At 40.5% G+C, this 48,131-nt stretch carries 45 protein-coding genes and 3 tRNA genes; 8 read left to right on the top strand and 40 right to left on the bottom strand.

The window, feature by feature from the left end:
* The 4 genes from HMPREF9304_RS14920 to HMPREF9304_RS06015 all read left to right on the top strand — a co-directional run.
* Positions 1-210, top strand: a 210-nt coding sequence (locus HMPREF9304_RS14920; RefSeq protein WP_036927401.1) for a hypothetical protein, incomplete at its 5' end; no start/stop codon positions are given.
* A 115-nt stretch (positions 211-325) separates the two neighbouring features.
* Entirely contained in the window at positions 326-901 is a 576-nt protein-coding gene (gene xpt / locus HMPREF9304_RS06005) for a xanthine phosphoribosyltransferase (protein WP_036927403.1), read from the top strand.
* A 19-nt stretch (positions 902-920) separates the two neighbouring features.
* Positions 921-2,297, top strand: coding sequence for a nucleobase:cation symporter-2 family protein (locus HMPREF9304_RS06010; RefSeq protein WP_052045955.1), 1,377 nt, complete (start codon positions 921-923; stop codon positions 2,295-2,297).
* Positions 2,298-2,515: 218 nt separating this feature from the next.
* Positions 2,516-3,388 (top strand): sigma-70 family RNA polymerase sigma factor, encoded by an 873-nt coding sequence (locus HMPREF9304_RS06015; protein ID WP_008125841.1) that lies wholly within the window; start codon positions 2,516-2,518, stop codon positions 3,386-3,388.
* Between the two features lie 85 nt (positions 3,389-3,473).
* Here the strand turns inward: HMPREF9304_RS06015 and HMPREF9304_RS06020 are convergent, their stop codons facing one another.
* The 5 genes from HMPREF9304_RS06020 to ileS all read right to left on the bottom strand — a co-directional run bounded on the left by HMPREF9304_RS06020 (position 3,474) and on the right by ileS (position 10,938).
* On the bottom strand, positions 3,474-5,168 hold the full coding sequence (locus tag HMPREF9304_RS06020) for a dipeptidase (protein ID WP_052045957.1): 1,695 nt from the start codon (positions 5,166-5,168) through the stop codon (positions 3,474-3,476).
* A gap of 39 nt (positions 5,169-5,207) precedes the next feature.
* Positions 5,208-6,131 carry a DUF4296 domain-containing protein gene (locus HMPREF9304_RS06025; RefSeq protein WP_036927406.1) on the bottom strand — a complete coding sequence of 308 codons (924 nt, stop codon included), beginning with the start codon at positions 6,129-6,131 and terminating at the stop codon, positions 5,208-5,210.
* Positions 6,124-6,777, bottom strand: coding sequence for a lipoprotein signal peptidase (locus HMPREF9304_RS06030; RefSeq protein WP_036927408.1), 654 nt, complete (start codon positions 6,775-6,777; stop codon positions 6,124-6,126). The genes HMPREF9304_RS06025 and HMPREF9304_RS06030 overlap by 8 nt, the downstream gene beginning before the upstream one ends.
* A 37-nt stretch (positions 6,778-6,814) precedes the next feature.
* Positions 6,815-7,195, bottom strand: a complete 381-nt coding sequence (locus HMPREF9304_RS06035) for a TraR/DksA family transcriptional regulator (RefSeq protein ID WP_008125848.1) — start codon at positions 7,193-7,195, stop codon at positions 6,815-6,817.
* A gap of 62 nt (positions 7,196-7,257) precedes the next feature.
* Positions 7,258-10,938: an isoleucine--tRNA ligase gene (gene ileS, locus HMPREF9304_RS06040; protein ID WP_036927411.1), complete on the bottom strand. Its 3,681-nt coding sequence runs from the start codon at positions 10,936-10,938 to the stop codon at positions 7,258-7,260.
* Between the two features lie 906 nt (positions 10,939-11,844).
* Here ileS and HMPREF9304_RS06045 point away from each other — a divergent pair.
* Positions 11,845-11,932 (top strand) — tRNA-Ser (locus tag HMPREF9304_RS06045).
* Positions 11,933-12,245: 313 nt separating this feature from the next.
* Here HMPREF9304_RS06045 and HMPREF9304_RS06050 read toward each other — a convergent pair.
* The 21 genes from HMPREF9304_RS06050 to rlmN all read right to left on the bottom strand — a co-directional run bounded on the left by HMPREF9304_RS06050 (position 12,246) and on the right by rlmN (position 31,103).
* A complete protein-coding gene (locus HMPREF9304_RS06050) occupies positions 12,246-13,217 on the bottom strand; it encodes a F0F1 ATP synthase subunit gamma (protein ID WP_036927414.1) in 972 nt (323 codons plus the stop codon).
* 2 nt (positions 13,218-13,219) lie between these two features.
* Positions 13,220-14,809 carry a F0F1 ATP synthase subunit alpha gene (atpA, locus tag HMPREF9304_RS06055; protein WP_036927416.1) on the bottom strand — a complete coding sequence of 530 codons (1,590 nt, stop codon included), beginning with the start codon at positions 14,807-14,809 and terminating at the stop codon, positions 13,220-13,222.
* A gap of 17 nt (positions 14,810-14,826) precedes the next feature.
* The gene (locus HMPREF9304_RS06060) at positions 14,827-15,363 is read right to left on the bottom strand and encodes a F0F1 ATP synthase subunit delta (protein ID WP_025072264.1); all 537 of its coding nucleotides are present in this window, start codon (positions 15,361-15,363) and stop codon (positions 14,827-14,829) included.
* An 8-nt stretch (positions 15,364-15,371) separates the two neighbouring features.
* Complete coding sequence (gene atpF / locus HMPREF9304_RS06065) at positions 15,372-15,890, bottom strand: F0F1 ATP synthase subunit B (protein ID WP_008125853.1); 519 nt, start codon at positions 15,888-15,890, stop codon at positions 15,372-15,374.
* Positions 15,891-15,904: 14 nt separating this feature from the next.
* On the bottom strand, positions 15,905-16,147 hold the full coding sequence (locus HMPREF9304_RS06070; RefSeq protein ID WP_036927418.1) for an ATP synthase F0 subunit C: 243 nt from the start codon (positions 16,145-16,147) through the stop codon (positions 15,905-15,907).
* A gap of 49 nt (positions 16,148-16,196) precedes the next feature.
* A complete protein-coding gene (atpB, locus tag HMPREF9304_RS06075; RefSeq protein WP_036927420.1) occupies positions 16,197-17,243 on the bottom strand; it encodes a F0F1 ATP synthase subunit A in 1,047 nt (348 codons plus the stop codon).
* A gap of 21 nt (positions 17,244-17,264) precedes the next feature.
* Positions 17,265-17,642: a hypothetical protein gene (locus tag HMPREF9304_RS06080; RefSeq protein ID WP_156104775.1), complete on the bottom strand. Its 378-nt coding sequence runs from the start codon at positions 17,640-17,642 to the stop codon at positions 17,265-17,267.
* Positions 17,643-17,684: 42 nt separating this feature from the next.
* Positions 17,685-17,927, bottom strand: a complete 243-nt coding sequence (gene atpC / locus HMPREF9304_RS06085; RefSeq protein WP_036927423.1) for an ATP synthase F1 subunit epsilon — start codon at positions 17,925-17,927, stop codon at positions 17,685-17,687.
* A 31-nt stretch (positions 17,928-17,958) separates the two neighbouring features.
* On the bottom strand, positions 17,959-19,488 hold the full coding sequence (gene atpD / locus HMPREF9304_RS06090; RefSeq protein WP_036927424.1) for a F0F1 ATP synthase subunit beta: 1,530 nt from the start codon (positions 19,486-19,488) through the stop codon (positions 17,959-17,961).
* Between the two features lie 159 nt (positions 19,489-19,647).
* Entirely contained in the window at positions 19,648-20,625 is a 978-nt protein-coding gene (pfkA, locus tag HMPREF9304_RS06095; protein ID WP_036927426.1) for a 6-phosphofructokinase, read from the bottom strand.
* A 192-nt stretch (positions 20,626-20,817) separates the two neighbouring features.
* Positions 20,818-21,834: a glycosyltransferase family 2 protein gene (locus HMPREF9304_RS06100; RefSeq protein WP_036927427.1), complete on the bottom strand. Its 1,017-nt coding sequence runs from the start codon at positions 21,832-21,834 to the stop codon at positions 20,818-20,820.
* Entirely contained in the window at positions 21,822-23,306 is a 1,485-nt protein-coding gene (locus HMPREF9304_RS06105) for an oligosaccharide flippase family protein (protein ID WP_036927429.1), read from the bottom strand. The genes HMPREF9304_RS06100 and HMPREF9304_RS06105 overlap by 13 nt, the downstream gene beginning before the upstream one ends.
* 305 nt (positions 23,307-23,611) lie before the next feature.
* Positions 23,612-23,687: transfer RNA gene (locus tag HMPREF9304_RS06110), tRNA-His, on the bottom strand.
* Between the two features lie 88 nt (positions 23,688-23,775).
* Positions 23,776-24,189 (bottom strand): preprotein translocase subunit SecG, encoded by a 414-nt coding sequence (gene secG / locus HMPREF9304_RS06115; protein WP_229039076.1) that lies wholly within the window; start codon positions 24,187-24,189, stop codon positions 23,776-23,778.
* Between the two features lie 8 nt (positions 24,190-24,197).
* Positions 24,198-24,947 carry a DUF8458 domain-containing protein gene (locus HMPREF9304_RS06120; RefSeq protein ID WP_036927434.1) on the bottom strand — a complete coding sequence of 250 codons (750 nt, stop codon included), beginning with the start codon at positions 24,945-24,947 and terminating at the stop codon, positions 24,198-24,200.
* A gap of 23 nt (positions 24,948-24,970) precedes the next feature.
* On the bottom strand, positions 24,971-25,522 hold the full coding sequence (locus HMPREF9304_RS06125) for an LptE family protein (RefSeq protein WP_036927436.1): 552 nt from the start codon (positions 25,520-25,522) through the stop codon (positions 24,971-24,973).
* The gene (locus tag HMPREF9304_RS06130; protein ID WP_036927438.1) at positions 25,503-26,768 is read right to left on the bottom strand and encodes a sigma-54 interaction domain-containing protein; all 1,266 of its coding nucleotides are present in this window, start codon (positions 26,766-26,768) and stop codon (positions 25,503-25,505) included. Before HMPREF9304_RS06130 ends, HMPREF9304_RS06125 begins: the two co-directional genes overlap by 20 nt.
* Positions 26,769-26,827: 59 nt before the next feature.
* Entirely contained in the window at positions 26,828-27,871 is a 1,044-nt protein-coding gene (locus HMPREF9304_RS06135) for a lysylphosphatidylglycerol synthase transmembrane domain-containing protein (RefSeq protein ID WP_036927440.1), read from the bottom strand.
* 3 nt (positions 27,872-27,874) lie between these two features.
* Complete coding sequence (locus HMPREF9304_RS06140) at positions 27,875-28,987, bottom strand: PdxA family dehydrogenase (protein ID WP_036927443.1); 1,113 nt, start codon at positions 28,985-28,987, stop codon at positions 27,875-27,877.
* Between the two features lie 93 nt (positions 28,988-29,080).
* Positions 29,081-30,058 carry a DUF4837 family protein gene (locus tag HMPREF9304_RS06145; RefSeq protein WP_052045959.1) on the bottom strand — a complete coding sequence of 326 codons (978 nt, stop codon included), beginning with the start codon at positions 30,056-30,058 and terminating at the stop codon, positions 29,081-29,083.
* Positions 30,051-31,103, bottom strand: coding sequence for a dual-specificity RNA methyltransferase RlmN (gene rlmN, locus HMPREF9304_RS06150; RefSeq protein WP_036927446.1), 1,053 nt, complete (start codon positions 31,101-31,103; stop codon positions 30,051-30,053). Before rlmN ends, HMPREF9304_RS06145 begins: the two co-directional genes overlap by 8 nt.
* Before the next feature lie 999 nt (positions 31,104-32,102).
* Here rlmN and HMPREF9304_RS14005 point away from each other — a divergent pair.
* Positions 32,103-34,490 (top strand): DUF4922 domain-containing protein, encoded by a 2,388-nt coding sequence (locus tag HMPREF9304_RS14005; RefSeq protein WP_081953661.1) that lies wholly within the window; start codon positions 32,103-32,105, stop codon positions 34,488-34,490.
* 93 nt (positions 34,491-34,583) lie between these two features.
* Complete coding sequence (locus HMPREF9304_RS06160) at positions 34,584-35,891, top strand: MFS transporter (protein ID WP_036927449.1); 1,308 nt, start codon at positions 34,584-34,586, stop codon at positions 35,889-35,891.
* A gap of 160 nt (positions 35,892-36,051) precedes the next feature.
* On the opposite strand, the gene HMPREF9304_RS06165 is transcribed toward HMPREF9304_RS06160, so the two are convergent.
* The 14 genes from HMPREF9304_RS06165 to HMPREF9304_RS06230 all read right to left on the bottom strand — a co-directional run bounded on the left by HMPREF9304_RS06165 (position 36,052) and on the right by HMPREF9304_RS06230 (position 46,896).
* Positions 36,052-36,951 carry a DUF6562 domain-containing protein gene (locus tag HMPREF9304_RS06165; protein ID WP_052045961.1) on the bottom strand — a complete coding sequence of 300 codons (900 nt, stop codon included), beginning with the start codon at positions 36,949-36,951 and terminating at the stop codon, positions 36,052-36,054.
* 242 nt (positions 36,952-37,193) lie between these two features.
* Positions 37,194-37,697 carry an Lrp/AsnC family transcriptional regulator gene (locus HMPREF9304_RS06170; RefSeq protein ID WP_008121633.1) on the bottom strand — a complete coding sequence of 168 codons (504 nt, stop codon included), beginning with the start codon at positions 37,695-37,697 and terminating at the stop codon, positions 37,194-37,196.
* A gap of 352 nt (positions 37,698-38,049) precedes the next feature.
* Positions 38,050-38,517 (bottom strand): ExbD/TolR family protein, encoded by a 468-nt coding sequence (locus tag HMPREF9304_RS06175; RefSeq protein ID WP_036927451.1) that lies wholly within the window; start codon positions 38,515-38,517, stop codon positions 38,050-38,052.
* Positions 38,514-39,044: an ExbD/TolR family protein gene (locus HMPREF9304_RS06180; RefSeq protein ID WP_036927453.1), complete on the bottom strand. Its 531-nt coding sequence runs from the start codon at positions 39,042-39,044 to the stop codon at positions 38,514-38,516. The genes HMPREF9304_RS06175 and HMPREF9304_RS06180 overlap by 4 nt, the downstream gene beginning before the upstream one ends.
* Positions 39,031-39,555, bottom strand: coding sequence for a hypothetical protein (locus HMPREF9304_RS06185; protein ID WP_036927455.1), 525 nt, complete (start codon positions 39,553-39,555; stop codon positions 39,031-39,033). Before HMPREF9304_RS06185 ends, HMPREF9304_RS06180 begins: the two co-directional genes overlap by 14 nt.
* Before the next feature lies 1 nt (position 39,556).
* Complete coding sequence (locus tag HMPREF9304_RS06190) at positions 39,557-40,378, bottom strand: MotA/TolQ/ExbB proton channel family protein (RefSeq protein ID WP_036927457.1); 822 nt, start codon at positions 40,376-40,378, stop codon at positions 39,557-39,559.
* 230 nt (positions 40,379-40,608) lie between these two features.
* Positions 40,609-41,208, bottom strand: a complete 600-nt coding sequence (locus tag HMPREF9304_RS06195; RefSeq protein WP_036927459.1) for a 7-carboxy-7-deazaguanine synthase QueE — start codon at positions 41,206-41,208, stop codon at positions 40,609-40,611.
* Positions 41,209-41,219: 11 nt separating this feature from the next.
* Positions 41,220-41,588 (bottom strand): 6-pyruvoyl trahydropterin synthase family protein, encoded by a 369-nt coding sequence (locus tag HMPREF9304_RS06200; protein ID WP_052045969.1) that lies wholly within the window; start codon positions 41,586-41,588, stop codon positions 41,220-41,222.
* A gap of 89 nt (positions 41,589-41,677) precedes the next feature.
* Complete coding sequence (gene queC, locus HMPREF9304_RS06205; RefSeq protein WP_231564481.1) at positions 41,678-42,349, bottom strand: 7-cyano-7-deazaguanine synthase QueC; 672 nt, start codon at positions 42,347-42,349, stop codon at positions 41,678-41,680.
* Positions 42,350-42,740: 391 nt separating this feature from the next.
* A tRNA-Ser gene (locus tag HMPREF9304_RS06210) sits at positions 42,741-42,828 on the bottom strand.
* Positions 42,829-42,935: 107 nt separating this feature from the next.
* The gene (locus HMPREF9304_RS06215; protein ID WP_081953662.1) at positions 42,936-44,183 is read right to left on the bottom strand and encodes an acyloxyacyl hydrolase; all 1,248 of its coding nucleotides are present in this window, start codon (positions 44,181-44,183) and stop codon (positions 42,936-42,938) included.
* A 4-nt stretch (positions 44,184-44,187) separates the two neighbouring features.
* A complete protein-coding gene (locus HMPREF9304_RS06220) occupies positions 44,188-45,021 on the bottom strand; it encodes a TatD family hydrolase (protein ID WP_036927460.1) in 834 nt (277 codons plus the stop codon).
* Positions 45,022-45,143: 122 nt separating this feature from the next.
* Entirely contained in the window at positions 45,144-46,118 is a 975-nt protein-coding gene (locus tag HMPREF9304_RS06225) for a polyprenyl synthetase family protein (protein ID WP_197061648.1), read from the bottom strand.
* Between the two features lie 25 nt (positions 46,119-46,143).
* Positions 46,144-46,896, bottom strand: a complete 753-nt coding sequence (locus HMPREF9304_RS06230) for an energy transducer TonB (RefSeq protein WP_197061649.1) — start codon at positions 46,894-46,896, stop codon at positions 46,144-46,146.
* A gap of 107 nt (positions 46,897-47,003) precedes the next feature.
* Between HMPREF9304_RS06230 and porQ the strand changes: the two genes are divergently transcribed.
* The gene (gene porQ, locus HMPREF9304_RS06235) at positions 47,004-47,948 is read left to right on the top strand and encodes a type IX secretion system protein PorQ (protein ID WP_036927464.1); all 945 of its coding nucleotides are present in this window, start codon (positions 47,004-47,006) and stop codon (positions 47,946-47,948) included.
* Positions 47,949-48,131: the final 183 nt, after the last annotated feature.

Below are 48,131 nucleotides of genomic sequence, written 5' to 3' on the forward strand. Positions count from 1 at the left end.
TTTTTCTATTTTGAAGATTTTAGATGGCCGTTTTTTGGTAAAATTACAGGACAAAAAAGTCTGATGTTCCAAGCAAAAACAACAAGGAAAAATGCAACTCTTTTATTGATGCGAAATTATTGTTACAGCGAACGAGTTAAGCAATGTGATGCGGTTTATTCGTTAGATACAGTGCTGAAACAAAAGAAAAAAGAGTATTTTTTACGATAAGCTACCCTATCTTAAATAAAAAAGTTGTGCATTATCCATACAAAATACTAAGCATTTGTGCTAAGCTCTTGCATCTTTTTAGTAACTTTGCACGCATTACAAAAATGCAGCTCAAATGAAAACATTAATTGACCGTATCTTGAAAGACGGGCGTTGTTATCCTGGTGGGATTCTAAAAGTAGACAAGTTTATCAATCACCAAATGGATCCCAACTTAATGAAAGCCATTGCCATTGAGTTTATAAAAAGATACAGTTCTACTGAAATCAATAAAATATTAACCATCGAAGCTTCAGGTATTGCACCCGCCATTGTAATGGGACTCTTGTTGGATCTTCCTGTTGTATTTGCGAAGAAAAAGAAAGCTTCGACCATGGACAACATCTTATCCACTACTGTATTCTCGTTTACCAAGCAACGGGAATATAATGTAGTTATTAGCAAGGACTATCTGACCCCACAAGACAAGGTTGTGTTTATTGATGACTTCCTTGCTTACGGCAACGCAGCAAAAGGAATCATCGACCTTTGTCAACAAGCAGGAGCAGAATTGGTAGGCATGGGGTTCATTATTGAGAAGACTTTTCAACATGGTCGTGATGTGATTGAAGCGGCAGGCGTTAGATGCGAATCATTGGCGATGATTGAATCACTCGATGACTGTAAAATCAAATTGAAAGGAATTGATTAACTCACAACACCAGCGACAAATGACGACTTCAACAAAACCACAAGAGCCTATCCTTCATCATCAAACCGATTTAATTTATGGTCTGCATGATAAGCCACAACTTAGAGAAGCCTTGTTTGCAGCACTGCAACATCTTTTGGCTATTTTTGTGGCAATTATCACACCCCCTTTAATTATTTCGAATGCACTGAGCTTTGACCTTCATACCACAGGCTTTCTTGTATCTATGTCATTATTTGTTTCTGGCGTTGCCACCTTTATACAGTGTCATCGCATAGGTCCGATAGGAACAGGACTGCTTTGTATTCAAGGAACAAGCTTTTCATTTATTGGCCCCATTATTGGTGCTGGCATGTTAGGAATGATTGGTGGAAAAATAGATACAGAATTAGCATTAGCCTACATATTCACAGCTTGTATGTTTGCTTCTGTGGTGGAAATGTTTGTCAGTCGAATTTTGAAATACACTCAGAAGATTATCACTCCGCTGGTTTCTGGAATTGTGGTTACGCTCATAGGTATGTCTCTCATCAAAGCAGGTATTAACGCTTGTGGTGGCGGAGCAGCGGCAGAAGCTAACGGAACCTTTGGTTCGTTAATGAATTTGGGATTGGCTGCGTTGGTTTTGTTTGCCATCATTTTCTTTAATCGTTCGTCAAACAAAATCTTAAGAATGAGTTCTATCGTCTTAGGATTAGCCATTGGTTGCTTGGTAGCGTATTTCTTAGATATGATACCACTTGATGCGACACAGGATTATGGTGGGTTCAACATTCCCATTCCTTTCAAATATGGCTTTAGATTTGACATTTCAGCAATCATCTCCTTAGGGTTGGTATATCTCATCACAGCAATTGAAGCCTATGGCGACATCACTGCAAACTCCCTTATCTCGGGCGAACCCATCCAAGGGCGTACGTTTGAAAAGCGAGCCGCTGGTGGTATTCTCGCTGATGGTTTTAACTCAATGTTGGCTGCCATATTTAATTCATTCCCAAATTCCATTTTTGCCCAAAACAATGGCATGATTCAACTCACAGGAATAGCAAGCAGATATGTGGGTTATTACATTGCAGGAGCCTTAATATTGCTGGGGTTATTCCCCGCAGTAGGCATTGTTTTCTCTTTAATTCCTGCTCCCGTTTTAGGAGGTGCTACCCTCTTGATGTTTGGTACCGTTGCCGCAGCAGGCATCAAGATTATTGCCGCTACCAAAATTAACCGAAAAGCCATACTTGTTATGGCAATTAGTTTTTCCTTTGGATTAAGTGTTGAAATGGTACCCGACATTCTTAACCAAATGCCTGAGACCATTCGGAATATATTTTCCTCTGGTATTACAACAGGTGGATTAGCGGCTATTCTCACTAACTCACTTATCCACATCAAAGACTAATAGATAGATGAAATGGTCAGCAAATACAGCCGATCGGAACAACATCGCTATTATATTTACCAGACGACAGGTCTTTTTATAATTATTTAAAGATTTTACAGGCGACACCATTCGTTATTCTCGATATTTTTCCTTACCTTTGTACAGATTTTCTGCACACATTTTTCGTGCGTATATAAATATATTGTAATCAAAAGTTAGAAGTAAGGATATCAAAGATGAGACAATTAAAAATTCAGAAGAGTATTACCAATCGTTCAAGTGAAGCATTAGATAAGTATTTAGTGGAGATTGGTCGTGCCCCTTTGATTTCTATCGACGAAGAAATAGAACTCGCTCAAAAGATTAAAAAGGGCGGACCAGAAGGCGAAAGAGCGAAGGATAAGCTTGTTACAGCCAACTTAAGATTCGTCGTTTCTGTAGCAAAACAATACCAACATCAAGGACTTACCCTGACAGACTTAATTGACGAAGGCAATATAGGACTTATTAAAGCCGCTCAAAAGTTTGATGAGACACGTGGTTTCAAGTTTATTTCGTACGCTGTTTGGTGGATTAGACAAAGCATTCTGCAAGCCATTGCGGAACAAAGTCGCATTGTGAGACTTCCATTGAATCAAGTTGGCTCACTTAATAAGATTAATCACGAAATCAACCGATTCGAACAAGAACATCATAGACGCCCTTCTATCACAGAATTATCTGATGCAACAAACATCGACGAAGAGAAGATTGGACAGAGTATGATGGCAGACGGACATCACGTAAGCATTGATGCGCCATTTCAAGACGGTGAAGACAACACCATGTTGGATGTCATGCCAAGTGGAGATGACAGTAGAACGGACAGACAGGTTGACCATGAATCGATGGCACAAGAGCTTAACACCGTATTAAACAAGGTGTTGAAAGATCGCGAAATAACCATTATTAAAGAATGTTTCGGCATCGGATGTCACGAAAAAGGACTCGAAGAAATTGGCGATCAATTAGGGTTAACCCGTGAACGTGTTCGACAAATTAGAGAAAAGAGTATTGCCAAGCTCCGTGACAGTGGTAATGCAAAAATCCTCATGAAGTATTTAGGATAAGAAATCTAACGAGTAGGAGATAAATACCAATAGTGTATTTATCTCCTACTTGTTAAATTGCTTATAGAGTTCTATCTTGTGAATGCTATTTTTCCGAGGGAACTAAATATTTATCGCCAGTTCGTCTAACAATTTCTTTGGCATAGGAAGCGGGGAAACCTGGACGCTTTACTCGTGAGCCTAATCCTGTTTTGGTTCTCGTGAATTGTCCGTTCTTCACAGGTTTAACAGCCATGTCATTGTATTTCACAATTAAGAAGATAGCCAGTTGTTTCCAACGACTTAGCATCTGTTGGGCTATCTCATTAGAATATTGGTTGAGATACTGGATTGCTTCTGCCTTGTTGTTTTTATACAGACGCAAAGCTTCTTCTTCCACTGCATGTTGTTTTTTGAAATATGACAATTCTAACGAATCACGGACTGCCTTCACATCTGGAAACATTTGTTGATAACGAGGATAAACCATATTGCTTACCCAATTACATACCCAATAGGCATTTTTATCAGAAAATGTTACAGCATCTGCTCCCGGCGTATGATAGCATTCCGGCTGCGATGTGTTTCCACAATAAATAGGCGTATATGCAATCATATTTCCATCGTCATTGCCAAACCAGAGCAATCCTCCTATTTCACGAGGCAACCAACTTCGCATCTGACTTACAAACGTAAATCCTGACTGTTGGGTAGATGTTGGTCTTTCATTAAAATAGGTCTGCTCACCAACTTTATACTTTAGAGGTGTTGGACGATAGGGCATTTGCCAAATACCTCCCCCGATATCAGCACTATCTATTGCCAACGGAGTTCCTTCATAGTGATCGCGCATGCAAGCCTGTACATCTTGAATACTTATTTTCTTTTCAGGGATAATCCAAAGCGGCATATCTTCTGCATTTGGATCTTTACCTAACGCCCATGGTAAATACTTGGACATATCTTGAAAGTGATTGAAGAAGCTCCAAACTCGCGCATCACAAAACCTACGTCCAGAGAAATCTGGTTTTGCATAAGCTTCCTTCCATGAGAAGTCTGCATCTTTACCAGTGTACCAACCTTTCTTTCTTGCAAACTCAACAACATCTTTGGAGTAGAGAACATTCTTCTTGTCCTTCATATTAAATTTACCAATTCTGCTTTGATTGGCATGACCACACACCGCATTATCAGGAATACGTATCGCTACCCATACGGTTCCTTTGCTTCCAGGACCTTTGCCCATCATCTCCATAATCCAAGCCTCATTTGGATCACAAATGGTGAAAGTTTCCCCCTCACTATTATATCCATATTGATTAGTCAGAGTTGTCATGATACGAATTGCTTCTCTGGCGGTCTTGGATCTTTGCAACGCAATGTAAATCAGTGAACCATAATCAATAATACCTGTTGTATCTACCATTTCTTCACGACCTCCATAAGTTGTTTCGCCTATGGTTACTTGGTATTCATTTATATTTCCAATCACATTATAGGTTTCAGCTGCTTCTGGTATCTGTCCATGATAAACATTGGTATCCCAATCATAAACATCACGCATTGTACCTGCTTGATGTTTTCCTGCAGGAAAATGATTAAGTCCAATAAATAGCCCGTAGTCATCAGCATTGTAAGTACAAATGACAGAACCATCAACAGATGCATTTTTACCAATAATAAAGTTGGTACATGCGTTTGTTGTTTGAGAACTAAAAAGGAGAGCGACGAATAAAGCTATAAAAGCAATAGCCCGTGTTTGATGCTCATGGATTTGAAAAATTTGCTTCGTTCTTTTCATAGATATAAAGTTTAAGTATTTTTTGATGATTATAATTTATTATTGAGACACACTTTGTACTGGACGAGAAGCGTCAGCCTCTCTCCTTTTTGGTTGCATTCCTCGACTCGGTGCAGCTCTCAGAGAGTCATGCATGAGCGTGCTATCCACATTTAGTGAATCAGATTGTTGCTTTGTCTTTTTCTTTTGTGCATGTATCTTCACCAAAGAAATGTTGGTCAATATCATGAGTTTGAATGTTGTACTATAAGCATCTGCAGGATTGTTATTATTCAATAAGAAATAACCCCGTATCTCTTTAATGCCAATATTATTGTCATCTGAAATTTGCGTAGTATAGTGATTCGGCGTTGATACATAAAGAGTTTGAGTGGCAACACTGTCATTTTTGAATTTTACTGCCATGATAGCCACCGCATCACGTGTACCATCTTGATAAATGAACTGAGCATCGAAATTAAGAAAAAGTCGATCGCCAGGCTTAAATGTTGAATCTGCCTGAATAGTGTAAGAACTTACATTAAAAGGTCTGTAAGGACTGAGAACCATTGACCGATTATCTCGCCAAACATTAGCGGTATCTCCGCTGGCAGAGTTCAATTGATATCTATTGACTTGGCTTGCTGAAGCACCCAAAGAAAGAGCATCTTTACTCATTCTATTTGATAAAGATTCATAAATATGCTGCAGGAGTCGGGTGTGACGCGTATAATAAACCATCGACGAATCAAATTCTGCTTCTGAAACACCATGTTTTTTTAAGACAGCAGCCTTGTATTTTAACATCAAAGAAGCATCTTCATAATTTGCTTTGTACATCGCATCTGCCAAATGATAGTCGTATAAAATATCCTCCATTTTATCCTCTTGAATGTATTGTTTCGGAACAGAGGGCTTACACGATATCAATGCCAACAAATAGAATATCGAACATAAACAATATGTAAGAAGTTTCTTACTCATTTTTGCTAATCGATGTTTCTTTATCTTGAATGGTACTGCCAATATGCTCTAATTCTTTGCGATAAAAAAGCAAGAGGATTATCACCCCAACACTGATGCAAGCATCGGCAAAATTAAAAATTGGAGAAAAGAAAATAAAGTCTTGTCCTCCAAAATGAGGAACCCAATCAGGCCATGTAGACACAATAAGAGGGAAATAAAACATATCTACCACCTTACCATGTAAGAAAGACGAGTATCCCGAACCAAAAGGAACAAGCTCTGCAACTTGATAAGGAGTTGAAGGTGTGAAGATTAACCCATAGAACATAGAGTCGATAATATTTCCCATAGCCCCTGCAAGAATCATAGAAAGACAGATGATATACCCCTTCGTATGTGGTCGCTTCAAGAGTTTGGTCATATAGAAGATAATCACGCCAATAGCTACTAATCTGAATAGGCTCAAGACTAATTTGTTGATAAAGGTTATGCCATAAGCCATTCCGTTATTTTCTATAAATCGAATATAGAACCAATTGGTAATCTGAATGGAATCATCCAACGCCATATTGGTTTTGACCGCTATCTTAATGACTTGGTCTATCAACAGTATCAATACGACAATAATGACAGCCAGTTTTCCGTCTGTGATGTATCTTTTCATACTCCGTTGAGTTAATTAGAATGCAATAGAGAAAATATTAATGTTTCCTTGCATTCTTAGATGCAACGCTTAAAGTAGCATGAGGTACCACTCTTAAACGTTCTTTTGGAATCAACTCGCCCGTGATACGATCAATTCCATAGGTTTTATTCTTTATTCGAACCAATGCTGCTTCCAAACCTTGAATGAATTTTTGTTGACGAGCCGCCATTTGAACCAAATCTTCTTTAGATTGTGACGAACTTCCCTCTTCCAATGCTTTATAGGTAGGAGACGTATCATCCGTGTCATTCCCATCTTCATTCATGATTTGTTTCATCATGCTGGTATAATCTTTACGAGCCAAAGTTAATTTCTCGTTTATAATAGCTTGAAACTCTTCAAGTTCAGCATCGCTATAACGTTTTTTCTGTTCCATACAGATAAATTTTATCAATCTAATTAATCCATTGAGTTCTTCAAACTCTATTCTCTTTTATATTATATTCTTTTTTCAATGAGGATATGAAGTTGGAAATCATCAAAATCAGTCTCTACTCCATCGTTCTCTTTGATTTTAATTTGATTAGCAAGAACTTGGCTTTTGATGTAATCACTGTAATCTTGAATTGCAGCATCACTGTTTTCATTTGGTGATATGACCACATCAATCCTGTCAGTAATTTCAAAATTGTTTTCTTTGCGTAAGTTTTGAATACGGTTGATGAGTTCACGAGCTATTCCTTCTTTCTTCAATGCTGGGGTTAATTCAACCTCTAAAGCAACGGTTAGATTGCCCTCATTAGCAACCAACCATCCTGGAATGTCTTCACTCACGATCTCAACATCCTCCCGACTAACAGTTACTTCTTGTTGGTCTACAGAGAAAGTTAGCTGACCGTTCTTTTCAAGCATTGCAATATCATCTTGTGAGACATTATCCATATAGTTCGCAATGCCTTTCATAAGCTTGCCAAACTTCTTTCCCATGGTGCGGAAATTACACTTTATTTTTTTGACAAGCATACCTTGTCCCTCAATAAAGTTCACTTCTTTGATGTTCACTTCATTTTTCACCAAGTCGGCAACTGCTTCAATTCTGCGTTTTTGTTCTTCGCTTGTAGCAGGAATCATGATTTGCTGGAGCGGTTGTCGCACTTTGATATTAACTTTTCTTCGTAGTGCCAAAACCATACTGGTTAGCTTTTGCGCAATCTCCATTCTTGCTTCCAAGTCCTCATCAATGAGCGACTGGTCTACTTTGGGGAATTTATCCAAGTGAACACTTGCTAATGCTCCACCCAAATCTGCATACAGTTGGTCTGCAAAGAAAGGTATAAACGGTGCTGCAAGTTTGCTAATGGTCAATAAGCACTCATACAGGGTGTTATAAGCGGACAATTTATCTTCGCTCATTTCCTTACCCCAGAAACGTTTGCGATTCAGGCGTACATACCAGTTACTCAAGTCATCATTCACAAAGGTATCTATCAATCTCCCAGCTCGAGTTGGGTCAAAGTTATTCAAATCATCTTCAACTCCTTTGATGAGAGAATGCAACTTCGAGATAATCCATCTATCAATTTCTGGTGCATCTTTTAACTTTGTCTTATCAAAACAACCTGTCGGTTGAAAATCATCGACATTTGCATATAGTGCGAAGAATGAATAAGTGTTGTAGAGTGTACCAAAGAACTTCCTGCGAACCTCATCTACACCTTCTTCATCAAATTTCAAATTATCCCATGGACTTGAGTTTGTCATCATATAGAACCGAACAGCATCAGCTCCATACCGTTCAATCATATCAAACGGATTCTTGACATTCCCCAAATGTTTGCTCATCTTATTACCTTTGGCATCGAGGACCAAACCTGTTGAAATCACATTCTTAAAGGCTACGGAATCAAATACCATGGTGGCAATGGCATGGAGCGTAAAAAACCATCCACGTGTTTGATCCACGCCCTCGTTAATGAAGTCTGCGGGGAAGAAAGCTGGTGGAATCGGTGTACCTACATAATTACTCTGTACCATCGCCTGACGAGCGTCCTCGCCTGTCAGTGTCTGTCCTTCTGCATTCTTCAAGGAAAGTCCTTCTGCCATTTCTCCTTCAAATGGATAGTGCAATTGGGCATAAGGCATAGAGCCACTATCAAACCACACATCTATCAAGTCTGATTGGCGATACATTGGTTTCCCCTCGTCATTGACAAGTACTATCTGATCGACATAGGGACGATGCAAGTCTACCTTATCATAATTTTCTTTAGAGAAATCACCTGGCACAAATCCTTTTTCCTTCATTGGATTTGAACTCATTTGTCCTGCAGCAACACTTTTCTCTATTTCATCGTACAATTCGGCTAAGCTACCTATACACTTCTCCCCTTTTTCATCATCTCGCCAAATTGGCAAAGGCGTTCCCCAAAAACGACTACGACTCAAGTTCCAGTCGTTCAGGCTCTCTAACCAGTTACCAAATCTTCCTGTTCCTGTTGACTCTGGCTGCCAACGAATGGTATTATTGAGCTCTACCATACGTTCTTTCTTCGCAGTATCTTTGATAAACCAGCTGTCCAACGGATAATATAAGATAGGTTTATCGGTTCGCCAACAGTGAGGATAGTTATGTACATGTTTCTCAATCTTGTAGGCAGAGCCTTCCATTTTCATTTCCAAAGACATCACGATGTTTAAATCATCGGCTTTTTCTGAAGCTTTTACATCCCAAATACCATTTGGATTAAATCGAGGATCGTAAGCATTCTTTACATAATCTCCTTCATGCTTGTGGTAGTTGACAACATTAACACATTTGTCCACAAAATTTTGATCCAGTTCTACAAGGTTGTAGTATTTTCCTTGAAGATCGACCATCGGGCGAGTTTCTCCCTTTTTATTGATGAGATAAAGTGCTGGTATATGCGCATCTTTTGCCACTTTCGCATCATCTGCACCAAAGGTAGGTGCGATATGTACGATACCTGTTCCATCGTCAGTGGTAACATAATCGCCAAGTATCACTCTGAAAGCGTCACTTTCCATTTCAACAAAGTGATCTTTATTGTTTTCTGCCACAAATACTTTGTCTGGGTGAGCCTGCGCATAGTTGGTGATGAATGGTGCAGCATTGCTGTCCACCTTTTCCGTGGGTTTTACCCAAGGCATAAGTTGCTCGTAATGAAGTCCTTCGAGTTTCTCTCCCTTGTGGTGATTGATAATCTTGTAGGGTACTATTTTGTCTCCCTTGCTAAAAGCAGGCAGGTCGACACCCTTTGCTACTTCGCCCTCTGCGGAAAGATATGCACTCACTCTTTCGTACGCCATAATGATGTTTATTGGCTGGGCAGAATAAGGATTGTAGGTCTGTATCGAAACATAATCGAACTTTGGACCCACACACAGTGCTGTATTAGAAGGAAGTGTCCATGGTGTGGTAGTCCATGCGATGAAATAGGTATCTCCCCATGAATTTAAGTCTTGCGCCTCATCCAACTGTGCCACACTCTCAGGAGTAAGTTTGAACAGACCTGTGACAGTCGTATCTTTCACATCACGATAACATCCGGGCTGATTAAGTTCGTGTGAACTCAATCCCGTTCCAGCACCAGGAGAATAGGGTTGTATCGTATAACCTTTATATAATAGACCTTGGTTATATAATTGTTTTAGAAGCCACCAAAGGGTTTCTATATATTTATTATCATAAGTGATGTATGGGTGGTCTAAATCTACGAAATAGCCCATTTCTTCTGTTAAGCGACGCCATTCCTCCGTGAATTTCATGACGTTTTCCCGACATTTTCTGTTGTAATCCTCAACAGAGATGTAGTGTTCGGATGCTTTGTTGTCGATATCCTTCTTGGTAATACCCAACTCTTTCTCAACGCCTAACTCAACAGGCAGTCCATGGGTATCCCATCCAGCTTTGCGCAAGACATGAAACCCCTGCATTGTCTTGTATCTATTGAATGTATCTTTAATCGCACGTGCCAACACGTGATGAATACCGGGGTGTCCATTTGCCGAGGGAGGACCTTCAAAGAATATAAATTGTGGACAGCCTTCCCTTTCTTTGATGGAGCGATGAAAAATGTCATTCTTTTCCCATTTCGCCAATATCTCTTCGTTAGTTTTCTTCAAATTCAAACCTTGATGTTCGGCAAATCTTTTACCCATAAATATACTTTGTTAGATATGTGTTGTTATTTAGAGCGCAAAGGTAACAAAAAAACTTATCATTAACAAACTTATATCTTCTTTTTCAGTTTGCTGTTTGTTTACTTATTTTAGGGTCTAAAAGGATTCATATTGGTAGCCGCTCAATTGCTATACACACTTACATCGGGTGCCAAGATTCTAATTAACTCGGTAGAAAATCTCAAACGATTTGTAAGCTTCTCATCTTTTTTGACGAATATAAGAGACACAACTATTTCTGCTTTTTCTTATTTTTTATCCGTATTTTATTTGTGTAATTTGTCCTGAAAAATGACAATAAAATGAGCGTTGAAAAAAGACAAAATAGAAAAATTCAAGCCACAAATCCTATGCTATTATGCACAAAAACTACCAAGAAAACTTGTTTTCTTTCCTATAGCATTGAGTTAAGGCGGTTGGAAACATGTTATAAGGGCACTATTAACACGACTTAAGGTGCTTGAAGCATGTTAATAGTCGCATTGAAGTGATGTATTTCAAGCAAAAAAAGACTATTTGAGGAGCCAAATTTCTTCCAAACTTATATATCATATTGAAATACAATACTTTATGAAAAGTGCTCATAATTTCAATATTTTGAACGAAGGAGGAAGGTAGTTGAAAATATCGCAGCTATGCAAGGGGTGTTGTAAAATATTTTCTGAAAATAGCCAAAGATTTTAACTAACAAAAAAAAACTTGTTATTTTCGTGTGGCAAAAAGACAAGAATAAAAAGAAAGTAAGTTTTTGAGGTGATGTTGGAGGACGCTTATTCTGATCCATACAAAAATAGCTGCGCATTGGCGTTGAATCGTTCCCAAAGAATTAAATGGTCTAAAATTTTGGAGATTGCAGAATTATGTTTACTTTTGCAAGGCAAATTAGGAAGATTGGCAGAGTGACCGAATGCGCTGGACTCGAAATCCGGTATACCCTTTTTGGGTATCGGGGGTTTGAATCCCTCATCTTCCGCTTCTTGGATATAGTAAAAGGATACGATTTCCCTTTTTGAGTTCTTCTGCTATTCCAATCTTTACAAAAGATTGATAAGCCCTCTCTTTCGCTTTTAAGTACATGGTTACAGCTTGCTGTTACTTAATGTATTACCAGTTGAAAATTCACAATATCATCAAGCACAAGTCTTCCATCTCGGTTATGCTACGAAGGAGGACATAAAAAAGACCATATCTTACTTTGTTATTCAGTCTGATATGATCTTTATGGGAAATCTAAAATAGGAGTAGGTGCTTCCTCCACGCACTCATTACCTCTCTCCTATTGATAACTAATTATTTATCGAGCCACCAACAATATCAAGCAACTCATTGGTAATCGCTTGCTGTCGACTCTTATTCAACTGTAAGTTTAAGGAGCTTAGCAACTCATCAGCATTGTCTGTTGCTGTTTGCATCGCCACCATTCGGGCAGCATGTTCACTGGCAACACTATCTAACAAGGCGGTATAAAACATGAGATGCAACTGTTTGGGAATCAATGAACTTAACACCGTTCTAATATCTGGCTCAACAATAAAATCATCATTCAATGGCTTTGCTTCTTCTGCAGCTTTCTTGCTCACTGTCTTTTTATTCTTGCGCAAGTATTCTTGCGCTTTGGCAGTTGCAAGATCCGAAGACAAGTCACGATCATTATCCACACCCACTTCTGTACTTAAATCGATGGGTAAGAATGTCTTGCGTTTTAGAAGTTGTGTTCCAGCACTTTTGAAGTGATGATAAATGATTTCTACTTGATCAAGCTCACCTTGCGCAAACTTCTTTGTGATTTCACGAGCTACCTTTTGACATTCATGGGCATTCGGTTTGTCCGCCAAATGATTAAAGTTTCCTGCAGGTGTAAATCCTAACTTCTTTACTTTATCAAAAACTTTCCTACCAATGGGATAGATCACAATATTATCTTTTCCCAAGTGGCGATACTCTTCGATAACCTGCATCATGAGTTTGAGAACATTGCCATTAAAACTACCGCACAAACTGCTATTCGAGGCAAAAACAACCAAAGCAACTCTTTTAATTTCTGAACGCTTTTTATCAAAAATGGTATCATTTTCGGGTGTCGAAGCCAAGAATGATTTAAGAATATGTTCCAACATATTTTCGTATGGAAGCATGTTCTCTATTTGAATTTGCGCATGATGAAGCTTACTTGACGAAACCATTTTCATGGCACTCGTAATCTTCCTTGTGTTCTTTACACTGGCAATGCGGGTTTTAATTTCTTTGAGTGATGGCATAATTATGAAGCTTGATACTGTGCAGTCACATCAGCCATTGTCGATTTTATCGTTTCAATGGCTTCGTCTGTTAATTGACCTGAGGCTAAAGTTTTCAATACATCGGCATATTTTGTCCTCATTGTTTCCAAGAAAGTGTCTTGACATTCACGAACGCTATCAATTGGAACGTCAGCAAATAAGCCATTTACACCACAGTACATAATGGCAACTTGCTCGCCTATAGGCATGGGACTATATTGCGGCTGTATCAAAAGTTGGTTGTTTTTACGACCTCTATCCAATGTCATTGCTGTGACAGAATCCATATCACTTGAGAATTTAGAGAAGGCCTCTAACTCTCTGTACTGTGCCATGTCAATCTTCAATGTTCCTGCCACTTTCTTCATACTCTTGATTTGAGCACTACCACCCACACGAGAAACCGAAATTCCTACATTAATAGCAGGTCGGAATCCTTGGTTAAACAGGTTGCTTTCCAAATAAATCTGTCCATCGGTAATAGAAATGACGTTGGTTGGAATGTAAGCAGAAACGTCACCAGCCTGAGTTTCTATAATAGGCAGTGCCGTCAGCGAACCACCTCCCTTGACATGTCCTTTCAGAGATTCTGGCAGATCGTTCATCATTTCAGCAACTTCTTGCTGGTCATTGATACGAGCAGCTCTTTCCAATAAGCGTGAGTGAAGATAGAACACATCTCCTGGATAAGCTTCACGCCCTGAAGGACGACGCAATATCAATGAGATTTCACGGTAGGCAACGGCCTGTTTGGAAAGGTCATCATATACCACCAAAGCTGATTCGCCTCGATCGCGGAAGTATTCACCGATTGCAGCTCCAGCAAATGGCGCATAATATTGCATTGCTGCAGGGTCAGCAGCTGTAGCTGATACTACAATAGTATAAGGTAAAGCTCCGTGTTCTTTAAGTGTTTGAACAAGATTGGCAACGGTGGATGCCTTTTGACCTATCGCTACATAGACACAATATACAGGCTTTCCTTCCTCGTAAAAACTCTTTTGGTTGATAATTGTATCCAGTGCAATGGCTGTTTTTCCTGTTTGTCTGTCACCAACAATCAGCTCTCTCTGTCCACGTCCAATAGGAATCATCGAGTCCACGGCTTTAATACCCGTCTGAAGTGGTTCTTTTACAGGTTGTCTATAAATAACACCAGGAGCCTTTCTCTCTAAAGGCATCTCGAAACTTTCGGTCAAATCAAGCTCTCCTAACCCATCGATAGCCTCACCCAGTGGATTGATAACGCGTCCAAGCATAGAATCGTTTACACGAATAGAGGCAATACGGTGGGTACGTTTAGCAGTCATACCTTCCTTAATGCCGGATGTAGGACCTAAGAGGATGCACCCTACATTGTCTTCCTCCAAGTTCATCACAATGGCCATCGTGCCGTTTTCAAACTCCAACAATTCATTGGCCTCAGCATTTCTCAATCCATAAAGTCTGGCAACGCCATCTCCCACATTGAGAACAGTACCTACTTCTTCAAATTTCAAATCTGTTTGAATGCCTTTCAACTGCTGAAGTAGTACTTCTGATACTTCACTTGGTTTTATTTTATCTGACATTTTATGCTTTGTTTAAATTATTTTTTTAGCTGTTTCAGAATTTTGTTAAGCTTTGTTTGTACACTGGCATCCATCCTATACGAATCGTATTCAAGGATGAAACCACCGATGATATCTGGATTTACTTCTGACTGGAAATTAATTGTTCCCTTCGATTGGCTATGAACCACCGCTTCCATTCGCTTTTCGATATCTTCTGTAACAGCTGTAGCAGTAATCAATTTTCCGCTAATGATATGCTTCTGTTGACGATACAAAGTAATATAAGATGTGAAAATGTATTGCAAGATATTTTCTCGTCCTGCACTTAACACCAAGCGAATAAAATCTTTCGTTAGCTGTGTAGGATTAGTTCCGCAAGCCAACTCAATCAGTTCCTGCTTCTTATCTTGATGCAGCATGGGATTGTCAATCGTTTGCCTCAAATCAGAGATGTGAGCATAGCTGTGACTGAGTGCCAGCATCTCTTGAAATACGTTGTCCTCTACATGCTTTTCAAGTGCACATTTGAGCAATGCACGAGCATATCTAACAGATATTACGCCTGTGTTCATCTTATCTTCTATGCTTGGTTCTTTTCAACCGATATATCATTCAGTAACTTGTTAATCAACTCCATCTGGCTATCTTTGGAAGCAAGTTCTTCACGAATAACCTTTTCTGCTATTTGAACAGAAAGTTCAGCGACCTGAGAACGAATATCTCGAATGGCATTTTGTTTCTCAATGTCTATTTCTGTTCGTGCTTCACTGATTAGACGAGAACTTTCATCCTTTGCCTTCACATGTGCTTTCTCCACAATAGAGTCACGAGTAGCAGCAGCCTCTTTTAACATAACCGCTTGCTTTTCACGAGCATCATGAAGAATTGCATCTCCTTCTTGTTGAATTTTGGCTAAACGTTCAGAGGCCTCATGTGCTTTACGAAGACTGTCGTCAATATAGGATTTACGTTTTTCCACCATATTGATGATAACAGGAAAACCGTATTTCGAAAGTACAAAAAAGACCACCAAGAAAGCCAAGAACATCCAAAAGAGGAGTCCAAGATCAGGAGTTAATATTGATGGTAAATTCTCCATTCTATGATAGTTTATTATTTAATAAGGAAAGCACAAGCTGCAATTGCGAAGAGCGCACATCCCTCAATGAAGGCAGATGTTAAAATCATGTTTGATGTAATCTTACCTGAAGCCTCTGGTTGACGAGCAATGGCATCCATGGCATTACCACCAATTCTACCAATACCGATACCTGCACCAACTGTTGCAATACCTGCACCAATTCCACAGCCAAGCTGTGCTAATCCTTCTGCTGCTAATAATGTTGAAATCATCATAATTCGTTTATTTTTTGTTATTAATTTTAGAAATCTATTCTATGAAAGTTTATATGGATGTTTCTGGTTCTGGATGTGCTAATCCAATGAACACCGCACTAAGCATCGTAAAGACATAAGCCTGAATAAAGGCAACTAACACCTCCAACAGATTCATGAAAAGAAGCATCACCGCACTAAAGAGATTCAACCCTAAGCCATATCCTACACCCATGTTCCAACCTAAGAAGATGACACAGGTAAAACTAAGAATCACGGCATGACCTGCCATCATATTGGCAAAGAGACGAATCATCAGTGCAAAGGGCTTCGTGAACACTCCAAATAATTCGATAACAGGCATCAGTGGTACTGGTAATTTTAGAAACAGTGGTACGTGAGGCCAAAAAATATCTTTCCAATATTCTTTTGAACCAAAGCAATTGATGGCTATCATCGAACAAACAGCTAAGAACAGTGTAATGTTGATATTTCCCGTAATATTGGTACCACCAGGGAATATAGGAATTAAACCTATGAGGTTACAAGTTAAAATAAAGAAGAATACCGTTAATAGATAGGGCGCAAAACGTTGATAATTCTTTTCTCCTACAGAGGGACGAATCAAATCGTCATGTATCGTCATCACAAACATCTCCATGACTCCAACAAAGCCTTTAGGTGTTTCCGTTTTTTCATCGGCATTCTTATACCATTTGGCACAACTTAAAAATACCAAAATCAAGACAACAACAACAATCCAAATTTGTACAACAACCTTTGTTATACTTAAATCAATAGGACGAGCAGTTTCTCCGTTGCCTACATGTTCGTAAATTTTTCCATGATGCTCTTCATCGAAAAAGAACTGTTTTGGTAAATTCTTTGCCGTACCCACATACCATTCACCTGTCGTTTCACTTCTCACAATAATAGGCAATGGTAAGCTGAGATGCTTACCCTTAAAAGTAGCAATGTGCCATTCATAAGAATCGGACAAATGTTCCAGCACAATCTCCGGAATATTCAATGCCTCCCCCTCTGAATTACTGGCCATTAACTGTACTGGAGCCAGTAGTAAAGATAAGCAAAACAGTATCGTTCTTATTTTTTTCATCCTTTATTCAACGTTATCGTGTCATTTAGTTTCACTTGATTGCGCCTTACTTTTAGCAATGAAGAACAATGAGTGATGTATCAAAATAGTCAAATAATAACTCATGAAAGTCAGGCATGATACCAAAATGACTGCTTTCTCCATCACGAGGAAGAAAACAAACATCACTCCGATTGCTGCAAGCGTTCTAACACTTGATACTGCCATGAAGAATGTTGGAAGATAGTCTGCCTGTTTTTGAGCAATCCTACTCCACACTAAGATATCAGCCAAATCAATTGTCAAGGCAAAAGTCACCCCCACAATGAGTGGTGTAACCATATGGTCAACTTTTCCTATTTTCATTACCAAGACACCAATCAAAGTTAATGCTGTTAACAGCAAAAAGCTTTGTGTCATGTAGCGTCTCTTGATTTGCCTAATATCATTCATCCTTTGTGGCTATAGTTCAACACATAAACTAATTACATTCTTTTGTACCTCAACAAATCCACTCTCTATTTCTAACTGCTTAAGCTCGCCTGTCTCTATTTCGTAGCTCACCTTTCCAGACTCAAGAGAAGAGATGATGGGCGCATGATTCACTAAAATTTCAAACTCTCCAAGAGTTCCTGGCACAGTTACACGATTAACTTCACCGTCAAAGATTCTTTTTTCTGGAGATATAATTTTTAGTCGAAGCATTATTGTTGGTCGTTTTTATAGTTTCTATAAGTTAGCTTTTGGCTGCTGCGAGCAGCTTCTTGCCTTTCTCAATAGCATCTTCTATTGTTCCTACATTCATGAATGCTTGTTCTGGAAGATCGTCTACTTCACCGTCAAGAATCATATTAAATCCTTTAATGGTATCTTCTATCGGAACCATTACTCCCTTCAAGCCAGTAAACTGCTCTGCAACAGTAAAGGGTTGCGAGAGGAAACGCTGTACACGACGTGCACGATTCACAATCTGTTTATCTTCATCGGACAACTCGTCCATACCCAAAATAGCGATGATGTCCTGTAACTCTTGGTAGTGCTGAAGAATTTGTTTAACTCTTTGTGCACAGTTATAGTGCTCTTTACCCACAATCAGTGGATCCAAAATACGAGAAGTCGAACCTAATGGATCAACAGCTGGATAAATACCCAACTCCGTAATCTTTCTACTGAGTTCAGTAGTGGCATCCAAGTGTGTAAAAGTGGTCGCAGGAGCTGGGTCTGTCAAGTCGTCCGCAGGAACATACACCGCCTGTACAGACGTAATAGACCCATTTTTGGTAGAAGTAATGCGCTCTTGCATCGTTCCCATTTCAGAAGCTAAAGTCGGTTGGTATCCTACAGCAGAAGGCATACGCCCTAATAAGGCTGAAACTTCTGAACCTGCCTGAGTAAAACGGAAGATATTATCAATAAAGAACATGATATCTCCACCTTGTCCATCTCCATTTACTCCTCTATCACGAAACTCTTCTGCAACGGTCAGACCTGATAAGGCTACCGACGCACGAGCACCTGGTGGTTCGTTCATTTGACCATATACCAAGGTGGCTTGCGACTTCTGCAGTTCTTCTGGGTCAACTAAAGACAGGTCCCACTTGCCTTCATCCATTGCTTTCTTAAATTTTTCGCCATAGCGGATAACGCCTGAATCAATCATATCTCGAATCAAGTCGTTACCTTCACGGGTTCGTTCACCAACACCCGCAAATACAGAATAGCCATTATGTCCTTTCGCAATGTTGTTAATCAACTCCATAATGAGGACGGTCTTACCTACACCAGCACCGCCGAACAAACCAATTTTTCCACCTTTCATATAAGGCTCTAACAAGTCTATCACTTTGATACCTGTGGCCAACATTTCCTTATGCGTGGATAAATCTTCAAAAACAGGTGGCTGCCTATGAATGGGATAAGGTTTCTCCTTCGACAGTTGTTCCATTCCATCAATAGCCTCCCCTATCACATTCATCATTCTACCTTTAATCTGATCTCCTGATGGCATGGTTATCGGACTACCTGTTGCAATCACTTCCAAGCCACGTCTCAAGCCGTCTGTGTTATCCATGGCTACACAGCGAACCGTGTCCTCGCCGATGTGCTGTTGTGTTTCAATCACCAAATCGCTACCGTCTTCACGTTTTACGATCAGCGCATCGTATATTTTGGGTAAGACAGACTCTGGATCTTGACCTTTCGTATCAAAATAAACATCAATAACAGGTCCAATAATCTGGGAAATATGTCCATTCACTTGTGACATAACTTTTTATATTTATATGAAACTATTTTCTAAAAATAAAAAAACTTTAGCTGTGCAAATATACAAAAATACTTTGATTGCTTACTTGTACAAATATTATATTAACAGAACAGTTTGTTATATTAACATATTTTAGACTTTATGCCTTAGGCTACCTTTTTATATACTCAGTTCGTCGAGTACCTTGATGAGCTTCTTGTCAAAAGGCTTATCGCTCCGAATAGCCTCAGTCAATGGTATATAATCTATTTCGTTGTTTTTAATACCAATCATAATGTTGCGCTGTCCTTGCATAATGGCTTCTACTGCGCCAACACCTGTCCTGCTGGCTAAGATTCTATCGTGTGCCGACGGGCTTCCTCCACGTTGCAGATGTCCTAAAATAGATACGCGAACATCGTAACCAGGGAACTCTTTTTTCACACGATCGGCATAATACAATGCACCACACTTTGGACTCTCACTGACAATGACAATGCAAGAACGCTTAGATTTACGAATTCCGCGTTCCATAAAATGCCCCAACTGGTCTACATCAGTGCTGTCTTCAGGAATGATAGCTGCTTCAGCTCCTGAAGCAATCGCACTATTTTGAGCTAAAAATCCAGCATCGCGCCCCATTACTTCAACAAAGAAAATGCGCTCATGGCTCTGTGCTGTGTCCCGAATTCGGTCTACACACTCTACAATGGTATTCAACGTAGTATCGTAACCAATGGTAGAATCGGTTCCATAGAGGTCATTATCAATAGTTCCTGGAAGCCCAATACAACGGACGTCATATTCTCTTGCAAATTCAATTGCACCACGCAACGATCCATTACCACCTATTACTACCAAAGCACCGATAGAATGCTTCTGAATATTCTCATAAGCCTTCTTTCTTCCTTCGGGTGTTAAAAATTCTAAAGAACGAGCTGTTTTTAAGATAGTACCTCCAGACATGATGATGCCGCTCACATTTTCGGTCGTGAAATCTTTAATTTCATCATTTATCAATCCATCATAACCTTTATAGATACCTTTTATCTTAAAACCGTTACAGATACCAGCACGCGTTACCGCACGTATGGCTGCATTCATACCAGGAGCATCTCCACCAGAAGTTAAAATACCAATTGTTGTAATCTGCTTCATATATTCGATTTTCTTTGTCAAATCCCAATGAGGGGAAATCTATAGATTAGTTCTTAACATCTATATAACTATAGTGCGCTCTAAAAACTTCACAAAGGTAATAAATATAATGTGAATTGGGCAAAACATTTATATGAAAATTCTTTGAAGACCTTATTTGGTAGCTCTTTTGATGCCAGTGGCTGTGACATTTCACTGATTCTTAGTCTGCTGGATGCCCCTTCGAAAAATAGACCTGAGGGTAAAATAGAGTTCTTCTTGTATTCTGAACATCTTCCATGAAAAGCGTAGCGGCATATACCCGAATTTATATTTTAGTCTTTTGTATAACCTGTGTACCTCGATACCGCTCCATATACGATGAAGTTCACACATGCCCATCGCAGAATCCTCGGCAGAAAGCTGTTTTCTGTAGGAATAATGAAAATAATATAAATCTATCAATACCAGCCAGCGTACATTTTCATAAATCGTTAAAACATCATCGCTTACGTTAAGTTGTGTCAACTGCTTCTTCATACTTTCGTTGGCACGAAGATAATCAAACCTGCTGCCACTAATCGCACGTGTTACCGAGTGAGGATTGTAGTGGTAGTAGTTCTTTCCGTGACAACAACTCACTTGCTTAGAAAACAAATAATGCAGTCGTGTACTGTTGTCATCACTGTAGGTCTTACACGTGTCATCGTACGGGAATTGTTTGAAAAGGGAAGTTTTCGCAGCATAAACGCCATGAATTTTCCACGTCAAGCTGTCTTTGAAAGCCTCGTATCCAGACCTTTCTTCAAAAAAATCCATGTCATATTCCTGCGCCGTTGAATTGTCTTCTCCAAGGGTGAGAAGCTTGAAAAGCACACAGTCTACTTGTGGATGCTTTTCAAAAACCTGTAAAGCCTGTTCCAAGGCATCGGGCGCAAAAGTATCGTCGCAATCTAAAATCGTGGTGTAACGAGCGTTGATATGTTTAATTCCTTCGTTGCGTGCATGTGCTATTCCATAGTTTTGACTTAGATGAAGAATCTTAATTCGTCGGTCTATAGCTGCATACGACTGTAATATTTCCCAAGAATTGTCCGTAGAGCCGTCGTCTATACAAATCACTTGAATGTCTTTGAGGGTTTGTTTCAGCAACGAATCTAAGCATCTTTTCAGATACTCGCTACCATTATAAACCGCCACCAATATGGCAAATGATGCTATTTTTTCCATACTCGTAATTTTAGATGTGTCCACAAATCTGTCTTTTTTCTCAATATGCGTAATGACACCCACAGGCTCAAGAGGACAAGCACTACGCCCCCACCCCAATACAACCAGCCATGGGTTGACAACACCAAGCCGTAAGTGAACAAGCCAAACATGAGTTGGATGCCTAAATATTGCCACACCGAATAGGATATATTATATTGATAGGTGGTGTGCATAAAATAATATAGCATTAAAAAATCCAATACTGCAACCAAAGTGATAGCTATTCCTGCGCCTAATAACTCATAATAGTGGAATCCTGCGATAACAGCCAGCACCAGGACAACATCGTAAATAGCCTCTACAAGGAGGTACAGTCTCGAATTACCTTTTGCTAACGGAATGTAAGCAATAGGTAGTTTGACAGCTCGCCAATACATCGCCAGCACCAAGGTCTGCACCATGACTTGGAGCGACACAAACTCTCGACTATACAGCAGCGGCAACAACACCGGTACACCTACCATGAACACCACCAACATAGGCGAAATGAGCAACAACGACACTTCTATCTGACTGTTGACCGTTTCGTTCAACAGCGCACCCGTGTGCTTGATGGACGACAAGCGTGGGAAGAAATCGGTTTCCATGGCAGAAAACACCAAACCCGCATACGTCATTGTCATCATATAAGCTGCATTAAACAGTCCAACGGTCTCTACCGATCCCAGTACATTAAGGTAGCGACGTATCAAGAAATCGGCACCGCTTCCCAAAATACCAGCCAGCACAAAAGCCACTCCAATCTTGAGCATAGGACTTCCCTGCAACAACAATGTTTTGCTCCAGTTAAAATGTATAGCGTATTGTCTATGAGAGTAATAAATAGTGAGCAGCATTTGTGTCAAAGCGACAATGATGAGTGAAGGAACAATAGCTGCCTGACGCCAGATGTAGAACAATGGAATGGAGGTAATTAATGCGCCTACGATGTTGAGAAAAGAGATTTTCGCTAACGATTTGAGTTGTCGTAAGGCTTTCAAAATGGCCAATTCTCCCCCCGTCACTGCCATTAGGAATACCACTATCGACAGCAAAACAAAATGCAAAGAGTGGTCTCCCCAGCCAAAAACCCACCGACTGAGTATAGGACTTATCACCATGCACACCACCATACCCAACAGAGCCGTCAACATGCTCAACAGTCTCACACTGTCAATACAACGTCTCATATAGGTCTCGTCGTGCTGTTCGAAAGCAGCAGACAGTTCCCTAACGGCACTCATACTTAATCCAAAATTAGTGGAGTCGCTAATCAGTTTGGTTGTGGAATTGAAGAGCGACATCAGTCCCATTCCCTCGGCACCGAGAAGAAGAGCCACCAACTTATTGCGAACAATGCCTACCAAGATGCCAAGACCTTGTACACCGCCAAACAGACCAGTGTATTTTAAGATATGGGTATAGGTTTTGTTGCGATTCTCGTTTGTCATCTTTGAATGAACGAATAAAAGTACATTTTATTACGTCTTTCCCTTAAAAACCTTACACGTCTCAACTCACGTGGTGCTTCTTACCTACGAGATGACAATGACAACGAACCGATAGGTGGAGGCAACTACCAGCGAACGCTGACAGCATCCTATTCGTATAACACTTATTGTTTCCTGCTGGTGAGTTAGAGATTTTCTAAAGTAGACATAGTTCCATTTTTGAAAGTTACTTTTGAAAGCTGCTGGTCATAAAAGAAACAAGCGGAAAGCCTTTACTTATCGGACTTTCCGCTTGTTTGTGTGGTGGGTGGCAGGTGGGACTCGAACCCACGACATTCAGAACCACAATCTGACGCTCTAACCAACTGAACTACGGCCACCATTTATAAAACTCTTCTTCATCAGAAGCGAGTGCAAAGGTAAGGGATTTATTCTAATTATGCAAATAAATCCCTTACTTTTTAATTTTTTATTTAGCAGGAGCTACTGGTGCTTTAGGTGTTGCAGGAGCTTGCTGAGTTCCTTGGTTAGCAGGAGTTGCATTTTGAGAACCTGCTGCAGGTGCTTGTTGCTCGCTTGCGCCAAAACCAGGAGTTGTATTCGGATTGGTTGTCTGTGTTTCAGTAGCGGTCTTTTCTAAAACGCTTTGTTCTGAAGATGCTCTTGGTACAACGTATGCACAAGCAACGCTCAACACAACCATAAAGATAGCCAATCCCCATGTCGTTTTCTCAATCACATCTGTTGTCTTTCGGACTCCCATAATGGCGTTTGACGAGGAAAAATTAGAAGCTAATCCTCCACCTTTTGATTCTTGGATTACAACAATTACCACCATCAAAATCGAGGCAAGAACTATAAGTCCCACAAATAATGTGTACATCATTTTTTTTACTTGTTTATTTTATTATTTAATATTAGTTTCTCTAAAAAACGTATTTGGTCTGCAAAGTAACTATTTTTTTTTGGAAAATTCAAATTTAATCGCTGAATAATTTCAAGAGCCTGTTCGTATCTTCCTTGTTTGATATATATATTTGCCAAAGTTTCTGTAAAATAACCTTCTTCAGTGGGCGTTTCTTTATCTTCATCTATTTCTGGTAGATACTCTGGGGTGTCGTTTAACTGTATTCTTCCATCTCCATTTTTCTGTATAAAGCTATCTATCAAGTCTTGACCTTTTAAGTGTGGAGAGGCTGCATTAGCCTTATGTTCTTCTTCACTCTCCACCTCAAGAAGATAAGAAACATAATCTATTGCCGCATCAGCTGGAGTTGGTTTTCTCTTTTGAGGTGTCTCTTCCTCTTCTACAGGTACTGTTTCCAGAAAATTATCAATAAGCGAGATAGTTCTGCTGTCACCAATTCCCTCAACTGCGGGTTGCTTTTCTCCTGTAGAAGGTTTATTGAATCGGTAATGTGCTGCCTCTATAAGATTGAAAAGTACTTTCCGATCGGTAATATACACAGCTGCTCGTCTCAACTCATCATCGAAAGTAGCATCATGGAGCAAATACAGATTTTTCAACATCAGTAACCTTACAGTTTGGTAATACGGATAAAGGGCAAGCAAACTCCTTAAGTCATAAAGCGTCTCCTTGTCCATCAACTCGGGATGTTGTATCAATCTGCTTAGTTCCATACTTGATTTATCAAAGCTGTCAACTACCAGTTGGCAACGGTAGCATTGAAGATTTGGTCGGCTAAGTCTTTCACCATCTGCGAAACTAACTCTTCTTGCACAGAATTAAGATTCTTTGTCGTTTCATAACTTTTAGCCGATGAGAACTGTCGTTCAAAGTCTTCAGTGTGATTCTTGTTATTGGTAAACCTCACATTAACGGTTATCGACAATTCCGTTTGTGCAGAATGACCTTCACTGGAAACCGATTTATTGCGCTGAGTGTAGGAAACAATCTCGCCTTCAATCTTCAAATCTCCATTTCGCCTTACCTGACTGAGCTTGGTATGATTGGCAAACATATCTTTTAGTTCGTTATTGAACATAGGTGCCATGGGTCCCCAAACATAGGCACTACGAATAGGGAAATCGGATATCTGAATCGTTTTGGTCTTCGTATAGTCAATGCTGGCACCGTTGAATTTATAAATAGAGCATCCAACAAGCAAGCAGCTTAATAACAGACAATAGAATACAACACGATATTGATGCTGAATTTCGCAAAGCTGCACAATCTTATTTTTTCTCAAGTCCATATTGTTTTATTCTTCTATAGAGGGTACGATCGGAAATGCCAAGTTCTTTTGCCGCTTTCTTACGATTACCACCATTCCGTTCCAACGCCTTTTCTACCATTTGTCTACCTAAGTCGTTAAGATTTAGACTTTCAGGTTCTTTCACTTCTTCAACAATGGCATCTTCAGAATCTACAGCTCGAGATATTACTGTTGAATTTGAAGGCATATGCTGTTGGTGTGATAAGTCTGTAAGGCTTGTTACACTTCTTTCGAGAGCGTGAACCTGATTAGGGTAGGTTAAGCCAGAATGAACATTATTCGCATCGTCCAATTGTTTTCTCAGACTGGTTAAATCGCGACGAAGATCACTCACGTTACCTCGAAGTTCGTACAATATTTTATACAATATCTCACGTTCGTTCTCATACGAGTGACTCCCATGCGTGTTAATGGTCGCTAACTGTGTACTCTCACGATCTTGAGGAATAAAGTTACTCAACAGCTTAGCATCTATCTCTCTGTCTTGTACCAGCACCGACATCTGTTCTGTGATATTCTTGAGCTGACGAACATTGCCAGGCCATTTATACTTGAGCATCAATTGTTTGGCATCCTCTGTCAAGGTAATCTTTGGCAAACGATACTTTTCTGCCATTTGCATGGAGAACAACCGAAAGAGTAAAATAATATCTTCACCCCGATTTCGCAACGGGGGAATTTGAATTGGAATCGTATTTAATCGATAATACAAGTCTTCCCGAAAGCGACCTTCGCTAATGGCTTTAGGCATATTTACGTTTGTAGCAGCCACAATGCGAACATCCGTCTTGCGAACTTCCTGTCCACCTACACGAATATACTCGCCTGTCTCTAACACACGAAGCAACCTTGCCTGTGTTGCAAGCGGCAACTCACCTACTTCATCCAAGAAGATAGTGCCTTTGTTGGCTATTCCGAAATAGCCTTCCCGCTCCACGATAGCCCCAGTAAACGAACCTTTTTCATGTCCAAAGAGTTCGCTGTCAATCGTTCCTTCGGGTATAGAACCACAGTTTACGGCAAAATAGCGTTCACGCTTCCGAGGAGAATGGTCGTGAATCACTCGAGGAAAGATTTCTTTTCCCACACCGCTCTCTCCAATAATCAAGACGGAAAGGTCGGTAGGTGCTACCTGCAAGGCTACATCCAAGGCATGATTCAGTCCATCGCTATTCCCAACGATGCTGTAACGCTGTTTTATTTTTTGCAATTCTGAGGTGTTCATTGGATGACAAAATTACATAATTTATTCGACATAGCTGCAAATATGGCAGTAAATTTATCTTAGTCTTTTTGTTTTTTGTCAAACTTAATGAGCAACAGTCCGATACCCGTCCAAATCAATTCACGCAGTCTCACTAACAAAGCCACAAAGATACCTGCACTGGCAGTCATGCCCAACTTAGATACCGACATCAGGAAGCCACCCTCACGTCCCCCCAACTGTAAGGGCATAAAGAATAGAAGATTGGCAAACAGCGTTGTAAATGCAATCACTAATACGCAATTGAGATAACTCACCGAAGGAGTAAGCACCATCAGAATGAACATCACCTCTAAGGCAGAACAAAATCTACAGGCGATTTCAAGTCCAACGGCAGCTACGAATGTCTTTGGATTTTGTTTATGCAATGCGGCTATTTGACAATCTATCGTATCTAACTGATTACGATGTTTGTCGACAAAGGGTATTGCCCATTTCTTTACCAATGGGATGTGGCGCAGAAATTTCATCATTCTTACAGCTAATCCTTTTTGATATCCAACCATAAAGAACCATAGTCCCAATCCACAGAACACTCCTGCACTTGCCAACAACACTCCCATTCCAAGTGAAAGGGACTGGGTAAAAAGATACAAGAAGATGCAGATGACCCAAAAACAGAAATGACTAAAGATATGAGTCATCACATAGAGTATCACCGAAGATGAGGCGGCTTCCGTTCCAATCTTTGGAGACAACTCCATGATACGGTAAGGCTCGCCCCCCATTAGTCCACCCGGTGTGGCGTAATTGAGTGCAAAGCCAGATACGGTTATCTTATACAACCACCAGAAACCTACATTCTTATTGTTGTTCGCATTGCTCGTTGTAATCCCTTTTTCATCATCTTGAAACGATTTTTCGGACACACAACTCTTGATAATCAAATACCAAGCACCAGTATTAAAGAGGTATAAGAATATCCATAGTACTAAGATGGCAAAAAACCAATAGCCAGCATGGCGCACACCTTCCCATACTTCACCGAAGTTGAGCTGCGTTATCATGAAGAGCAAAACGCACAAACCGAATATAAAGAATGCGTTCTGATATTTCTTTTTCATCGATTATTCTGCTTCTTGCAGTTTTTGGTTGTCCTTGTCATTGCGTTTCACCCCATTCAACCGTCCACGGTCTCTGTTTTCCCTACGTTCATGATAGAGCTTAGGAAGTGGGTTTTTCAGAGGTTCCTCAAAGCTCATGCGGTTCCGCCAAGCATCTATTGCTAAATAAACGGCTTGTCTCATTGGCTGCTCATCCATGACCCCAGCTCCTGCTTTTGCAAACTCAGGACTATCATTCGTTGTTGTACATACCAATGGCAGGTTAGCAATCAGGCACACACCTTCATCAATTGTCAGTGTCTTAAAAGGTAAAATGGCTTGCTCATAATGCATGGAGAGAATGGCATCAAATGCCTCATACTGGTTACTTCCAAAGAATTCCTCTGCTGGATAAGGACCATAGGCGTACACGCCAGCCTCTGTCAGTTTTGTTATCGCTGGGGCAATAACCTCCTTTTCTTCTACGCCATCTGCAGTGGGGTTCAATGCCAAGATTGCAATTCGTGGACTTGAGACACGCAAGTCTCTACGCATTGTTTCGCATAAGACAGTAGCTCGATTGATGAGGTTTTGCTCTTTGATGTCCTCTATGGCATCTTTCATCAATAATTGATTGGAAACCAACGCCACTCTTAAAAAGTCGTTCATGAACACTGGCATAGCCTCATGTCCCTCTCCCAAACAAGTTTGCAGGTAATGGGCAAGATTCTTAAACTCCAGTCCTCCGATTTTTAAGTTATTGGTACCAATAGGCGCACACACCAAAACATCATACACCCCTTCTCTATAATCGGTCATTGCCCGATCCAAAGCACGGATTGCCGCACGTCCTGATTCTTCCGTGGGCGTTCCAAGCTCCACTTTCACTTCGTCTTCGAAGCAAGTTAGAAGGTTTAAGCGTCCGTCCTTGATTTCGTCTGTATTGTTGACAATACTAAAGTTTGCCTGAATGCCGAGTGCTTTTCTATGATAAGCTGCAACCATGGGCGACCCATAAATAATAGGTGTACAAAGCTCCAGCATCTCGGGTGACGAGAAAGTCTTAAAAATTAGTTCATATCCGATACCATTTGTATCACCGTGTGTGATTGCCACACGAATTTTTCTGTTGTTCATAAGTATATTATTTTTTTATCGTAGTTCAAGGAACGACAATTCTGTTCGTCAAACATTTGAATCGTACCCATTGGGCGCATCGCCAGTCTTCCGTCACTGTTGTTCCTCTTTTCTATTTTTGTTTGTCTTCTGAATGGTCAACAACGCAGCTTCCAAGGCTCGCATCCGATTGCGCTTTTTACCCTCTGGGGCATATACAAAAGCGTCAAAGACAACGGCTTGCCTTGCAGTGCTGTCTATGACCACCTTTCTCACCAAAGGTCCACCCATCATATCGCCGCACATCTCCCATTGTCCACGTTGCCAATTTTGTCTCTTTTGATGAAAGAAGAAAGTCTCGTCTTGCATCGATGCCCTCACTGTCTGCATAAAAATCTTATCTGTTTCACCTTTTATATTCGCTTGCAGAACACTATCGGTTTGCTGTAAAGTGGGCTGTTTTAGTCCTTGAATGGCATAAACGCAGATGTTTTGCAGTCCTTGCACCGCATTGTTAGACAGCCAAAGAAAGTTCTTACCCACCTTGTACGACTGCATGTCCGCAGGCAACATCAGCCGATAGCCGAACATCCGTTGTACGTTTTGTGCGGTTTTTACCTCATGGTTCTGTCGAAGATGCAAGATGTTTTGCTCATATTCTTGCGCAATGAACACTTGCCGAATTTCTTTCCCCATGTTCTCACAGATACGTTGCAGCTCTTTTTTCGAGCTTACGTCAATGTACATCACCAATTGTGGTTGAGCAAAACGATTGCGTTCATGAGAAATAGCAGGTTTATTCCGCTCTCCTTGGTGTTGTCTCACAACAATGATTTGGCGCATCAGTCGCCGTTGCGCATCAAAATCTCCAGTCTTCACGCATGTTACATCAAATGTGGGTTCCACCTGTGGCAAGCCAACCATTGGCACTGATAAACAATGATACAGCAAGCTGTCAATATCGCCCACCACCAATATTTCATACGGCTGTTGCGTGCTCGCTGGCAAAACCGTCTTTTGTTGTCGGCAAGCCGTCACTCCTCCCATGACAAGGCATAAGAGAGAAAAATGCCATATCCATTCCTTACGCATGTGTTGTCTTTTTCTTGGCAGTACTCAGCAAGCCACAAGCGGCAAAAATGTCTTGCCCTCGGCTCGCTCGAATCGTTGTAAAGATGCCATGCGATGTGAGATAATCCCTAAACCGTTCCATCGTAGCGGTGTCTGTTCCACGCAACGAAACGTTGGGTATCTGATGAAAACGGATAAGATTTACACGACAATCCAATCCACGAAGCAATTCTACCACTTTTTGTGCATGCCGAACGGAATCGTTCTCACCGTCAAAAACAATGTACTCAAACGACAGTCGCCGTTGGTGTGCAAAGTCATACTCTCGCAACAGTTCTACGATATCCTGAATAGGCATCGCCTTTTCTGCTGGCATTAGTTCTCTCCGCTGTTCAGGGATAGCGGAATGTAAGCTAATAGCCACATGACAATCGCTTTCATCTAAGAAACGTTTTAACTTTCCTTTCACCCCAACACTGCTCACCGTAATACGCTTTGGACTCCACGCATAACCGTATGGAGCTGTCAATATCTGTGTTGCACGCAGCACATTGTCGATGTTGTCCATCGGTTCTCCTTGTCCCATGAACACGATGTTTGTGAGCTTTTCGCGCTCGGGCAAAGAATATATTTGATTCAAGATGTCCGTATAGGTCAGATTTCCTTCAAATCCTTGTTTGCCTGTTTGGCAAAAAAGGCAGTTCATCTTGCATCCCACCTGACTGGACACGCAGAGTGTGGCTCTATCTTGGTCGGGGATGTACACCGTCTCTACCAAATTTCCCGATGCTGTTGGGAAGAGGTATTTTATGGTTCCGTCTTTAGAATATTGCGCATCCAGTGGTTTCATGCACCCTATTTCAAAAGACTCTTGAAGAATCTGGCGGTTGTTTTTCGAGAGATTAGTCATCTCGTCAATACTCGTCACTTGCTGCAGATAGAGCCATTTGGCTATCTGTCCTGCAGTAAATGTCGGCATATTCAAGTGGTGTACCACTTCCTGAAGTTCAGAAAGGGTCATTCCCATTAACTTCTTTTTTACTATATTTGCTTGATTCATCGTCATTCCTTATAAAAAGTAAGGCAAGCTGATAACCAATTCACCAACCTTATTCGCTAAAATATTATCTATCCTATTTGCAGAGATAGTGCAAGCCCAAGACAGAGAAAATTTATTTTCTATGTTGGGGCGAAACCTATCTTCTGCAAAGATACGCAAAAAGACTGGATATTTTTTAACTTGTTGCTAAAAAAGGACAGGCGAAGGCTTGTCTCCGATTGTTAAATCACTGCATGAATGTATCACCGAGATGCCGATTGCAGGCATCAATAGAAGCTAATAATACTGTGAATTTTCTTTACAACACCCCTCTCATAATTCGCGTATTTACAACCAACTGCAAAACGGGTCGCAAATACGCTAAAAATGAGCAAGGCTCATAATCCATTGTTATTGAATACGTTACACCTAAAGAGCTTCTTTTCCTTCCTATTTTTACCATTTTTTGGCAGCTAAAGCATTAAGATAAGCCTGCTATTTGTATGCTTTAATGCTGTTGAAACATGTGAATAGCACTGCTACTGTATGCTTCCAAGGCTGTTAAGTCAATGCTCCAACTTGAAAAGACGTATTTTTTGTTCAAATCAGCATAATTTTGTATATCGTTTGCCTATTGATTTTTTCTATTTTGCAATTTTTGGATAGCCGATTTAATGTCATTTTATTGGACAAAATGTGCTTTTTCTAATTGGTTAAGAAACACTCGTTTGACTGTATCAATCTACCGCTAAGAAATCCCTATTTCATGCGGTCTGTATTGTTTCTATGTTCACAGTGTGGACTTATAAGAAGTTTTCACGCACGATAAGGATGAGTGGTCTCAACCGAACAGTGCATACCGAGGTTGGCAGTACTGTTCTGTCTGCAAGAGTGGTCATTATAGCTACTGTTTCTCGAGCATCGTCCTTTGATGTATTCTCCTTAAAAACACAACATTTCTTTCTGCATTATCTTTAATTTTAAGTATCTTTGCACAACAACTAATATGACTTAAATGGTGAGACTATGAATGGAAGCAACAACCAATCCTCAATATCTGATTTGAATAAGGAGAAACATTCAACTTCAGGCACTGCTGCCTTAAAAGCGAATGACCTATCGCTCGAAGTCTTTGTGGAAGAACAACTGAAACAATGGAACGATGCACAGCAACGGTTCAATGAACTTCAACAGGTGGAGACAAAAGAGGTAGAAGTAGGCTCGCTACACATGAAAGTGCAATACAACCCTGCTCGAATGGTGTCTACGGGGGCAAAGATAGATAAAAAAGCGTTAGCTGCCAGACCGTGTTTCTTATGCGAAAAGAATCGACCAGCGGTGCAGATGAAGCAGGTGATAGATGACAAGTTTGAACTCTTAATCAATCCTTTTCCCATTCTTCCTCAACATTTTACGATTCCGTTGCGTCAGCATCAACCACAGCAAATACGCAAAAATTATACGGAACTGCATCGGTTATTAAGCATTTTCCCCGATTTGATGTTTTTTTACAACGGTCCGAAATGCGGTGCATCAGCACCCGATCACATGCATTTTCAAGGGGGGAGTGCCAATGTCTTGCCTTTAATGCTCAATTGGGAAGTGTTAGCGCAATCGTTGAAACCACTGACAGTGCTAAACGCAGAGGAATCCCTATCGCTCATTAGTGGCTATCCATGTCCAGCGTTCGTGATTCAAAGCCGGTCGGAAGCAGCCGATGAAAAGCTATTCCTACAACTCTATAATGCCCTTCCACTTCATGATGACGACACAGAACCGATGTTGAACATTGTTAGTTGGCGTAGAGAAGATAATTTCATCAGTGTTATTTTTCCACGCAAGAAACATCGACCTGCCTGTTATTTCGCACAGGGAGAGCAGCAAATGCTCATTAGCCCCGGTGCGTTAGATATGTCGGGATTGTTGATAACGCCACGTTTGCAGGACTTTGAAAAGATTTCAGGGCAGCAGATTGAGGAAATTTTAAGAGAAATGACATTGTCGCAGGACGAGATAAAGCAAGTCATTGCGAAACTTACATCCACGACCGACTCCAAAAACTCAACCCTAAAATGTATTGTCAATCAGCGAGAACCGAAGGTGTCAGTAGGAATAGTGGGTGCCGAGACAATTCTGTTTTCTTTGAACCAAAACTTTTTGGCAAAAGGAGAGGTGGTCAATGGAGAGCAAGAAGTACAATTAGTGGATGGCGCCATTAAGTGGAAAGGTAATTACTATAGAGAACTCACCTTCGTACCACAATCCCAAGAGGGAACATTCTCCCTCAACGATGTGACTATTGGCGTGAATTTTCACTGGGAACGTAAAGAGACGCAAACTTTTTATGGCACCCTCAGACTTGTTGTGGAAGGCGGAAAAATCTTCGCCATCAATGACATTTCCGTAGAACGTTATTTGGAGAGTGTTATTTCCAGCGAGATGAAAGCCACTTCTTCTTTGGAATTGTTGAAGGCGCATGCGGTTATTTCCCGTAGTTGGCTCTTGGCACAAATAGAAAAGCGTCAACATCTCGAAGAGGCAACCACAGGATTTTTCTCTTTCATCAAAAAGGATGATGAAGTCATTAGATGGTATGATCGTGAAGACCACACACTCTTTGACGTGTGTGCGGACGACCATTGTCAGCGCTATCAAGGCATCACAACCGTGCCCAACCAATATGTTTCGGAAGCTATCAAGCAAACCAAAGGGCAAGTGCTGATGTACGAAAATGAAATTTGCGATGCACGGTTTAGCAAATGCTGTGGAGGCATTAGCGAAGAATACCCCTATTGCTGGGAAAATATCTCTAAACCCTATCTTCGAGCAGTGCGTGATATACCAAATAAAGCACAGGTACAGCCCGATATCTTGCCAGACTTGACCAATGAAGAGAATGCAGAAAAATGGATAAGGACAACCCCAGAAGCTTTCTGTCATACATCTGATCAGAAAGTGTTGGCGCAAGTATTGAACGATTATGACCAAGAAACCACCGATTTCTATCGCTGGAAGGTAACCTACTCACAAGCCAAGCTTAAATCGTTGATAGAAGAAAAAACAAAGAAGACGTTTGGAGATATTTTAGACTTAATTGCCCTTGAGCGAGGAAAGAGCGGTAGGATATCAAGACTGAAGATAGTAGGAAGCCAGTTGACATTCACTATTGGCAAGGAATTAGAAATTCGTAGAACCCTCTCTGACTCACATCTTTATAGTTCGGCTTTTGTGGTTGATAAAAAAGAAGTAATCAACGGCATTCCGCAGCAGTTCGTTTTGACTGGAGCAGGGTGGGGGCATGGAGTTGGACTGTGTCAGATTGGTGCTGCCGTCATGGGAGAAGAGGGATATACATACGATGAAATCTTGGCACATTATTACCGAGACGCAATGTTGCAAAAATTATATGAATAACCTCCTCCAGTACACTCGTTTTGCAAAATTAGGATAGCTATAGGCTACACTACAGACAGTATTTGCATTGACAACAAAGCTTTACGGAAAAGAATGAAAGAGATGAGCCGAATGATATTCAATTCTCCGCTTGAACAGGTGACTATTGACAGGTTGCCATGGAAGTGGATGCCTACACTGTACCTGTTCAAAGGACTGTCGTATGCGATGCTTCTCTTCACCTCGTTGGTGATGCTGAAACGCTTGGGATATCAAAATAGTGAAATCACTTTCTACATAGGTTGTACCATGTTGCCTTGGATGTTCCGACCAGTATTATCAATTTTTGTACACAAAGGCTATTTCAACAAGCTTTGGATATTAGCGACAGAAATGATAAATGTGATTTGTATTGCAGCCATTGGATACACTATCACACAACAATCGTGGACAAATTACACAGTACTGCTTTATGTGATATTGATGAGTAGCAACGTGTTTCATGACATAGCAAGCGACAAATATACACTCACTTCTATCCGGTGCCAGCAAGTATCATTGCTACGAATCTTCAAACGCTTAGTGTATCGACTGGCATTACTCATCGCTGTGGGCATTGTCTGCATGGTTGCTGGTAATTTGGAAGTTGTAACTCGTTTGATAAGAGCTTCGTGGAGTTCCGCCTACTATTTGCTAAGTGCTTTCTTGTTCGTCTTGTCAATATGGCATGTCTGCCTATTGCCCCGCTTTACCCGAAGTTACCGCGAGCGAGATATATTGTTATCCGATATGTTTTATGCGTGTCTCAATACCAGTGCCGACCTTATTCGCACGCCAAGTTCGTGGCCAGGAGTCCTTTTCTTGGTTTGCTATCTTTTACCAACAAATCTGCTTTTACCCGTATCCATGTTGTTTCAATTAGACTTAGGGAGTAGTGGCGGTTTAGGCTTATCACCACAAGAGTTTGGATATGCGTACGGAACAGTGGGAGTATTTGGATTGTTGACAGGAGACATTTTAGGCATTTGGCTGGTTCATCGCTATGGACTGAAAAAACTGTTGCTACTCATGGCACTCGCTATTTTGGTGCCTTCGCTTGTGTTCATACACTTGAGTTTTTCGCTACCTAATAACTTCACATGGATTTGTTGGTGTAGTTTTATTCAACAGTTGTGCTATGGGTTTGGTAGTTATGCGTATCTACACTTCCTTGTGTATTACAGTGAGGTGAAACGTTTTTCTACTTTTATGCTTTGTGTTGCTTTAGCTGCTGTTGCCATGGCTATTCCTTTCATTCTCTCGGGGACTTTACAAATGGCATTGGGCTATCGACGTTTCTTCATGCTCACAGCTTTTTGCGGCATCGCTACCTTAACCGCTACGCTCTTAGTGATGAGTGTTTACCGAAAAGAAACTTTCTAACGAATAGTCCCCATATCCAGCTTTATATAATAAGGTGGGCAATCCATGTGTCCTTTACAGTTACCAAATCCCTCTCTGTCTCGATATTATCCTATTCGTTTTGATGAAGATAAAGCCACGATGCTCGTGCTATAATCGGCTTCGCATTCCTCAATAGGCTTTAATACGGGTATTCCAGTTTCGTCCATTGCTCGTTGACAAAAAAAGTGAAATGATTTGCTTCCATTGATGAAGTATTTTGGAAAAAAGCACCTTTGTACTGTGTAATTTGATTAGGTTTGACAGGAACTTCCAAAAACTCATGTTCTGTAATGACATCTCCTGTAGCATTTAAGGCGGAAACCGTCATTTTCAAGGCATTTGCTTTTTCATGTGGGAAGGTGAAAACATCAAATGTGCCCTGACCATTTCGTTGCTCTTTGGCGATGCTTCGCTCCTCTGTCTGACGAGAATTCTTGCAACCATAACCTGTGACAGCATTAAAAGTAGAGCTGCCGCCCGTGTAATAGAACTTTATCTTTTGTACAGCATCAGGTATTTTATCTGTGGTAATCAATCTAAACATGGCTACAGCTCGCTTCATTTCCAAATCGTAAGTCTTATTCTCGCCAACCGTTATATTTTGAAAGTAATAGAACGTATCCGTTAATTTGTTCTTAGGAAAGGAGATAGCTTCGGGAGATGTAATGGTGGCAGAGCCGTCTCCGCTGTGTGCAATAGCCACAATTTGATACGAACCAACAGGCAAATTTGCTTCTATCACTCCAAAATTGGTATCTTTCTGACTTTGATGAATTGCCTTTACCTTAGTGCCTTCCTTAAAAATTGCCAAACTGATGCGTGTACACATCTTGGTAATATTGGTGGAGCGCGAGAGCTTCAATCCTTCTTCAAAAGGAATCTGTTCATAATGGCTCATACGAAAAGTGAGATGATATAAGTCTTCTGAAGTTGGATTCTCTTGCGAAGAATCATCGTTCAACACAGGTTTTTCACAGGCAACGAAGCACAAGGCAAAAAGTGCAACAATAAGTTTTGTACAATTTAAGTTTTTCATCATAGTACAATACATGGTTGAAAGATTAACAATAAACTTTTATATCGCAATATTACAACAATTCAAATTTTTATCAAAACTTTTTCAGAAAATTCTTCATCCTTTTAACTTTTTGTCTTTTCTTATCTAATTGCATCGGTTGTAATAGTGAACAAATAAAAAAGGTGTATCACCTAAGCAATACACCTCATCAAATGAATTGTAGTTATATCATCCTGATAAACAAACTTGTTAAACCAATATTGTTAATCTTCTTCCTCAAGTTCGCTGCTTTTAGTCTCTATCTGAATTTGAGAAACAGGCAGTTGTCTATCTATAACTGTTCTAAATGAAATCATGGTTTCACTACCTGAAAGTCCTAAGGGCTGCAATTTGTCATGTATGATACTCATCAGATGATGATTGTTCATTACATACAGTTTAACAAACAAGTCAAAATCGCCCGTTGTACAATGACATTCCACGATTTCAGGAATCTTTTGAAGCTCTTCGGCAACACGGTCGAAATCATTTGGATCTTTCAAATGCAGTCCGATATAAGCACAAGTTTCATAACCAATCTTTTCTGGATCGAAAATAAACTGTGAGCCTTTGATAACTCCTAAGTTGATAAGTTTTTGAACACGTTGATGAATAGCTGCTCCACTGACATTACATGCGCGGGCAACTTCTAAGAATGGAGTACGAGCATCCTCTGCTATCATAGTGAGGATCTTCTTATCCAATGCGTCTAAATTATGATGTCCCATAGTTAAGTTTATCGACTTCACAAGTGATTGCCATACAGTAAGATTCCTGACAAACAATTCTACCTAAAAGGGCGTGTGTCTCCAGACCTTTTTGCCTTCTCTTCTTTTACCTTTAGTTAGCTTTATTCGTTGAATCCTGACTTAAAGATACCTCATGGAAAACCTGTGAAGATTTATATTCTTTTTTATTCCTTTGCAAATATACAATAAAGTGTTGAGTTTCACAATGATTTAAGTTTTTTTTGTGATAGATTATTACTTCAAAAAGAAAATAATAAAAAAAGATAAAAACATGCGTAACTAAAAAGGGTAAACAACTACTTTTGTTTGGATTGTAAAAACGTTCTCGTTGCTATTTTTGCTTCACATCTTCGGCTGAATAGCTAATTTTCAGGGCTTTAGCATTACGCAACTCTTGCTTCACTTGATTGATAGTTGCCATGGATGTATGTTTGTCAGCCTTTATGGAAATAATCATTTGCTGCTGATCTTCGGGTGACATTCTATCTCTTTCTGCACTGACATAGTCAGCAATTTCATCAATTCGTACTAATCGGTCGTTTAATTGCACCTGCATAGGTTGCCCTGTCGTTTTGCCAAAACTTGTGATGGGCATTCCGATATACAGATATACAACTGCTGACTTCTTGGTAAGTCGTGTTAACTCTGTGCCTTGTGGAACTCGATACTTTACTTTCAAGGTTACCTCGCGCATGTGTGTCACTATCATAAAAAAGAATAAAACAGTGAAAATCAAATCAGGTAACGATGCTGTGTTTAGTTCTGGCACACCTCGAAGCCTACGTCTGAACTGTATCATCGGCTCATTCCTCCTCCCGTGTCTTGATAGGTTTCGGCAATACGTTGCGGACAATGCTCAATGACTGTTTGTCGTTCACTATCAGAACAATCGTCAAAAGAATGTCCAAAATGTTGTTGAGCCCATTTAGTTCGTACCTCTTTATAAGCTGCCATCAAACAATGTTGTAACTGGAAATAGGTGTCGTATGTTGATTCTGGCGCAGTCTTAATTGTAATTAAATGTTCTTTACCAAGTCGCAATATAAAGTCTTCCACTTGTACCTGCAAATCTTGTATCCCAATTTTGTGTCCATTCTGCATCACGACGTTGTCTGCTGTAATGCTAAGTTCCAGTAATTTGTCTTTATCTACAATACTTTCTTGCTGTGTAGTCTTCGGTTGTGCAGGCGGTAATTGTCGACGTAACCCCTTATCCACATCCATAGACGTGGTAACCAAGAAGAATATCAAAAGCATGAAAGAAATGTCTGCCGTAGAAGTTGTATTCAATCCTGGAATCTGATGTTTTCGTTTACGAATGAACATGTTGCGAGTTATGTTTTCTTCGATATCTTGTGATGCCATATCCTACAGCACCAACAGCTACGATGAGTAGGATAGAGGAGGTATAAATCAGCTGGTCTGCAATACGCAAGAACAAGTTGTTCGTAAAGTTTTTACCATTACTCACCACTGGATTGGTGGAGGCGAAAGCAAATGTAATTAACAAAAGAAGGCAAGATCCACCAGCTACGCATCTTCTAATGAGTTGGACAGGGATACCATGAACAAGTCTTGACTGATTACTTGCACAGTGAATTTCCTTCCGTACAGCCCACATGGTTACACATAGAGCGATAAGAATGAATCCATACATGGCGAAAATGAGCAAATTAGTCAGCAATGGTTCATTGAAGTCTGGGTTATCAAGATAAGGCTGCTGGTAACCCAAAAGATAAAAAAGCGCAAACACCACAAACGTAATGCCTATCAAAAAATAAAAAATAAGCTGCGAAATCCGTTCCGTAGAGCGATGATGCAAATCTATATGTTTCATCTTAAGACTGTTTATGCTTCATGAGCGTATCTAATAACGTGATGGCCGACTCCTCCATTTGGGCTGTGATATGGTCGATTTTTGACAAGATATAGTTATAAAATACCTGTAATACCAGTGCCACAATAATTCCAAAGATGGTGGTAATCAGTGCCACTTTCATACCAGCAGCAACAATTGTAGGACTAATATCGCCAGCCATTTGAATCTGGTCGAATGTCATAATCATACCAATAACAGTTCCTAAGAAGCCTAAGGAAGGAGCCATTGCGATAAAGAGCGTAATCCATGAACACCCTTTCTCTAAGTTAGTTGCCTGAACCGAACCGTAGGCTGCTACAGAACGCTCTATATTTTCAATACTATCGTCAATTCTATCCAATCCTTGATAACAGAGTGATGCTACAGGTCCGCGTGTCTGCAAACACTGTTGCTTTGCACCCTCGATATCACTCTCATAGATTTTCTTTTCTAAGTCTTTCATAAATTGTTTGGCATTGATTTCTGAAAGACTCAAATAGATGATTCTTTCGATGCAAAATGCTAATCCCAGCACCAACACCAAAGCAACCAAAGACATGAACCCTGCATTTCCTTCTATGAATTTTGTCTTCAAGAACTGGTGTAAACCTCCTGTTTGAGGTTCGGCAACAGTGGTGTCAGCTACGTCAGCTAACGCAGCATTCAACTCGGAATGAGCAATACTATCGCTTTCTTGCACGCTGACTGAATCTTGACTTACCGCATTTTGAGCCATACAACACAAATTTCCTCCAAAAAGAAAAAGCAAACACAGTATTTGTTTAATAATGAATCTTGTCATTTTGTATTTCTGCCAATAAAGTTTTATGATTAAATAGCACTCCTTTTTTAGAATTTTCAAAGGTACATATTTTGAAGAAGAAAACCAAACAAGCCTGTTATAATAAGTGTAAAATTAGTTACTTTTATGCAAAGGTCATGATAAAAATATTTCTCCTCCTCTGACTTTTATTCCTTAGATTTATATCAAATCTGTTCATTGTAAATCAAAGTCAAATAAAAATTCATGTATCACTGAATTCCTATGAGTTTATGTAATTGCAAAGAAAGTTTCCATTGAGGGTGCGTTTTCACAAACTGAATTGCTTTCTGCAGAATTTCTTTATTCCTTGACTCATCACCTACGTCACAAGGTTGCACATATCGTTCCTCCGCCTCAATGCCAAAAGTACTTATAGGGTGTATGCCGTCATACACCACTTTAATCTCATTGGCTTGCTTAATTTGCACATCTCCAGCCTCTATAAATGCTTTCTTTGGCGAACATGTTATCCAATCAACTCCTTTAGGAATGGGATGAGTGCCATTGGTTTCCATAGATACATAATAGCCATGTACATGAAAAAGCTGCAACAGCGTAGCCGTTACTTGCAAAGTAGGCTCTCCTCCAGTGATGACAACAAAGTTACAGGGCGCATATTGTTGCACATTTTCTATGATTTGTTGTGTAGACATTTCTGTATACTCATCAAAATTCGTATCGCAAAACGAACAGTGTAGATTACATTTAGCAAACCTAACAAAGACAGCTGCTTTACCTGCATGATGCCCTTCGCCTTGTAATGAATAAAAGATTTCGTTTACTTTGTAGGTACGTACATCGTGATTCATTCCTGCTATATTTACATGACAAGGTTTTCTATACCCACTATCTTTGTTTCGTCTATTGCTTGAGCTACGTTTCCTTCGCTTTCTCGCACCTCTGCCTTATAACATTCGTCGAATTGATTAACGACCCATCGCGCAATATTCTCCGCAGTAGGATTATAGGGAATGACATCGTTGATGTAAGCATGGTCTAATTGATCGTGAATAGCCTTTTTGATGTGCGTAAAATCGAACACCATCCCATCGCCATTCAATTTATCTTTCTTAAAAAGATATACCGTAATTATCCAGTTATGTCCATGCAAACATTGACACTTGCTTTCGTAAGAGAGCGAAAGTCGGTGAGCCGCACTAATTTCCATACGTTTGGATACGCAATAAATCATATTTCTTTGTTTTACGAGTAAGCGTTGAAAGAACGGTATTGGCTCTTTCCTTGCCTCTTTTGATTTCTATTTGTTTTCAATATCTTTTAATCTTCGTATGGCGTGTCGTCCTTGATACCTGCAAATGCCAATGCCTCTTTGCGCTCAACGCATGTCCCACATTTGCCACACTGCTTATCTCCGCCCTTATAACACGACCAAGTTTCGGCATAATTGATACCCAGTTTCTTACCTCGGAGAGCTATCTCACCTTTGCTTATCCGTGTATAAGGAGCTAAAATGGTGATACCTTCAAAGGTTCCTGCAGTCATGGCTTGCGAAAAACTATCAATAAACTCAGGTCGACAATCGGGATATATGGTATGATCACCGCCATGATTCGCAATCATTACATATTTCAAATGGTTACTTACAGCTAATCCGCAACCCACAGCCAGCATGATTCCATTGCGAAAAGGGACCACTGTCGATTTCATGTTCTCTTCCTCATAATGCCCTTCGGGAATAGCATCATCACCTTCCAACAGACTACTTTTGAAATAATCGTGAATAAATGACAGGGGAATGACAATGTGCCGTATGCCTAATCGTTCGCAATGCATCTTTGCCAAAGGTATTTCTTTTTGATTATGATTGCTGCCATAATCGAATGAAACGCCTATAGCGATACGCTGTTGATACTCGTAAAGCATGGTAATGGAATCCATGCCACCACTCACAATAATTAAACTATCTTTTTCCATTTTATTCCTTTCCATTCTTGTTATCCACACTATGCGCTTCTGCCTATGGAGACAGCTCAGGTACTCAGTTATTCACCAAGGAATAGTGCAAAACTAATACATTTATTTTTTCTTTATACAAAAGTACTACAATAGTTTTATCCCCACAAAATTTATAGCACATCCTTCGAAAAAAAATGTTTTGGAGCTGATTAAATTCATCCCATCAGAGGGTCAATAGCAAGAGCTGATGTTTTACATATCAATAAAAAGCAGTAAATTTTCCCCTGCCTCAAGTTGGCTGGAAGGAAGCAATCGTCATTTTTATATGTTGCTTTATTTGTAGAAGAAAGACTCTTAAAAATGTTCAGCTTAGTGGAAATGGCAATTTTTCGTAAAATTGCAAGCTACGTAAAAACTTGCTTTGCGGAAAGAGGGGGATTCGAACCCCCGAACCGCTTTAGACGGTTACACGCTTTCCAGGCGTGCCTCTTCAGCCACTCGAGCATCTTTCCTTTTGCATTTTGCTGGTGCAAAAGTAATATATTTATCTTTAATTCGGACGAAAAAACGATAAAACTTTGCAGTTATTCTGAAGAAATGCACAAAAAGCTGTACATTATCACAATCGGAATGGATAGGCTATAACAAGTTCTGTAAGGTCTGCTTTCGTTTCATGCGCCTTGATATTAATACCCAGTTTCAGCCCGCCAGCCGAAGAAAATGTATAATGCAATCCGATTCGCTCGTAGAATCGTGACTCATTGAACAGGGCATTATAACCCATCTGGCGATGCAAATACCAACCAAAGGACATTCCCAAGGACAATTGATGATAAAATACTTCGTGTTTGGCAGCGATTCCTAACGACCATGGGCTGTGCTTTGCGATGTTTCCTTGTTGCGCATCTAAGTCGGCAATGTGCGAGGCATAGGTGCCATAAAACCAATCTATGCCGATTCCTGATGCCCAACGACGGGCATATCGGCACATCACGTCTGCCTGCACCGAATAGGCTGCATAAACCTTGAAGTGTTCCGTGCGATAATCGGGATGAGAAGAGGGGGTTCGAAATTGTGTTGTGAGCCAATCTTCCAACATTGTTTTGGCTCCCATTCCTGCGGATAAATTCAGATACCAATATCGCTCAAAGGGCTGTGGTGAATAGGCTTTTGTTCGATGTACCAACAGGTTGTAATAAGGCTCATATACCACACCGATTGATGTTCCAAAAGAGTTGGAACCTTTGTTGGGGCGATAAAGCGCACCATTACTATGATGTACAAACTCCAATCCGCCTCTAATGCCCCATTGTTCGTTGAGATGATAGGTTGCATGTACGCCAGCTCCAAAATAAATCAGTGCGTTTGTTCCTATCAACTCGTTATCGATGTTGTTTTGCTTGTTGTACTTTGTATGGCTATAACCAATGCCAAAGCTCAACGAATAGGCAGTTTCCCAATGTTGATGACGAGCAAATGGGCGATAGAATTTGCCGTATAAGGAGAGTGTATTCCCCAAGTGTGAGTCGTAATCCACCATTTCTGCCATTCCCCATGCCGTATCTGGGCTGCGCCGTAGGCGTACCTGATGATTAAGCATGTATCTCACCCCTAAAGTAAGTGATGGATATCCAAAATCTGCCGCATAGGCGTCGCTGTCTGTGGGTAATGCCACTCGCCCTATTTCCGCTGCTATCGATAGGTTGTTTGTCTCTCTAATCCACTTCGCTGCATACTTGTCCAAAGCGAGAATCTTACCCGGCATGACGTGGAGGGAATAGTTATAATGGTGTAATGAATCAGTCTCAGCGGCCTGAACAGTAGTAGAAAGAATTAACAATGCGAAGATGGCGTTCAATAATCTCATGCTCCTACAACATTTCATCCGTCTGTATTCCAAAAATGCGTTGAACATTTGCATTTGTTTGCCGTACAACTTCTTCTTCTGGTATTTTGTAACTCTCTGCTAATTGCTTCATGACATACGCAACAAATGCACTCTCGTTCCGTTTTCCACGCATAGGAACGGGCGCCATATATGGACTGTCCGTTTCCAAAACAATACGGTTCAGAGGTACGTTGACGGGTAACATTTCACGAAGATGACTGCTCTTAAAGGTCAGCACGCCCCCAATTCCCAATGCAAACCGTTCGAAGGATAGCAGTTCTGCCGCCTCTTTCTCGTTTCCTGTGAAGCAATGAAAAACGCCACCAGGCAAGTCTTTTTCGTATTTTCGTAACAGTTTCACCATCTCGTTTTGAGCCTTTCGACAGTGAATCATCAAGGGTAGTCCAAATACTATCGACCACTTTACCTGTTCTTCAAAAGCTTTCAGTTGTTCACCTTCATATTCTCTGCTCCAATAGTAGTCAAGACCAACCTCTCCCACAGCGATGATACGAGGGTTGTCATTTGGTGCTTGTAAATTTTGTTGTAACACACATTTCATTTCTTCCAGCACCTTCTCCCAATCTTCTTTCACTTCTTCGGGGTGTAGTCCTATCATCGGGTACACCACATTAGGATAACTGCGGCTCACACGCATTACATCTGGGAAGTGCGCCAAATCAATGGCAGGGACAAATATCTTGCCTACACCTGCCGTTTGCGCACGTGCTATCACTTCAGGCAAATCGTCCTTAAACTCTTCTCCATCCAAATGGGCATGAGTATCTACGAACTTTACACTTTGAGCGTTGGACATTTAACGAGACTTTCTAATTCTTTGAGGTTTCTACTTTGAACTTGGCAATGAGGTTCATTCATGCTAAAAAACAACTACTCAACTCTTCTTAAAAAGGTCGAACAGTCGGATTTCGCATCCTTTTATTTCACCCTATTCATAAGTTGGTTGGCATACGACAGCAGTTCTTGCTTTCGCTCGGCATGCAACTTTACTGCTTCTAAATATTTTTTGCTTTCTTCAAAATAATAAGCAATCTTATCTTTTGCCAACTGCTCAATTCTCATGGCATTATAAAGAGCAGTTACTGCCTCAATCTTTTCTTGCTTATCGAATTGCACTTTTTGCGTCCATTCGGTGAGTTCAGCACGTTGTTTTGGGGTTGCTAAATTAAATGCGTTAATCAGCATGTAAGTTTTCTTATTACTGATGATGTCTCCGCCTATGGCTTTCCCAAACACCTTGGTATCTCCGTAAACATCAAGGTAGTCGTCTTGTAATTGAAATGCCAAACCAATCTTTTCTCCAAATCGATACAAATTCTCTGCATCTTCTTGACTGGCACCTCCCAAAATGGCACCAATTTTTAGGGCGCAAGCCAAAAGAACACTTGTTTTGAGACGAATCATTTCAATATATTCGTCTTCTGTCACATCATCCCGCTTCTCAAAGTCCATATCATATTGCTGGCCTTCTCCAATCTCTAAAGCCGTTTGAGTAAACAGGTCAATCACCTCTTTTAAGTAATCAGCCCGACAAGTAGCCATGCGTTGATAAGCCAATACCAACATCGAGTCGCCACTAAGTATGGCAGTGTTTGCATCCCAACGCTTATGCACTGTTGCACAACCGCGCCTCAGGTCTGCACAATCCATCAAGTCGTCATGCAATAAAGTATAATTATGGTATGTCTCAATGGCACAGGCGGGCATTAGGATTTCTTCTGGATGCTCCTGATACAGATTGTAAGCTAACATCATTAAGATAGGACGAATGCGCTTTCCACCCAACGACAAGACATATTCTATCGGTTCGTAAAGATGACGTGGCTCTCGGTTGTCAGACAAACGCTCGAGTTGCTCATTGATTAACTTCAGCATTTCATTAGATGTCATCATAGCAATGTATATATTTAATTGATTTTTATAATTTAAAGACCACAGGCACTGCCACCATTGTGCGACAGGGACGATTGTTTTGTACACCAGGTGTCCAATTGGGCATCATGCGTATAACACGTAAGGCTTCTCTATCCAAATACGGATCGACCGACTTTTCGAGTTTGATATCGACAATACTTCCGTCTTTATTGACAATGAATGAGACGACAACCTTTCCTTGTACCTTCTTGCTTTGTGCAACTGGCGGGTAGCGCAACTGACTGGTCAGCCATCGTACGAAAGCAGACCCACCTCCAGGGAACTCTGGCATCTGTTCTACTATTCGGATATTCTGAGTCTGGTTATTCACCAAAGGGATAGGAGGTAGGGCTTCTGATATCTTCGCATTTAATGCCTCTGCACTTCCGTCACCAATAAGTAGCGGACTGGCTGTGTTAGGTAGCAATCTATCTATTTGTTGTTTCAAGGGAGCATCTACCGCTTTGATACGGTCGGTAACCACCTGTGTGGTGGGTTGAGAAGCAGTACTCACCATTTCTTTTTCGTCTATGGCTGGATGTAACTCAATGTCTTGCGCCAATTCGTCCAACATATCCTCCGACGATGTGTCCTCTTGTGGTTGGCTGTTATATTCGAACCCAACAAACAAGAGCGACAAAACGAGAATGAGACCTAACAAAAAACCTGTTGTCTTACTCTCTTCAAGAGAGGGCTTTTCCGATTTCTGATGCACTACCATGATTACTTTTTCCTCTTCCGCATCCTCTTGAGCCACTGCAATAAACTGCTGTTTCTTCCGTTATTCAGTATACGAATTAGTACACAAAGATAATAAGTTATTTGAAAATAGTTGTAACTTTGCACATAAATTAGGAAAATTAAATGAAAAAAGCCGCATTTGTCCTCTTCTCTTTATTTCTTGTGAGCACCGCCTATGCACAAGAAAGCCAGACAACATACAACTTTCTTCGTGTACCCATGAGTGCGCATGCGGCTGCCTTGGGTGGAGACAACGTTTCAGTGATTGAAGACGACGAAGCCCTTGTTTTCCATAACCCCGCATTGCTCACTTCGGTGAGTGACAAAACACTCAACTTGAACTACCTCAACTATATGTCGGGCGTTAATATGCTGAGTGTGGCTTTCAATAAACTCATCAAAGAAAGGGCATCTGTAGCACTCGCTGCCCAATATGTTGACTATGGAAAGATGAAGCAAACCACAGCTGAAAATGTCCAAATCGGAGAATTTTCAGCCAAAGATATTGTACTGTCTGGCTATTTCTCTTATATGTTGTCCGACTTATGGTCTGGAGGCATTTCGGCTAAGTTGCTTACATCTTATATTGGTGGCTACAATTCATTGGCAATGGGGATTGATGTTGGAATTAATTATTACAACCCTGACAAAGGCTGGTCGGCATCCTTGGTTGCCAAAAACATGGGAGGACAGTTGAAAGCCTACGATGATAATTACGAAAGCATGCCTCTGGATGTGCAATTAGGCGTGAGCAAACGGCTGATACACACTCCTTTAAGGTTTCATGCCACTTTGGTGGATCTCAATCACCTCAATTACAAACTGATACATCATTTGGTTGCTGGAATAGACATCTTATTCTCCGACCAAGTATGGGTGGGCGCAGGTTACAACTTTAGGCGTGCCAACGAAATGAGCATTACCAGCATTGACGAGGAGAGCAATCACGGCGCAGGCTTTTCGTGTGGCGCAGGCATCAATCTTCATCGCTTCAAAATCAATCTTGCTTACGGCAAATATCATGTTTCCAGTAGCTCGGTTGTCATCAACGCTGCGTACCAACTGTGATACTGTAACCCAATAGATGGCATGGTGGAGGTTGTAGAGAGCCATGCAACTTATTCTTATCCATCGGTTCTTTTCCGCTGAAACAGCACATTATTTATAGGGCGGTTCTATAAATTACCACCGTAAAGTTTTTTATGTCAGTCTTTTTACGTTTTGTCATCTTGTGGACTCTTTTTATATAAA

The organism is Hoylesella timonensis S9-PR14 (genome assembly GCF_000762405.1).
Classification (GTDB): Bacteria; Bacteroidota; Bacteroidia; order Bacteroidales; family Bacteroidaceae; genus Prevotella; species Prevotella timonensis_A.

What these genes read in the sequence shown, in the direction of transcription:
- xpt (WP_036927403.1), top strand. Translation starts at nt 326, where the DNA reads ATGAAAACATTAATTGACCGTATCTTGAAAGACGGGCGTTGTTATCCT.
- HMPREF9304_RS06010 (WP_052045955.1), top strand. Translation starts at nt 921, where the DNA reads ATGACGACTTCAACAAAACCACAAGAGCCTATCCTTCATCATCAAACC.
- HMPREF9304_RS06015 (WP_008125841.1), top strand. Translation starts at nt 2,516, where the DNA reads ATGAGACAATTAAAAATTCAGAAGAGTATTACCAATCGTTCAAGTGAA.
- HMPREF9304_RS06020 (WP_052045957.1), bottom strand. Translation starts at nt 5,168, where the DNA reads ATGAAAAGAACGAAGCAAATTTTTCAAATCCATGAGCATCAAACACGG.
- HMPREF9304_RS06025 (WP_036927406.1), bottom strand. Translation starts at nt 6,131, where the DNA reads ATGAGTAAGAAACTTCTTACATATTGTTTATGTTCGATATTCTATTTG.
- HMPREF9304_RS06030 (WP_036927408.1), bottom strand. Translation starts at nt 6,777, where the DNA reads ATGAAAAGATACATCACAGACGGAAAACTGGCTGTCATTATTGTCGTA.
- HMPREF9304_RS06035 (WP_008125848.1), bottom strand. Translation starts at nt 7,195, where the DNA reads ATGGAACAGAAAAAACGTTATAGCGATGCTGAACTTGAAGAGTTTCAA.
- ileS (WP_036927411.1), bottom strand. Translation starts at nt 10,938, where the DNA reads ATGGGTAAAAGATTTGCCGAACATCAAGGTTTGAATTTGAAGAAAACT.
- HMPREF9304_RS06050 (WP_036927414.1), bottom strand. Translation starts at nt 13,217, where the DNA reads ATGCCATCACTCAAAGAAATTAAAACCCGCATTGCCAGTGTAAAGAAC.
- atpA (WP_036927416.1), bottom strand. Translation starts at nt 14,809, where the DNA reads ATGTCAGATAAAATAAAACCAAGTGAAGTATCAGAAGTACTACTTCAG.
- HMPREF9304_RS06060 (WP_025072264.1), bottom strand. Translation starts at nt 15,363, where the DNA reads ATGAACACAGGCGTAATATCTGTTAGATATGCTCGTGCATTGCTCAAA.
- atpF (WP_008125853.1), bottom strand. Translation starts at nt 15,890, where the DNA reads ATGGAGAATTTACCATCAATATTAACTCCTGATCTTGGACTCCTCTTT.
- HMPREF9304_RS06070 (WP_036927418.1), bottom strand. Translation starts at nt 16,147, where the DNA reads ATGATGATTTCAACATTATTAGCAGCAGAAGGATTAGCACAGCTTGGC.
- atpB (WP_036927420.1), bottom strand. Translation starts at nt 17,243, where the DNA reads ATGAAAAAAATAAGAACGATACTGTTTTGCTTATCTTTACTACTGGCT.
- HMPREF9304_RS06080 (WP_156104775.1), bottom strand. Translation starts at nt 17,642, where the DNA reads ATGACACAAAGCTTTTTGCTGTTAACAGCATTAACTTTGATTGGTGTC.
- atpC (WP_036927423.1), bottom strand. Translation starts at nt 17,927, where the DNA reads ATGCTTCGACTAAAAATTATATCTCCAGAAAAAAGAATCTTTGACGGT.
- atpD (WP_036927424.1), bottom strand. Translation starts at nt 19,488, where the DNA reads ATGTCACAAGTGAATGGACATATTTCCCAGATTATTGGACCTGTTATT.
- pfkA (WP_036927426.1), bottom strand. Translation starts at nt 20,625, where the DNA reads ATGAAGCAGATTACAACAATTGGTATTTTAACTTCTGGTGGAGATGCT.
- HMPREF9304_RS06100 (WP_036927427.1), bottom strand. Translation starts at nt 21,834, where the DNA reads ATGGAAAAAATAGCATCATTTGCCATATTGGTGGCGGTTTATAATGGT.
- HMPREF9304_RS06105 (WP_036927429.1), bottom strand. Translation starts at nt 23,306, where the DNA reads ATGACAAACGAGAATCGCAACAAAACCTATACCCATATCTTAAAATAC.
- secG (WP_229039076.1), bottom strand. Translation starts at nt 24,189, where the DNA reads ATGTACACATTATTTGTGGGACTTATAGTTCTTGCCTCGATTTTGATG.
- HMPREF9304_RS06120 (WP_036927434.1), bottom strand. Translation starts at nt 24,947, where the DNA reads ATGGAACTAAGCAGATTGATACAACATCCCGAGTTGATGGACAAGGAG.
- HMPREF9304_RS06125 (WP_036927436.1), bottom strand. Translation starts at nt 25,522, where the DNA reads ATGGACTTGAGAAAAAATAAGATTGTGCAGCTTTGCGAAATTCAGCAT.
- HMPREF9304_RS06130 (WP_036927438.1), bottom strand. Translation starts at nt 26,768, where the DNA reads ATGAACACCTCAGAATTGCAAAAAATAAAACAGCGTTACAGCATCGTT.
- HMPREF9304_RS06135 (WP_036927440.1), bottom strand. Translation starts at nt 27,871, where the DNA reads ATGAAAAAGAAATATCAGAACGCATTCTTTATATTCGGTTTGTGCGTT.
- HMPREF9304_RS06140 (WP_036927443.1), bottom strand. Translation starts at nt 28,987, where the DNA reads ATGAACAACAGAAAAATTCGTGTGGCAATCACACACGGTGATACAAAT.
- HMPREF9304_RS06145 (WP_052045959.1), bottom strand. Translation starts at nt 30,058, where the DNA reads ATGCGTAAGGAATGGATATGGCATTTTTCTCTCTTATGCCTTGTCATG.
- rlmN (WP_036927446.1), bottom strand. Translation starts at nt 31,103, where the DNA reads ATGACGATGAATCAAGCAAATATAGTAAAAAAGAAGTTAATGGGAATG.
- HMPREF9304_RS14005 (WP_081953661.1), top strand. Translation starts at nt 32,103, where the DNA reads ATGAATGGAAGCAACAACCAATCCTCAATATCTGATTTGAATAAGGAG.
- HMPREF9304_RS06160 (WP_036927449.1), top strand. Translation starts at nt 34,584, where the DNA reads ATGAAAGAGATGAGCCGAATGATATTCAATTCTCCGCTTGAACAGGTG.
- HMPREF9304_RS06165 (WP_052045961.1), bottom strand. Translation starts at nt 36,951, where the DNA reads ATGATGAAAAACTTAAATTGTACAAAACTTATTGTTGCACTTTTTGCC.
- HMPREF9304_RS06170 (WP_008121633.1), bottom strand. Translation starts at nt 37,697, where the DNA reads ATGGGACATCATAATTTAGACGCATTGGATAAGAAGATCCTCACTATG.
- HMPREF9304_RS06175 (WP_036927451.1), bottom strand. Translation starts at nt 38,517, where the DNA reads ATGATACAGTTCAGACGTAGGCTTCGAGGTGTGCCAGAACTAAACACA.
- HMPREF9304_RS06180 (WP_036927453.1), bottom strand. Translation starts at nt 39,044, where the DNA reads ATGTTCATTCGTAAACGAAAACATCAGATTCCAGGATTGAATACAACT.
- HMPREF9304_RS06185 (WP_036927455.1), bottom strand. Translation starts at nt 39,555, where the DNA reads ATGAAACATATAGATTTGCATCATCGCTCTACGGAACGGATTTCGCAG.
- HMPREF9304_RS06190 (WP_036927457.1), bottom strand. Translation starts at nt 40,378, where the DNA reads ATGACAAGATTCATTATTAAACAAATACTGTGTTTGCTTTTTCTTTTT.
- HMPREF9304_RS06195 (WP_036927459.1), bottom strand. Translation starts at nt 41,208, where the DNA reads ATGAATCACGATGTACGTACCTACAAAGTAAACGAAATCTTTTATTCA.
- queC (WP_231564481.1), bottom strand. Translation starts at nt 42,349, where the DNA reads ATGGAAAGGAATAAAATGGAAAAAGATAGTTTAATTATTGTGAGTGGT.
- HMPREF9304_RS06215 (WP_081953662.1), bottom strand. Translation starts at nt 44,183, where the DNA reads ATGAGATTATTGAACGCCATCTTCGCATTGTTAATTCTTTCTACTACT.
- HMPREF9304_RS06220 (WP_036927460.1), bottom strand. Translation starts at nt 45,021, where the DNA reads ATGTCCAACGCTCAAAGTGTAAAGTTCGTAGATACTCATGCCCATTTG.
- HMPREF9304_RS06225 (WP_197061648.1), bottom strand. Translation starts at nt 46,118, where the DNA reads ATGATGACATCTAATGAAATGCTGAAGTTAATCAATGAGCAACTCGAG.
- porQ (WP_036927464.1), top strand. Translation starts at nt 47,004, where the DNA reads ATGAAAAAAGCCGCATTTGTCCTCTTCTCTTTATTTCTTGTGAGCACC.